Source organism: Streptomyces sp. NPDC028289, from assembly GCF_055565975.1.
Map to the genome: position 1 here is coordinate 676,446 of NZ_JBVHTI010000006.1, position 57,056 is coordinate 733,501.

At 71.8% G+C, this 57,056-nt stretch carries 45 protein-coding genes and 2 pseudogenes (1 of these 47 only partly in view); 25 read left to right on the forward strand and 22 right to left on the reverse strand.

What is annotated here, in order from left to right:
• Positions 1–850, reverse strand: the start of a protein-coding gene (locus ACZ4UV_RS32195; protein WP_467842608.1) for an SDR family NAD(P)-dependent oxidoreductase. It extends 6,122 nt beyond the left edge of the window; the window shows 850 of its 6,972 coding nt (coding positions 1–850); its start codon is at positions 848–850; its stop codon lies beyond the left edge, outside the window.
• Between the two features lie 316 nt (positions 851–1,166).
• On the opposite strand from ACZ4UV_RS32195, the gene ACZ4UV_RS32200 reads away from it, so the two are divergent.
• Complete coding sequence (locus tag ACZ4UV_RS32200; RefSeq protein ID WP_390035482.1) at positions 1,167–2,318, forward strand: glutathione-independent formaldehyde dehydrogenase; 1,152 nt, start codon at positions 1,167–1,169, stop codon at positions 2,316–2,318.
• 196 nt (positions 2,319–2,514) lie between these two features.
• Here ACZ4UV_RS32200 and ACZ4UV_RS32205 read toward each other — a convergent pair whose 3' ends face one another.
• Positions 2,515–2,871: an ANTAR domain-containing protein gene (locus ACZ4UV_RS32205; protein ID WP_390035481.1), complete on the reverse strand. Its 357-nt coding sequence runs from the start codon at positions 2,869–2,871 to the stop codon at positions 2,515–2,517.
• A 142-nt stretch (positions 2,872–3,013) separates the two neighbouring features.
• Complete coding sequence (locus ACZ4UV_RS32210; protein ID WP_451018552.1) at positions 3,014–5,191, reverse strand: MMPL family transporter; 2,178 nt, start codon at positions 5,189–5,191, stop codon at positions 3,014–3,016.
• 281 nt (positions 5,192–5,472) lie between these two features.
• Here ACZ4UV_RS32210 and hglS point away from each other — a divergent pair, with 281 nt between their 5' ends.
• Both hglS and amaB read left to right on the forward strand, forming a co-directional pair.
• Complete coding sequence (gene hglS / locus ACZ4UV_RS32215; RefSeq protein ID WP_451018553.1) at positions 5,473–6,876, forward strand: 2-oxoadipate dioxygenase/decarboxylase; 1,404 nt, start codon at positions 5,473–5,475, stop codon at positions 6,874–6,876.
• A gap of 25 nt (positions 6,877–6,901) precedes the next feature.
• Positions 6,902–8,431, forward strand: a complete 1,530-nt coding sequence (gene amaB, locus ACZ4UV_RS32220; protein ID WP_451018554.1) for an L-piperidine-6-carboxylate dehydrogenase — start codon at positions 6,902–6,904, stop codon at positions 8,429–8,431.
• Between the two features lie 34 nt (positions 8,432–8,465).
• On the opposite strand, the gene ACZ4UV_RS32225 is transcribed toward amaB, so the two are convergent.
• Positions 8,466–9,599 (reverse strand): PP2C family protein-serine/threonine phosphatase, encoded by a 1,134-nt coding sequence (locus tag ACZ4UV_RS32225; protein WP_451018557.1) that lies wholly within the window; start codon positions 9,597–9,599, stop codon positions 8,466–8,468.
• Between the two features lie 397 nt (positions 9,600–9,996).
• Between ACZ4UV_RS32225 and ACZ4UV_RS32230 the strand changes: the two genes are divergently transcribed.
• The 3 genes and pseudogenes from ACZ4UV_RS32230 (at position 9,997) to ACZ4UV_RS32240 (ending at position 13,121) form a co-directional block, all read left to right on the forward strand.
• Positions 9,997–10,665 (forward strand): glycoside hydrolase family 11 protein, encoded by a 669-nt coding sequence (locus ACZ4UV_RS32230; protein ID WP_467842614.1) that lies wholly within the window; start codon positions 9,997–9,999, stop codon positions 10,663–10,665.
• Positions 10,665–11,351, forward strand: a pseudogene (locus ACZ4UV_RS32235) (polysaccharide deacetylase family protein); the annotation flags it as partial. The gene ACZ4UV_RS32230 and the pseudogene ACZ4UV_RS32235, both read left to right, overlap by 1 nt.
• Positions 11,352–11,462: 111 nt before the next feature.
• Positions 11,463–13,121 carry a hypothetical protein gene (locus ACZ4UV_RS32240; protein WP_467842617.1) on the forward strand — a complete coding sequence of 553 codons (1,659 nt, stop codon included), beginning with the start codon at positions 11,463–11,465 and terminating at the stop codon, positions 13,119–13,121.
• Positions 13,122–13,247: 126 nt separating this feature from the next.
• Here ACZ4UV_RS32240 and ACZ4UV_RS32245 read toward each other — a convergent pair whose 3' ends face one another.
• Positions 13,248–15,332, reverse strand: coding sequence for a SpoIIE family protein phosphatase (locus ACZ4UV_RS32245; RefSeq protein WP_467842619.1), 2,085 nt, complete (start codon positions 15,330–15,332; stop codon positions 13,248–13,250).
• Between the two features lie 211 nt (positions 15,333–15,543).
• Here ACZ4UV_RS32245 and ACZ4UV_RS32250 point away from each other — a divergent pair, with 211 nt between their 5' ends.
• The 3 genes from ACZ4UV_RS32250 (at position 15,544) to ACZ4UV_RS32260 (ending at position 21,418) form a co-directional block, all read left to right on the forward strand.
• Entirely contained in the window at positions 15,544–18,012 is a 2,469-nt protein-coding gene (locus ACZ4UV_RS32250; protein ID WP_451022565.1) for a SpoIIE family protein phosphatase, read from the forward strand.
• A gap of 237 nt (positions 18,013–18,249) precedes the next feature.
• On the forward strand, positions 18,250–19,767 hold the full coding sequence (locus ACZ4UV_RS32255; RefSeq protein WP_451022564.1) for a hypothetical protein: 1,518 nt from the start codon (positions 18,250–18,252) through the stop codon (positions 19,765–19,767).
• A gap of 43 nt (positions 19,768–19,810) precedes the next feature.
• On the forward strand, positions 19,811–21,418 hold the full coding sequence (locus ACZ4UV_RS32260; RefSeq protein ID WP_467842621.1) for a serine/threonine-protein kinase: 1,608 nt from the start codon (positions 19,811–19,813) through the stop codon (positions 21,416–21,418).
• 42 nt (positions 21,419–21,460) lie between these two features.
• Here ACZ4UV_RS32260 and ACZ4UV_RS32265 read toward each other — a convergent pair whose 3' ends face one another.
• The 4 genes from ACZ4UV_RS32265 to ACZ4UV_RS32280 all read right to left on the reverse strand — a co-directional run bounded on the left by ACZ4UV_RS32265 (position 21,461) and on the right by ACZ4UV_RS32280 (position 24,183).
• A complete protein-coding gene (locus ACZ4UV_RS32265) occupies positions 21,461–22,405 on the reverse strand; it encodes a D-2-hydroxyacid dehydrogenase family protein (RefSeq protein WP_467842624.1) in 945 nt (314 codons plus the stop codon).
• 79 nt (positions 22,406–22,484) lie between these two features.
• On the reverse strand, positions 22,485–23,207 hold the full coding sequence (locus tag ACZ4UV_RS32270; RefSeq protein ID WP_467842626.1) for a hypothetical protein: 723 nt from the start codon (positions 23,205–23,207) through the stop codon (positions 22,485–22,487).
• Positions 23,204–23,410 (reverse strand): hypothetical protein, encoded by a 207-nt coding sequence (locus tag ACZ4UV_RS32275; RefSeq protein ID WP_467842629.1) that lies wholly within the window; start codon positions 23,408–23,410, stop codon positions 23,204–23,206. The genes ACZ4UV_RS32270 and ACZ4UV_RS32275 overlap by 4 nt, the downstream gene beginning before the upstream one ends.
• 176 nt (positions 23,411–23,586) lie before the next feature.
• Complete coding sequence (locus tag ACZ4UV_RS32280; RefSeq protein ID WP_451022954.1) at positions 23,587–24,183, reverse strand: antibiotic biosynthesis monooxygenase; 597 nt, start codon at positions 24,181–24,183, stop codon at positions 23,587–23,589.
• A gap of 185 nt (positions 24,184–24,368) precedes the next feature.
• Here ACZ4UV_RS32280 and ACZ4UV_RS32285 point away from each other — a divergent pair, with 185 nt between their 5' ends.
• Positions 24,369–25,613 carry a ThuA domain-containing protein gene (locus ACZ4UV_RS32285; RefSeq protein ID WP_451022953.1) on the forward strand — a complete coding sequence of 415 codons (1,245 nt, stop codon included), beginning with the start codon at positions 24,369–24,371 and terminating at the stop codon, positions 25,611–25,613.
• Between the two features lie 406 nt (positions 25,614–26,019).
• On the forward strand, positions 26,020–27,627 hold the full coding sequence (locus tag ACZ4UV_RS32290) for an MFS transporter (RefSeq protein WP_467842633.1): 1,608 nt from the start codon (positions 26,020–26,022) through the stop codon (positions 27,625–27,627).
• A gap of 61 nt (positions 27,628–27,688) precedes the next feature.
• Here ACZ4UV_RS32290 and gap read toward each other — a convergent pair whose 3' ends face one another.
• From gap to ACZ4UV_RS32305, 3 genes are all read right to left on the reverse strand, one after another.
• Positions 27,689–28,684 (reverse strand): type I glyceraldehyde-3-phosphate dehydrogenase, encoded by a 996-nt coding sequence (gene gap, locus ACZ4UV_RS32295; RefSeq protein ID WP_390035465.1) that lies wholly within the window; start codon positions 28,682–28,684, stop codon positions 27,689–27,691.
• 110 nt (positions 28,685–28,794) lie between these two features.
• A complete protein-coding gene (locus tag ACZ4UV_RS32300) occupies positions 28,795–29,751 on the reverse strand; it encodes a GlxA family transcriptional regulator (protein ID WP_451021423.1) in 957 nt (318 codons plus the stop codon).
• Positions 29,752–29,814: 63 nt separating this feature from the next.
• Positions 29,815–30,180, reverse strand: coding sequence for a low affinity iron permease family protein (locus tag ACZ4UV_RS32305; protein ID WP_467842637.1), 366 nt, complete (start codon positions 30,178–30,180; stop codon positions 29,815–29,817).
• 190 nt (positions 30,181–30,370) lie between these two features.
• Here ACZ4UV_RS32305 and ACZ4UV_RS32310 point away from each other — a divergent pair, with 190 nt between their 5' ends.
• A complete protein-coding gene (locus ACZ4UV_RS32310; RefSeq protein ID WP_467842640.1) occupies positions 30,371–31,960 on the forward strand; it encodes an FAD-dependent monooxygenase in 1,590 nt (529 codons plus the stop codon).
• On the opposite strand, the gene ACZ4UV_RS32315 is transcribed toward ACZ4UV_RS32310, so the two are convergent.
• Entirely contained in the window at positions 31,926–33,020 is a 1,095-nt protein-coding gene (locus tag ACZ4UV_RS32315; protein ID WP_451021426.1) for a LacI family DNA-binding transcriptional regulator, read from the reverse strand. The genes ACZ4UV_RS32310 and ACZ4UV_RS32315 overlap by 35 nt on opposite strands.
• 256 nt (positions 33,021–33,276) lie before the next feature.
• Between ACZ4UV_RS32315 and ACZ4UV_RS32320 the strand changes: the two genes are divergently transcribed.
• Positions 33,277–34,341, forward strand: coding sequence for a glycoside hydrolase family 5 protein (locus ACZ4UV_RS32320; protein ID WP_451021427.1), 1,065 nt, complete (start codon positions 33,277–33,279; stop codon positions 34,339–34,341).
• Positions 34,342–34,620: 279 nt separating this feature from the next.
• Here ACZ4UV_RS32320 and ACZ4UV_RS32325 read toward each other — a convergent pair whose 3' ends face one another.
• From ACZ4UV_RS32325 to paaI, 3 genes are read right to left on the reverse strand one after another with little or no spacing between them, the layout of a single operon-like run.
• A complete protein-coding gene (locus ACZ4UV_RS32325; RefSeq protein ID WP_467842644.1) occupies positions 34,621–35,142 on the reverse strand; it encodes a GNAT family N-acetyltransferase in 522 nt (173 codons plus the stop codon).
• A gap of 42 nt (positions 35,143–35,184) precedes the next feature.
• A complete protein-coding gene (paaK, locus tag ACZ4UV_RS32330) occupies positions 35,185–36,531 on the reverse strand; it encodes a phenylacetate--CoA ligase PaaK (protein ID WP_390035458.1) in 1,347 nt (448 codons plus the stop codon).
• Positions 36,528–36,959, reverse strand: a complete 432-nt coding sequence (paaI, locus tag ACZ4UV_RS32335) for a hydroxyphenylacetyl-CoA thioesterase PaaI (protein WP_451021430.1) — start codon at positions 36,957–36,959, stop codon at positions 36,528–36,530. The genes paaK and paaI overlap by 4 nt, the downstream gene beginning before the upstream one ends.
• A gap of 204 nt (positions 36,960–37,163) precedes the next feature.
• Here paaI and ACZ4UV_RS32340 point away from each other — a divergent pair, with 204 nt between their 5' ends.
• From ACZ4UV_RS32340 to paaE, 7 genes and pseudogenes are all read left to right on the forward strand, one after another.
• Positions 37,164–38,384: a thiolase family protein gene (locus tag ACZ4UV_RS32340; RefSeq protein WP_467842648.1), complete on the forward strand. Its 1,221-nt coding sequence runs from the start codon at positions 37,164–37,166 to the stop codon at positions 38,382–38,384.
• Positions 38,385–38,467: 83 nt separating this feature from the next.
• A pseudogene (locus ACZ4UV_RS32345) lies at positions 38,468–38,557 on the forward strand (3-hydroxybutyryl-CoA dehydrogenase); the annotation flags it as partial.
• Between the two features lie 139 nt (positions 38,558–38,696).
• Positions 38,697–39,668: a 1,2-phenylacetyl-CoA epoxidase subunit PaaA gene (gene paaA / locus ACZ4UV_RS32350; protein WP_451021432.1), complete on the forward strand. Its 972-nt coding sequence runs from the start codon at positions 38,697–38,699 to the stop codon at positions 39,666–39,668.
• Complete coding sequence (gene paaB / locus ACZ4UV_RS32355) at positions 39,665–39,955, forward strand: 1,2-phenylacetyl-CoA epoxidase subunit PaaB (protein ID WP_093507257.1); 291 nt, start codon at positions 39,665–39,667, stop codon at positions 39,953–39,955. Before paaA ends, paaB begins: the two co-directional genes overlap by 4 nt.
• Positions 39,956–39,964: 9 nt before the next feature.
• On the forward strand, positions 39,965–40,798 hold the full coding sequence (gene paaC / locus ACZ4UV_RS32360) for a 1,2-phenylacetyl-CoA epoxidase subunit PaaC (RefSeq protein WP_467842653.1): 834 nt from the start codon (positions 39,965–39,967) through the stop codon (positions 40,796–40,798).
• Entirely contained in the window at positions 40,792–41,307 is a 516-nt protein-coding gene (gene paaD, locus ACZ4UV_RS32365) for a 1,2-phenylacetyl-CoA epoxidase subunit PaaD (protein ID WP_388908615.1), read from the forward strand. Before paaC ends, paaD begins: the two co-directional genes overlap by 7 nt.
• Positions 41,307–42,419 carry a 1,2-phenylacetyl-CoA epoxidase subunit PaaE gene (gene paaE / locus ACZ4UV_RS32370; protein WP_451023189.1) on the forward strand — a complete coding sequence of 371 codons (1,113 nt, stop codon included), beginning with the start codon at positions 41,307–41,309 and terminating at the stop codon, positions 42,417–42,419. The genes paaD and paaE overlap by 1 nt, the downstream gene beginning before the upstream one ends.
• 185 nt (positions 42,420–42,604) lie before the next feature.
• Here paaE and ACZ4UV_RS32375 read toward each other — a convergent pair whose 3' ends face one another.
• Complete coding sequence (locus ACZ4UV_RS32375; RefSeq protein ID WP_467842657.1) at positions 42,605–43,429, reverse strand: DUF1684 domain-containing protein; 825 nt, start codon at positions 43,427–43,429, stop codon at positions 42,605–42,607.
• An 852-nt stretch (positions 43,430–44,281) separates the two neighbouring features.
• Between ACZ4UV_RS32375 and ACZ4UV_RS32380 the strand changes: the two genes are divergently transcribed.
• Positions 44,282–44,623 carry a hypothetical protein gene (locus tag ACZ4UV_RS32380; RefSeq protein ID WP_351501939.1) on the forward strand — a complete coding sequence of 114 codons (342 nt, stop codon included), beginning with the start codon at positions 44,282–44,284 and terminating at the stop codon, positions 44,621–44,623.
• A 3-nt stretch (positions 44,624–44,626) separates the two neighbouring features.
• On the opposite strand, the gene ACZ4UV_RS32385 is transcribed toward ACZ4UV_RS32380, so the two are convergent.
• Together ACZ4UV_RS32385 and ACZ4UV_RS32390 are read right to left on the reverse strand one after the other, a co-directional pair.
• Positions 44,627–45,373: an SDR family oxidoreductase gene (locus ACZ4UV_RS32385; RefSeq protein WP_390035451.1), complete on the reverse strand. Its 747-nt coding sequence runs from the start codon at positions 45,371–45,373 to the stop codon at positions 44,627–44,629.
• Positions 45,374–45,475: 102 nt separating this feature from the next.
• Positions 45,476–46,372, reverse strand: coding sequence for an RNA polymerase sigma-70 factor (locus tag ACZ4UV_RS32390; RefSeq protein WP_451017065.1), 897 nt, complete (start codon positions 46,370–46,372; stop codon positions 45,476–45,478).
• A gap of 299 nt (positions 46,373–46,671) precedes the next feature.
• Here ACZ4UV_RS32390 and ACZ4UV_RS32395 point away from each other — a divergent pair, with 299 nt between their 5' ends.
• Complete coding sequence (locus tag ACZ4UV_RS32395) at positions 46,672–48,285, forward strand: purple acid phosphatase family protein (RefSeq protein WP_451017064.1); 1,614 nt, start codon at positions 46,672–46,674, stop codon at positions 48,283–48,285.
• Between the two features lie 382 nt (positions 48,286–48,667).
• Positions 48,668–50,578: an FHA domain-containing protein gene (locus ACZ4UV_RS32400; RefSeq protein ID WP_390035448.1), complete on the forward strand. Its 1,911-nt coding sequence runs from the start codon at positions 48,668–48,670 to the stop codon at positions 50,576–50,578.
• Between the two features lie 62 nt (positions 50,579–50,640).
• Here ACZ4UV_RS32400 and ACZ4UV_RS32405 read toward each other — a convergent pair whose 3' ends face one another.
• Positions 50,641–52,068 (reverse strand): alkaline phosphatase family protein, encoded by a 1,428-nt coding sequence (locus ACZ4UV_RS32405; RefSeq protein ID WP_467842663.1) that lies wholly within the window; start codon positions 52,066–52,068, stop codon positions 50,641–50,643.
• Between the two features lie 544 nt (positions 52,069–52,612).
• Between ACZ4UV_RS32405 and ACZ4UV_RS32410 the strand changes: the two genes are divergently transcribed.
• Positions 52,613–53,554, forward strand: coding sequence for a L,D-transpeptidase (locus tag ACZ4UV_RS32410; protein WP_351491482.1), 942 nt, complete (start codon positions 52,613–52,615; stop codon positions 53,552–53,554).
• Here ACZ4UV_RS32410 and ACZ4UV_RS32415 read toward each other — a convergent pair.
• Positions 53,525–54,448 (reverse strand): EamA family transporter, encoded by a 924-nt coding sequence (locus ACZ4UV_RS32415; RefSeq protein WP_467842666.1) that lies wholly within the window; start codon positions 54,446–54,448, stop codon positions 53,525–53,527. The genes ACZ4UV_RS32410 and ACZ4UV_RS32415 overlap by 30 nt on opposite strands.
• Positions 54,449–54,487: 39 nt before the next feature.
• Between ACZ4UV_RS32415 and ACZ4UV_RS32420 the strand changes: the two genes are divergently transcribed.
• Entirely contained in the window at positions 54,488–55,012 is a 525-nt protein-coding gene (locus ACZ4UV_RS32420; protein ID WP_467842669.1) for a MarR family winged helix-turn-helix transcriptional regulator, read from the forward strand.
• A 540-nt stretch (positions 55,013–55,552) separates the two neighbouring features.
• Here the strand turns inward: ACZ4UV_RS32420 and ACZ4UV_RS32425 are convergent.
• Complete coding sequence (locus ACZ4UV_RS32425; protein WP_451017061.1) at positions 55,553–57,022, reverse strand: arabinofuranosidase catalytic domain-containing protein; 1,470 nt, start codon at positions 57,020–57,022, stop codon at positions 55,553–55,555.
• Between the last annotated feature and the right edge of the window lie 34 nt (positions 57,023–57,056).

Consider the following 57,056-nt stretch of genomic DNA (forward strand, 5'->3'; position numbering starts at 1 on the left):
GCAGCTCCGGGTCGCTGGGCGCGCCGGCCGTGACGCACAGCCGCAGCGAGGGCACGGCCCCCAGACCGGCGTCCAGCAACCGCCGGTAGGTGAGGGGGACCCCGGCCAGGACGGTCGGTGCGTACTCCTCGACCAGCCGGACCAGGGCGGCCGGTTCCGGGGTCGCGGTGATCCGGGCGCTCGCCCCGGCCATGGTGGTGCCGAGGACGCAGAGCGAGTGGGCGTAGGTGTGCGAGAGGGGCAGCGGCCACAGGACGCGGTCCGCCGCCGACAGCCCGAGCCGCGGCAGATAGCAGGCCGCCGAGGACCACAGTGCCGACCGCTGGCTGGAGACCGCGGCCCTGCCGGTACCGGAGGTCCCGGACGTGTAGAGCAGCCAGGCCGGCTCGTCCAGACCGAGGTCGTCGGCGGGAGCGGACGACGGCCGGGTGGCCAGCGCCTCCCATGCGGCCACCCCGTCGGGCACCGGTCCCTCGCCGGTGACCAGCAGCCGGACGGGCTGTCCGGCCGTCAGCCGCGTGATCCGTGGCAGATTGTGCCGGTCGGTGACCAGCACGGCCGGACCGCAGTCGGCCAGCAGTTCGGCGAGTTCGGCGTCGGTGGCACGGGAGCTCAGCGGCACCCCGACGGCACCGGCCCGCACCGTGGCGAGCAGCCCCTCGACCAGCTCCACGCCGTCGCCCAGGCAGAAGGCCACCCGGGCCGTGCGGCCCACCTCCAGCCCGGCCGCCAACCGACCGGTTCTGCGCTCCAGCTCGGCCCAGCCCACCGCTCGCCGGTCATCGGCGAAGGCGACCTTCCCGCCGTAGCGCACGGAGTTCTCGACGAGCAACTCCGCAACGGGCCGCACGGCAAACGCCCGCTCCACTCCCACCAGGCCCCCTCGGTGCAACAACCTTGCCCACCATCCCTGTTGGCGACCCTACGGACGGCCGCACCGCAGACGTACGCGGCTCGCTGGGCCGGGCACTTTCCCAGTAGGAGGGCGCTGCCGGGGCCGGGGTTGCAGCGCCCGCGCGACCGGCGTTTTCTGGAAGTACCCGATGGTGAAGCAAGAGCGCCCAGGGTTGTGGCACGGACCGGGGGCTCTGTCCCGGCTGTTTCCCATGGCCAGGCCTCGGTCCGTGGTCCGCCGTAGCCCGGTGTTCGACGCGGAGGTGAGCCTGGTGAAAGCAGTTGTCTACGAGAAGCCCTTCAGTGTCACGATCAGGGACGTCGACGATCCGCAGATACAGCACCCCAACGACGTGCTGGTACGGGTCACGTCGACGGCCATCTGCGGGTCGGACCTGCACATGTACGAGGGGCGTACGGCCGCCGAGGCGGGCATCGTCTTCGGCCACGAGAACCTCGGCATCGTCGAGGAGACCGGCCCCGGCGTGACCTCGTTGTCCGAGGGCGACCGTGTGGTCATGCCCTTCAACGTCGCCTGCGGTTTCTGCAAGAACTGCCTGGCCGGCAAGACCGGCTTCTGCCTCACGGTGAATCCGGGCTTCGCCGGCGGAGCCTACGGCTATGTGGCCATGGGCCCCTACAAGGGCGGCCAGGCGGAGCTGCTGCGGGTACCGTTCGCCGACTTCAACTGCCTGAAGCTGCCGCCGGGCAACGAGTTCGAGACCGACTTCGTGCTGCTCGCGGACATCTTCCCGACCGGCTATCACGGCTGTGAGCTGGCCCGGGTGTCCCCGGGTGAGAGCGTCGCCGTCTTCGGAGCCGGCCCGGTCGGGCTGATGGCCGCGTACTCCGCGCTGCTGCGGGGTGCGGCCAAGGTGTTCTCGGTCGACCGCGTGCCCGAGCGGCTCGCCAAGGCCGAGCAGATCGGAGCGATACCGATCGACTTCACCAAGGGCGACCCGGCGGAACAGATCAAGGAACAGACCCGGGGCGAGGGTACGGACAAGGGCGTCGACGCCGTCGGCTACCAGGCCCAGGCGCACGACGCGAGCCACGAGGAACCCGCCGTCGTCCTGAACTCCCTCGTCGAGACGGTACGGCCGACCGGCATGCTCGGCGTACCGGGCCTGTACGTCCCGTCCGACCCGGGCGGTCCCGACGAGCACGCGAAGCACGGCCAGCTCCTGGTGTCCATCGGCAGGATGTTCGAGAAGGGGCAGCAGATGGGCACCGGCCAGTGCAACGTCAAGCAGTACAACCGGCAGTTGCGTGACCTGATCATCGCGGGGCGGGCCAAGCCCAGCTTCGTGGTCTCCCACGAACTGCCGCTCGAGGACGCACCGGGCGCCTACGAGAAGTTCGACCAGCGGATCGAGGGCTACACCAAGGTCGTCCTGCACCCCGGGCACGCTCTCGCGGCGTAGCAGCGGCGACGGCACGCGCGGTGGCACAGCGCGGCGGCACAAGCGCGGCGGGCCGGTCACGGCAGGCGGGAGCCGTCCCCTCCTGCCCCGGCTCACCCCGGCCTGAGCCGGGGTGAGGGCGGTGATCCACTCGGCGGGCCGGGGAGCACTCTCCCGGTCCGCCCGAACAGTGACGCAAACCTCGCGTGCTGCCGAGTCAGGGGGCCCGCACGGCGTCCCCGCAGGCCAGGTAACGGTCGATCGATCGCCGCAGCTCGGCCGGGTCGAAGTCCGGGACGGGCTCGCCCTGCGCGTGCCTCAGGACGAGCCCGGCGAGGGTGCGCAGCTTGGTGTTGGTGCGCTGGGACATGTCCCGCAGGACCCTCCAGGCCTCCTCCGGAGGGATCCGGCCGTAGGCGACGACGGCACCGATGGCCTGGTCGATGACGGCATGGGAGGTGACGGCCTGCTGCAGCTGGGCGGTCTCGGCCGCGAGCCGTTCGTGCTCGGCGGCCAGCTCGGTGGCCGACAGCAGCCGCAGCGGCTCCGTGCGGGAGATCGCGAAGAACGCCATGAATCGCCTCGTCTGGGTGGGAACCGGGGTCAGCCCTACAGCTTCCCCCGGAGCCCACCCGTACGCGACCCGAATCGCGCCGCCAAGGCTCCGCGCCCCTGACGGGGCGCTGCCGAACCGGAGCGGACTTCGCCGGACCCGCTCAGCCGCGGCGCCCCGCCGGAGCGTTCCGGTCCTCGCCGGTCGCCGGCGTGGCATCGCCGTCTGCCTGGCCCGGGACCGCCGCCGGTTCCGCCCGGTCGGCGTGGCCCGGCCACCAGGCGGCGTGGCCGATCAGCGCCGTGAGGCTCGGGGTGAAGAACATCGCCATGACGAACGCGGCCACCGCGATGCCGAAGGAGACCGCGAAACCCATCTCCGTGAGCAGCGCGTTGCCCGCCAGCATCATCGTGGCGAAGGTCGCCGCCAGGATGAAGCCCGCCGCGGCCACCGTCGGCCCGGCGTGCCGCAGGGCCATGCCGGCCGCCTCGCGCGGCTCCCGGCCCTCGCGGGCCTCCTCACGGAGCCGGGCGATCATGAGGATGTTGTAGTCCGTGCCGATGGCGACCACGAAGAGATACATGATCACCGGGAGCATGAACATCAGACCCGGCTTGTTCTGCGCCTCCTGGAAGATCCAGACCGTGGCGCCGAGCGTCGCGCCGAAGCCGAGCCCGACCGAGGCGATCAGGTACCAGGGGGCGACCACACTGCGCAGCAGCAGCCCCAGGATCACCATGATCAGCAGAGCGGCGACGGGGAACACCGTCCGGTAGTCGTGGTTGACCGCGGAGTCGATGTCCTTGTAGATCGAGGACATGCCTCCGACGAGCGCCTCGGTCCCCTCGGGAGCACCGGCGTGCGCGACGTCCCGCACCCGGCCCACGGCCTCTATGGCCTTGTCCGTGGACGCCTCGTACTTGAGGGTGACGGTGAAGTCCGCTGTGGTACCGGCCTTGTTCACCTGGGCCATCCGGGCGCTCGCGACACCGTCCACGGCCCCCAGCTTCCGCGCGTACGCGTCGAAGGAGGACGCGTCCAGCGGCTTGCCGTCGGAGCTGGAGAGGTAGACGTCGGTGGGCGCGGCGGCACCGGCCGAGTACGCCTTCTGCATCTGGTCCTGGACGACCATGGACTCCTTGGTCTTGGGCATCGAGCCCGACGCCAGGTCGAACGTGGCGTGGTAGCCCAGCGTGCCCAGCGACAGCACGACCAGGACCAGGCCGGAGACCACCGCGGTCAGCCCCGGACGGCGCTGAACACCACGGCCCAGGGCCGCGAAACGGGCGTTCGCCGGCTCCTGCTGCCAGGACTTGGACGGCCAGAACACCTTCGGGCCGATGAGCGAGACCACGGCCGGGATCAGCGTCAACCCCGCGATCAGGGTGACGGAGACCGCGATGGCCAGCGCCGGACCCATCTGCTTCAGGAAGCCCAGCGTGGAGAGCACCAGTGCGAGGAAGGCGATGATGACCGCGCCGGCCGCGGAGGCGATCGCCTCACCGACCCGGCCGACCGCGTTGATCATGGCCTCCTTGGGTTCGTCGCCCGCGCGCAGGCGTTCGCGGTACCGGAACATCAGGAACAGGAAGTAGTCCGTGCCCACGCCGAACAGCACGACGATCAGGATCGACGACACGGAACTGTTGGCCTGCAGGTCGAACAGCTTGGTGGCGTACGCGATCAGCCCGTTGGCGATGGCGGACACCACGCCGATCACCACCAGGGGCAGGAACGCCAGGATCGGCGCCCGGAAGATGATCAGCAGGGTCACCAGGATGATCACGAAGGTGCCGATGCCGATCAGCGCCTGACCGCGCTTGGACGAGTCCTGCTGGTCGAGGGCCTGCGCGGCCGAACCGCCCAGCTTGACCTCCAGGTGCGTACCCTTGGCCAGTTGCTTGACGTCGTCGCGCAACACCTTGGCCGCGTCCGCCTGTACGGGCTGGCCGGCCTTCTTGCTGTCCATCTGCACCAGGATCAGGTCGTACCTGCCGTCCTTCGACGGCTGGCCGGGGACGACCTTCTGGACCTGGTCGATGTGCTTGCCGCCCAGCTCGGTGGCGAACCGGGCGACGTCCTTCTTGTCGTCGGCGGTGAGCTTGCCGCCGTCGGTGCGCTGGTACAGCGCGATCGCGGAGGGGGTGAAGGCGCTGGGGAACGCCTTCGCCTGGAGATCGGCCGCTTTGATGGACTCGTAACTCTTGGGCAGGAAGCTGCTCTCGTCGCTGTTCGAGGGCAGGCTCGGGGCGGTGGCGACGATCGCAACCGCCGCGATCAGCCATGCCACGATCGTCCAGACTGGATGTCGGACGACGGCACTGCCAATTCGTCGGAACATGCGGAAGGTCCTCCTGGGTAGGAAGATCACCGCAGCCCGGGGAGCGGACCCTGGCATCGGCGACCCCGACCGGCCCGCATGCGACGAGCCGGTCGCTTGGTTGTCTTGACGCCATATGTTAGGGACCGGCTGTGAAGATCGGTCCAATGGGTTTTCCGCTCCGCGTGTATCTGCGCTTTTCCCCGCGCCCGCGGGCGGCCCCGTCATCTGTACGGCGGCGGTCCGGTCGGCGACGATCGAAGACGTGATCGCCGCCCCGTCGCCGACCGAAGGGCCCCACCATGCCGACGACCGGTCAATGGCAGCTGCGGGCCGCGTTCGCGGCGCGGCTGTCGGAGATGTACGGGCGGGAGGTCCCCGCCTACACCACGCTGGTGGACGTCTCCCGCGAGGTCAACGAGGACGTGCTGCGCACCCGGGGCGCCGACGCCGAACGCCTCGGCTCCATCGGCAGGGTCACCGCCGAACGGCACGGCGCCATCCGCGTCGGCACCCCGCGCGAACTGCACCAGGTCGCCCGCGTCTTCGGCGCCCTCGGCATGCACCCGGTCGGCTTCTACGACCTGCGGGACGCCGCGGCCGGCGCCGTCCCCGTCCCCGTCGTCTCCACCGCCTTCCGGCCGGTCGACGGCGAGGAGCTCGCCCGCAACCCCTTCCGGGTGTTCACCTCCCTGCTCACCCCCGCCGACCCCCGCTTCTTCGACGCGGACCTGCGCGCCCGACTGGAGGCCTTCCTCGCCGCCCGCGAACTCTTCCCGCCGGAGCTGCTCACGCTGGCCGACCGTGCCGCGGCCGACCGCGGACTGCCTGCGGACGACGCCGAACGCTTCCTCGGACTGGCCGTGCGCGCCTTCGAGTTGTCGGCCGAACCGGTGGACCGCGCCTGGTACCGCACCCTGGAGCGGGTCTCCGCCGTCGCCGCCGACATCGGCGGCGTCCGCAGCACCCACATCAACCACCTCACCCCCCGCGTCCTGGACATCGACGACCTGTACCGCCGGATGACCGACCGCGGAATCGAGATGATCGACACCATCCAGGGCCCGCCGGCCTGGAAGGGCCCCGACGTCCTGCTGCGCCAGACCTCCTTCCGCGCCCTGGCCGAACCGCGCGCGATGCGCACCGAGGACGGCAGCGTCGTCAGCGGCGCCCTGCGGGTGCGCTTCGGCGAGGTCGAGGCCCGCGGCATCGCCCTCACCCGGGCGGGGCGCGCCCTGTACGACGAACTCCTCGACCGTGTCGACGAACAGACGGCCCGTCACCCCACGTCGGCGCGCGCCGACATCGCGCGCGCCGTCTGGGAGCGGCACCTGCCCGGCAGCGAGGCGGAGCTGGCGGCCCAGGGGCTGGCGTACTTCACCTACCGGGTCGCCGACGACCGGCCGCACGACGGCCGCACACCGCCCACCGGCATCGCCGAACTCCTGCGGCAGGGCTGGGTGCACGCCGAACCCGTCGTCTACGAGGACTTCCTGCCCCGCTCCGCCGCCGGCATCTTCCAGTCCAACCTCAGCGGCGAGGGCACCCGCGACGACGACCGGCAGGGCATCGCCTACGACGCCGACCGGCTCTCCGGCGCCATCGGCCGCGAGGTCCTCGACCCCTTCGCCCTCTACGAGCAGCAGCAGAACCGCTCCCTCGCCCGGGCCGCCCGGACCCTCGGCCTCGCCGACCCCGTCCGCTGACCCCTCACACCCCCGGAGGACCAGGATGAAAAGCACCACGCTGCCCACCACGGACGAGCTGCGCGCCCGCGCCCGGGCCTGCCTGCGGAACGTCGGTGCACAGGCCGCCGAGGGAGACGACCTCGCGGCCCGCACCCCCGTCACCGGCGAACACCTCTTCGGACTGCGGGCAGCCACCGCCCTCGACGTCGAAGAGGCCCTGTCGGCCGCCCGTGCCGCCTTCCTGACCTGGCGCACCACCCCCGCCCCGCGCCGCGGTGACCTGGTCCGCCGCCTCGGCGAGCTGCTGCGCGAGCACAAGAGCGACCTGGCCGACCTGGTCACCGTCGAGGCGGGCAAGATCCGCTCCGAGGCGCTCGGCGAGGTCCAGGAGATGATCGACATCTGCGACTTCGCGGTCGGCCTGTCCCGCCAGCTGTACGGCCGTACCATCGCCTCCGAACGCCCCGGCCACCGTCTCGCCGAGACCTGGCATCCGCTCGGCGTGGTCGGCGTCATCTCCGCCTTCAACTTCCCCGTCGCCGTCTGGTCCTGGAACACCGCCGTCGCCCTGGTCTGCGGCGACACCGTGGTCTGGAAGCCGTCGGAACTCACCCCGCTCACCGCTCTGGCCTGTCACCACCTGCTGGCCCGGGCTGCCGACGAGACCGGCGCCCCGCGCGACGTCCACCGCCTGCTGCTCGGCGACCGCACGGTCGCCGAGCAGCTCGTCGACGATCCCCGGGTGGCCCTCGTCAGCGCCACGGGCTCCACCCGCATGGGCCGCGCGGTCGGCCCGCGCGTCGCCGCCCGCTTCGGCCGCAGCCTGCTGGAGCTCGGCGGGAACAACGCCGCGATCGTCGCCCCCTCCGCCGACCTCGACCTCGCCGTCCAGAGCATCGTCTTCGCCGCGGCCGGCACGGCGGGGCAGCGCTGCACCACACTGCGCCGGCTCATCGTCCACCGCGACATCGCCGACACCCTCGCCGAGCGCCTGACCGCCGTCTACGGCAGGCTAACCGTCGGCAACCCGTTCGACGCCGCGACCCTGGTCGGCCCGCTCATCACCACCGGCGCCCTCGACCGCATGCAGCACGCCCTCGCCCGCGTCCAGGCCGAGGGCGGCAAGCTCCTGGCCGGCGGCAACCGACGCCTGGCCGAGGCGGCACCCACGGCGGCCTACACCGAGCCGGTCCTGGTCCGCGTCGACGAACAGACCGACGTCGTACGGGAGGAGACCTTCGCGCCGATCCTGTACGTCCTCGCCTACGACACCCTCGACGAGGCGATCGCGCTCCACAACGACGTCCCGCAGGGCCTGTCCTCCAGCATCTTCACCCGCGACCAGCGGGAGGCCGAGCTCTTCCTGTCCGCGGCCGGCTCCGACTGCGGCATCGCCAACGTCAACATCGGGACCTCCGGGGCCGAGATCGGCGGCGCCTTCGGCGGCGAGAAGGACACCGGCGGGGGCCGGGAGTCCGGCTCCGACGCCTGGAAGGCGTACATGCGCTCCGCCACCAACACGGTCAACTACTCCGGCGAACTCACCCTGGCCCAGGGCGTCAGCTTCCTCTGACCACGGGCCGCCCGCCCGGAGCTCCCGCCCCGCGTCACGGCAGCGGCTCGCCGAACTCCCCGGTGACCGTGTCGTCCCGGCCGCCGGCTGCCTCGGCCGCCCCCTCGGGCAGCAGGAAGGCGGTGAGCGCGGCCGTGTCGTCCTGCAACTGGTCGTGGCTGTAGTGCAGCAGGTCCTGGTGGAGCCGCTCCAGCAGCTCCGGGGGTGGCATGGGGCCCCATGAACGGAGCCGCTGGAGCAGCGGGTAGAAGGTGCCGGACGGATCCCGGGTCTCCGTGACCCCGTCCGTGTACAGGAGCAGTTGGTCGCCCGGGCCGAAGGAGTAGGTCTCGACGCGGTAGGGATCCCCGACGAGCATGCCGAGGTTCAGCGGCGGACCCGGCCGCCCCCGGTCCAGTTCGGTCACCTCGCCGGGCCGGATGAGCAGCGGCGGCGGATGGCCGCAGTTGAGGATGCGTACGATCCTCTCGTCCCCGGGGATCTCGGCGAAGACGGCGGTGACGAACCGCTCGCCGAGTTCGGTCCCGCCCAGCCGGTCGGCCCGGCGGGTCATGCTGGTGTCCACCCGCTCCACCAGGGTGCGCAGGTCGGGCTCGTCGTGCGCGGCCTCGCGGAAGGCGCCCAGCATCGCCGCCGCGGTCTCCACCGCGAGCAGCCCCTTGCCGCGCACATCCCCGATGAGCAGCCGCACCCCGTACGCGGTGGGGACCGCCTCGAAGAGGTCGCCGCCGATGCGCGCCTCCGCGGCGGCGGACAGGTAGAAGCTCTCCAGCAGCAGGTTCCCGATCCGGTGCGGGACCGGTCTGAGCAGGACGCGCTGTGCGATCTCGGCCACGAACCGGACGTCGGCCAGGGTGCGTTCCCGGCGGATCCGGTGGGCCGCCAGGATCGCGCCCAGGGCGCCCACCAGGGCCGTGCACGCGTAGGCGGCCACGTAGTGCCGCTCCCAGAGGTAGCCGACGGTGCGCCCGGCACAGCAGGCGGTTCCGGCCAGTAAAAGTTCGAGGCCGATGCCGAAGGCGGTGGCGACGGCGACGACGGCGGGCGGGTGCGCGAAGGCGGTCACCAGGGGCAGGGCGATCAGTACGAAACTCACCGGCCACTCCACCGGGGTGACCGGTTCGATCAGCAGTACGACGGCGACGTACAGGACCGGTAGCCAGCGCATCCACGCGGGGGGCGCGGGCAGTGGTGGGTTGGGACCGTCGTGCCTCACCCGGGACTCCTGGCATACGAATCTAGACAAGACACCCAGCCTCCCGGCCCGCCGCCCGGCACGCCGGTGATTGCTCCACCCAGCGGCATGTTCCGGTGCCCGCGACAGCAGCATTCGAGCCAAGTGTCGAAACATTCGGGAATGGTGGACGCGGCGTATGGATCTTATCTCCGCCTCTCCTCGGTCATTTCGATCTTCAGTTCGCTCGTCATGTGCACGAGCTGGGAAAACAGGCGGCCAGTCGGACCGAAGGTTTCGAAATAAGTACCGAAACTGTTGACAGGTGACATGACCAGACCAAAACTCCCCACCAGGCCACACCCGCACAGGCCACACGAGGAGGCATCCCATGAACCCGCTCGACCACGCCTTGAGCCGCAGGAGCGCCGGTGCCCTGCTGCTGGGCGCCGCCGCCGGACTGGCCCTGCCCGGCACCGCCCATGCCGCCACCGTCGTCACCACGAACCAGACCGGCACCAACAACGGCTACTACTACTCGTTCTGGACCGACGCGCAGGGCACGGTCTCCATGACCCTCGGCTCCGGCGGCAACTACAGCACCAGCTGGCGCAACACCGGCAACTTCGTCTGCGGCAAGGGCTGGAGCACCGGTGCCCGCCGCAACGTGACCTACTCCGGCAGCTTCAGCCCCTCCGGCAACGGCTACCTGTCCCTCTACGGCTGGACCTCGAACCCGCTCGTCGAGTACTACATCGTCGACAACTGGGGCACCTACCGGCCCACCGGAACGTACAAGGGCAGCGTCACCAGCGACGGCGGCACCTACGACATCTACCTGACGACGCGGTACAACGCCCCGTCCGTCGAGGGCACCAAGACCTTCAACCAGTACTGGAGCGTCCGTCAGTCCAAGCGGACCGGCGGCACCATCACCACCGGCAACCACTTCGAAGCCTGGGCCAGGGCCGGCATGCCCCTCGGCAGCTTCAGCTACTACCAGATCCTCGCGACCGAGGGCTACCAGAGCAGCGGCAGCTCGAACATCACGGTGGCGTGATGAGCACCGTTGCCGAACGCTCCTTACGACCCCTGGTCGCGACCGCCGCCGCCGTCGCGCTGGCCGCCGCGGGCACCCTCGCCGTCGGTGCGACCCCGGCCCACTCCGCCACCTGCGCGGGCTACGTCGGCCTCACCTTCGACGACGGACCGTCCACCGCCCACACCCCGGGCCTGCTCAGCGCCCTGAAGGCGAACGGGCTGCGGGCCACCATGTTCAACGAGGGCCAGTACGCGGCCGCCTACCCGGCCCAGGTCAAGGCCGAGGTCAGCGCGGGCATGTGGGTCGGCAACCACAGCTACACCCACCCGCACCTGACCCAGCAGACCCAGGCGCAGATCGACTCGGAGATCTCCCGCACCCAGTCGGCCGTCGCGGCTGCCGGCGGCGGGACACCGGTCCTGTTCCGGCCGCCGTACGGCGAGACCAACGCCACCGTGCGGGCGGTCGAGGCCAAGTACGGGCTCACCGAGATCATCTGGGACGTCGACTCGCAGGACTGGAACGGCGCGAGCACCGACGCGATCGTGCAGGCCGTCTCCCGGCTCGCCGGCGGTCAGATCATCCTCATGCACGAGTGGCCGGCCAACACCCTGGCCGCGATCCCGCGCATCGCACAGACCCTCGCGGCCAAGGGGCTGTGCCCGGGGCGGATCTCCCCGCAGACCGGCCGCGCGGTCGCGCCCTGAGAGAGCGTTGGCACCAGTGGCGCGGCGGCCCGTCAACCGTCGCGCCACCCTCATGACTTCGGATGAACGGGGATCGCCCGCCCGCCTCGCGTCGATAGGTTCGCCACCGTGGACTACTACGACCTGGGCGGTCACGGCCGACGCGTGACGACGTCGTCCGCCGCAGCGCAGACCTGGTTCGACCGGGGGCTGATTTGGACCTACGCCTTCAACCACGATGAGGCCGTCCGCTGTTTCGAGGCGGCCGGCGCGGCGGATCCGGACTGCGCCATGGCCGACTGGGGCGTCGCCTACGCCCTCGGCCCCAACTACAACAAACCCTGGGAGTTCTTCGACCCGGACGACCTGGCGCACACGGTGCAGCGGACGCACGCCGCCGTGGAACGCGCCCACGCCAAGGCCGCGCACGCGACCCCCGTCGAACGCGCCCTGATCGAGGCGCTGCGCGCCCGCTACCCGCAGGCCGCTGCCCCGGACGCCGCCGCCTGCTCGGTGTGGAACACCGCCTACGCCGACAGCTTGCGCACCGCCTACGAACTGGCGCCCGACGACCTCGACGTCGCGACCCTCTACGCCGACGCCCTCATGAACCTCACCCCCTGGCAGCTCTGGGACATCCGCAGCGGCCGGCCGGCCGACGGGGCCCGCACGGAGGAGGCGAAGGCCGTGCTGGAGCGGGCCCTCGGGACCGAGACCGGCGCCGGCCACCCCGGACTGCTGCACCTCTACATCCACCTCATGGAGATGTCGCCCACGCCCGAGACCGCCCTGCCGGTCGCCGACCGGCTGCGCGACCTCGTGCCCGACGCCGGGCACCTCCAGCACATGCCCTCGCACCTGGAAGTCCTCTGCGGCGACTATCGGCGCGTCGTCTCCGACAACGCCGCGGCCGTCGCCGCCGACGAGAAGTACCACGCCCGCGCCGGCGCGATGAACTTCTACACCCTCTACCGCTGCCACAACCTGCACTTCGGGATCTACGGCGCGATGTTCCTGGGCCGCCTCCAGGACGCCCTCGCCACGGCGGAACGGCTCGAAGCCGCCGTACCGGAGGAGCTGCTGCGGGTGCAGAGCCCGCCGATGGCGGACTGGCTGGAGGGTTTCCTGGCGATGCGGGTGCACGTCCTGGTCCGCTTCGGCCGCTGGGACGACATCCTGCGCCTGCCGCTGCCCGCCGACCCCGGGCTGTACTGCGTGACCACCGCGATGCTGCACTACGCCCGCGGTGTCGCACACGCGGCCACCGGCCGGATCGCCGAGGCCGAGACCGACCGGACCCGCTTCCGGGACGCGGTCGCCGCCGTCCCGGAGACCCGCATGCTGTTCAACAACACCTGCGTCGACATCCTGGCGATCGCCTCCGCCATGCTCGACGGCGAACTCGCCTACCGCAAGGGCGACTTCGACACGGCCTTCACCGAGCTGCGGCGCTCGGTCGAGCTGGACGACAACCTCCCCTACGACGAACCGTGGGGCTGGATGCAGCCCACCCGGCACGCCTACGGTGCCCTGCTGCTCGAACGCGGTCGCATCGCCGAGGCCGAGGCGGTCTACCGTGCCGACCTCGGCCTCGACGGCACCCTGCCCCGGCCGTTGCAGCACCCGGGCAACGTCTGGGCGCTGCACGGCTTCCACGAGTGCCTCCGGCGGCTCGGCCGGGAGGGTGAGGCGCGGATCGTGGGCCAGCAGCTGCGGCTGGCGGCGGCTGTGGCGGACGTGCCGATCACGGCGTCGTGCTTCTGTCGGACGGAGTGCTGCGGGGCGTAGCAGGCGGCGCGATGGGCCGGTGGGTGGCCGCGGCGCCGTCGTGGCTGGTCGCGCAGTTCCTCCCCCAGCCTTCGGCCGGGGGACCCCCAGCGCCCCTTTGGGGGCGCGCTGTACTTCGGGGCGTTGTCAGAGGGCTCGGGCCACCAGCAGTGCCACGTCGTCGTGGTCGTCGGGGTGGCGCAGGCCGTGCAGGAGGAGGTCGCAGGTTTCTTCCAGGGGGCGGTGGGGCTCGTCGAGGAAGCCGAGGAGGACGTCGAGGCGGTCGTCGATGGGGTGGCGGCGGGTCTCGACCAGGCCGTCGGTGTACAGCACCAGCAGGTCACCCGGGTCGAAGCTGACGGTCGTCGTCTCGAAGGGGATGCCGCCGACCCCGAGCGGGGCGGCCGCCGGCAGTTCCAGGAGGGCCGGCGGCCGGTCGGAGTGCACCAGCGCGGGCGGCATGTGGCCCGCGTTGGCGATCTCGCAGCTCCTGGTGTGCGGGTCGTACACCGCGTACAGGCAGGTGACGATGTAGTGCTCCAGATCGCAGGTGATCCGGTCGAGGTGCCGGAGCACCGCGTCCGGGGGCAGCTCCAGGTCCGCGTAGGCGCAGGTGGCGGTGCGCAGCCGGCCCATGGTGGCGGCCGCGTCGATGCCGTTGCCCATCACGTCGCCGACGACCAGGGCGGTCCTGTTCTGCGACAGCGGGATCACGTCGTACCAGTCGCCGCCCACCTCGCTCGTCGCCTGCGCCGGTTCGTAGCGGGAGGCCAGTTCCAGGCCGGTGTGCTCGGGCGGGTGGTCCGGCAGGAGGCTGCGCTGGAGGGTGAGGGCGGTGTTGCGGACGCTCTGGAACCAGCGGGCGTTGTCGATGGCCACGGCGGCCCGCCCGGCCAGTTCGGTGGCGAGGACGACGTCGTCCTCGTCGAAGGGGAGCGGATTGCGGGTCCGCTTGAGGTCCAGGGCGCCGAGCACCTCGCCGTGCGCGATCAGCGGCACCGCCAGATACGAGTGCACGCCCGCCTCCTCCAGCAGGACCCCGGCCTCCGGGCTGCGGGCGATACGCGGCAGGTCCTGCGTGCCGACCCGCGGGACCAGCACCGGACGGGCGGTGTGCACGCACAGCGTGACCAGCCGGTCGCCGTCGTAGGAGGCGAGGTCACCGGGCGTGTCGGCGGCCTGCAGGGCGACCGTGGGATGGGCGGCTTCGAGGGCGAGGGCCCGGAACAGCTCCGGGCCGTTGTCGGGGCGGCGCGAGCGGCGCAGGGCCAGCGCCGCGTCCAGCACGTCCACCGCGACCACGTCCGCGAGCACCGGGGTGGCGATCTCGGCCAGCTCGTGCGCCGTGCGCTCCACCTCCAGCGAGGTGCCCACCCGGACCGAGGCGTCGGCGATCAGGGCGAGGCGGCGCCGGGCCCGGTCGGCCTCGGCGGCCGCACGGTGCCGTTCGGTCACGTCGACCACCGAGATCGCGGCACCCAGGACCCGGCCACCGTGGTCCTCGAGCCGGTAGAACGACAGCGACCAGGCGTGCTCGTGCTGGGGATCCGCCGGCGGACGGCCCACGTGGTACTGGTCGAGCAGCGGCGTGCCCGTCGTGAGGACCTGGCGCAGCGCCGACTCCACGGTGTCGATGTCGGGCAGCGGCAGCGTCTCCCGCAGATGCCGGCCGATGTGCTCCTCGGCGGGGACGCCGTCGATCCGCTCCAGCGCCGGGTTCACCAGGAGATAGCGCAGATCGGGGTCGAGCAGGGCCAGCCCGATCGGGGACTGGCTGATCAGCCGCTCGCACAGCGCCAGGTCGGTCTCCAGCCGCTGGAGCAGGATGTGGTCGGCGACGATGCCCAGGGCGTAGACGTCGCCGAGGTCGTCCAGGAGCCGCATGGTGCGGAACTCCATCAGGCGGCTGCTGCCGTCCTTGTGCCGGACCGGGAAGGCACCGGCCCAGCTGTGCCCGGTCTCCAGCACGTCCGTGAAGACCTTCACCGCGGCCTTCAGATGCTCCGGCTGCATGAGCAGCCGCGCCGCGTTCTTGCAGAGGGCCTCCTCGGAGGTGTAGCCGAAGAGTTCCTCGGCCTGCGGGGTCCAGAACACGATCCGGCCCTGCGAGTCCAGCGCCACCGCGGCCACGCTGAGCACGTCCAGCAGACCGGTCGGACGCGGACCGCCGGAGCCGTACTCCTCACCGCCGGAGCCGTCGGCGTCACCGGACCGCAGTGAACCCACAGCCATCCCTCAACCACCTCCACCGGCCGCCGGGCCGATGCCGCTGCTACGGCCCTTCCATGCTGCCCCCGGCTCGCGGCCCGCCCCAACTCCAGGCCGGGTACCCGGCCGCACCCGGTCTCACGCACCGTGTCCAGCCGCCCGTACGGCGGCCGTCAAGGGCCGCGCGCAACGGGTGAACAAGCAGGAACATTGGGGTACGTACAGGATGTAGCCAATGGATTCTCCGCGAGAAGACTTCGACGTGCCGACCACCGCGGGGCCGCACGACCTCCTGGACGCCTCCAGCGACGCTGCGGCGGTGCTGTCGGCAGAGGGCGACGTGATCGGCTGGACCCGTGGCGCCGAGGCCCTGCTCGGCCGTCCGGCCGACGCGGTGCTGGGCAGCCCCGCCGCGCGGCTGCTCGCCGTGCGCGTCGACCCGGCCCGTGCCGCCGGCGTCGCCGAGCGCTGCCGCTCGGGCATGGGCTGGAGCGGCCTCGTCGCGGTACGGCACCTCGACGGCCGCAGCGTCGTCGTCGACCTGCGGGTCTCCGCGTCCTTCCGGATCGACGGCGCCGAGTGCTTCCTGGTCTCGGCGCGGGAGCAGCGCCCGCAGTGGACGGTGGGCCAGTCCGTCCTCGACGGGTTCCTCACCCGGTCGCCGATCGGCATGGCCGTGATGGACCTGGAGCTGCGGTACGTCTGGCTGAACGACACCCTGGAGCAGTTCGGCGGGGTCCCCCGCGAGCAGCGTCTGGGCCGCCGGCTGAGCGAACTGCTGCCCGGTCTGCAGGGGACCACCATCGAGGGCCTGATGCGCAAGGTGCTGGCGACCCGGGAGCCGGTCACCGACTATGAGTACCTCGGCTGGAGCTGGTCGGATCCGCACCGGCAGCGCGCCTACTCGACGTCGTTCTTCCCCCTCGTCGCCCCCGACGACTCGGTGACCGGCGTCTGCTACATGGTCTCCGACGTCACCGAACGCTGGAACGCCCGGCAGCTGCTGTCGATGGTCAACGAGGCCGGCACCCGCATCGGCACCACCCTCGACGTGCTGCGCACCGCCCAGGAACTCGCCGACTTCGCCGTCCCGCGCTTCGCCGACTTCGTCATCGTCGATCTCCTGGAGACCGTCCTCAGCACCGAGGGACACGGCACCTGGCTGCCCGACGCGGGCCCGGCGCCCGCCCGGGCGGTGATGCGGCGCGCCGCGCTGAGGACGGTCCGCGAGGGCAGCCCCGAGGCCGTGGCGCGGATCGGCGACCAGGTTGACTTCCTGCCGCCGCCGCACGGCTTCGACCTGCTCGTCAACGGCGAGCCGGTCCTCATCCCCGAACTCGAACCGGACGACCACCTGTGGATCACCGAACAGCCCGCGCGGGCCGCCCGCATCCGGGAGTTCGGACTGCACACCCTGATCTCGGTCCCGATGCGGGCACGCAACACCGTCCTGGGCCTCACCACCTTCGCCCGCTCGCTCAACCCGCTCTCCTTCGAACCCGACGACGTCCTGCTCGCCCAGGAACTGGTCGCGCGCGCCGCCGTCTGCGTCGACAACGCCCGCCGCTACACCAGGGAGCACACGGCGGCCGTCACCCTCCAGCGCAGCCTGCTGCCCCAGGCCCTGACCGGCGGCACGGCCCTGGACGTGGCCTCCGCCTACCTGCCGGCCGACGCGACGGACGGCGTCGGCGGCGACTGGTTCGACGTGATCCCGCTCTCCGGTGCCCGGGTCGGGCTGGTCGTCGGCGACGTGGTCGGGCACGGCCTCACGGCGGCGGCGAGCATGGGCAGGCTGCGTACCGCCGTGCAGACCCTCGCCGACATGGACATGCCCCCGGACGAACTCCTCGCCCACCTCGACGACCTCGTGCTGCGGCTGGGGGAGGAGGAGAACGCGGGAGCGGTGCTGGAGGGCAGCGCGGACACGTTCGTCGGGGCGACCTGCCTGTACGCCGTCTACGACCCGGTGACCCGGCGGTGCGCGATGGCCCGCGCCGGACACCCGCCGCCGGTCGTCGTCTCACCCGACGGGCACGTCCACTTCCCCGAGATCCCCGCCGGACCGCCGCTCGGGCTCGGCGGCATGGCCTTCGAGGCCACCGAGATCGAACTCGCCGAGGGCAGCCTGTTCGGCCTCTACACCGACGGCCTCATCGAAGGCGCCGACCAGGACGTCGAACTGGGCATGGCCCGCCTCCGCGGTGCCCTGGCCGGTCCCGGCGCCGATCTCGCCACGCTGTGCACGTCGGCCGTGCAGCAACTCGTCCCCGTTCCCCAGCCCGACGACATCGCCCTGCTGCTGGCGCGCACCCACGCCCTGGGCCCCGGCCACGTCGTCTCCTGGGACGTGCCCGACGACCCGGCCGCCGTCGCCGACGTCCGCTTGGAGGCGGTCCGCCAGGTGCTCGCATGGGGCTACGGCGAACTGGCGACGACCACCGAACTCATCGTCAGCGAACTGGTCACCAACGCCATCCGCTACGCCGAACCGCCCATCCGGCTACGGCTGTTGCGCGACGCCCGGCTGATCTGCGAGGTCGCCGACGCCAGCAGTACCGCCCCCCGGCTGCGGCACGCCCGCAGCACCGACGAGGGCGGCCGCGGCCTCTTCCTGGTGGCCCAGCTCGCCCACCGCTGGGGCGCCCGCTACACCGGAGAGGGAAAGATCATCTGGGCCGAGCAGGAGATCCCGGAGGCGTGACCGGGAGGCATCCGGACCGTCCCCGTGCTCTGTCGAATTCGCACGTATGGCCGTACGCTGTCAATTCATAGGGATTCGGCAGCAATTGGGGGAGCCGCCATGTCCGGGGACACGTACGGTCCGTACCAGGAACCACCGAACCAGGAACCGCCGAACCACGGCATCCCGAATGACGGTCGCCCGAACCAAGGCTTTCCGGGTCCCGGTCTGCCGAATCCGGGCCCCTTCGTGCCGCCCATGCCGTCGGCTCCGCCGCCCGCCCCGCCGGACGCCCTGCGCGCCACCGCCGTCGCCCTGCTCAACCTGAGCGGCCTCGGCCTCGGCTACCTGCTCCTGCGAAGATGGATCCCGATGGCCGCGTGTCTGGCGGCCACCGTCGTCCTGCTGCTCGTGGCCCTGCCCGCGGACGCCGACGGCGTGCCCGCAACCGCGCTCGTCCTGTACGCCGTTCTCCTCCTGGCGGCCGCCGTCCACGGCTGGTTCGCCGGCCTGCGCAGCCGCCTGGTGTGGCCGGGACGTCGTCCCGTCGCGCTCGTGCTGGGCGTCGTCCTGCTCGCCGTCCCGGTGGGCGGCGCGCTCTGGTACGACAGCGCGCACAAGGAAGCCGTCGAACGCGCCCTCCTCGACCGTCTCGACCGCGCCGACCGGCAGGTCAGCGCGGCCTCCGGACAGGATTTCGGCACCGCCAGGACGGGTTACCGGGATGCCCTGGCCGTCTACCGCGACCTCGCCGTCCACCACTCCGGCTCGCGGGCCGCCGCCCAGGTCCCCGATCGCCTGAAGACCTACTACACGACGGTCGCGGCGGCCTACAGCCACCGCGACTACTGCTCGGCCGTCGAACCGCTCGAATACCTGCGGACGGTGCCCGACTCCATGCCGAAGGACCAGCTCGGCACCCTCGCCCACTGGCCCGACGACCGGCTGGCGACCTCGCTGTACGAGTGCGGGGCGAAGGGCCTCGCCGACGGCGGGACCGACTGGGTCACCCGGTTCGGCTCCCTGCTGAGCACCTTCCCCGACTCCGGCCAGGCCGCCAAGGTCGTCCCCGCCGTGGACGCCGCCGAGAAGAAGGCGGCGAAGGCGGTCTCCGAAAAGGACCCCTGCGGCGCCGTCAAGCAGTTGGACACGCTGAACACGCAGATCGTCCAGCTGTCGAACGGGTCGGGCGCCGAGGCCGACGGCCTGGTCAAGGTCGCCGGCCGGGCCGACCGCAGCGGGAAGGCGGGGGAGTACCAGTGCGGCGTCAAGCAGTACCAGGACGGTGACTACGAGCAGGCGCAGCAGACCATGCAGCAGTTCGTCACCGACAGCCCGCACGACGGCAACCGCGCCCGTGCCCGCAAGATCGCCATCGGCGCCGAGGTCGCCCAGACCCTCCCGGCCGCCGGGAAGAAGCTGCCCACCACGGCCTCCGGCGGCGGCATCTCCGTGACCGTCAAGAACGACAGCCCCGACGACATCACCGTCCTGTACACGGGCCCGGTCACCGGCAGCTTTACCCTGAAGGCGTGCGGCAGTTGCAAGGCGTACTCGTTCGCCAGCCCGCTCATCAGCGGCTGGGAGCCGTGCAGCGACAGCGGCAAGAACTACCCGCAGCGCACGATCAGCCTCCCGCCCGGCACCACGTACTTCGTGCACAAGCCGAAGAACGACAGCACCGCCACCCCCGGCTCCGACACCGCCAAGCTGCGCTACGGCTACGTCTACACGGAGTGCGCGTACACGACGCAGACGCTGGGGTCCACCTACTGAGCGGGGCGAGAGGCTGTCACACCGGCCAACTAAGCTCCCGCGCATGAACGACGAGGGCAGGGACGACCCCGCGAGACGGGTCGTCGACGGGCGGTTCGAGCTGGTGGCACGGCTCGGTGGCGGCGGCATGGGCACGGTGTGGCGGGCCACCGACCTGGTGCTGCGGCGCAGCGTGGCCGTGAAGGAGGTGCGGCCGGCCGACCCCGGGCTCGCCGAGTGGGACCCGGAGGCCGCGCGGCTGCTGCGGGAACGGGTACTGCGGGAGGCCCGTGCGCTGGCCCGGGTCGACCACCCGAACGTGGTGACGATCCATCACATCGTCGACGGCGGCCCGGGGACCTACCCGTGGATCGTCATGGAACTCGTGACCGGCGGCTCGCTGGCCGACCGCCTCGCCGCGGGCCCGATGAACCCGGTCGAGGCCGCCCGCATCGGCCGCGAGGTGCTGGCCGCGCTCCGCGCCGCCCACGAGGCGGGCATCGAACACCGCGACGTGAAACCGGCCAACGTCCTGCTGCGCCCCGACGGGCGGCCCGTGCTCACCGACTTCGGCATCGCCGCCGTCCGCGAGTCGACCGCTCTCACCGCCACCGGGTCGGTCATCGGCACCCCCGACTACATGGCACCGGAACGCGTCTCCGGCAAGGACGGCGGGCCGGCCGCGGACCTGTGGTCGCTCGCGATGATGCTGTACGTCGCCGTCGAGGGCCACCATCCGCTGCGCCGCGGCACGACCCTCGCCACGCTCGCCGCGGTCCTCGCCGAGGACGTCCCGCCGCCGGTCCAGGCCGGGCCCCTCACCGACGTCCTCACCCGCGTCCTCGTCCGCGACCCGGCCGCCCGCCCCGACGCCGCCGCACTGGAGCGGATGCTGGCCCGCGCCGCCCGGCAGACCGAGTCCCCCACGTCCTTCCCGCTGCAACCGCCGGCCGCGCCACCGCGGGAACCCGAGCCGCAGGACGCGCGGCCGCGGACCACGGCGCCCATGTCTCCCGGGCCCGCCCCGCGGCGCCGCCGGACACTGCTCCTGCTGCCCGTGGCCGCGGTGGCCGTGGCCGGCACGCTCACGTGGACGCTGCTGCCGGACTCGGGCAACCAGGCCTCCGGGGCCACGGACTCCGGCACCGCGCACGCCACGACCTCGTCCTCGGCCGGGAGTACCGCCTCGCCCACGGCCGCGCGGCAGACCGCCGGCACCGACCTGCTGACCCCGCAGGGCATCCGCACCGCCGTCGCGGCCTTCGAGAAGCAGACCGGCCGGGACCGCTTCGGCAAGCTCACGGTGTACCCCGAGTACGTCATCGCCTACATGATGGTGAAGGGCAGCGACGCCGCATACGACTCGTACACCTACCGCCCGGGCCAGGGCGTGCAGAAGGACATCATCTCGGGCACCCTGAGCGGCGACGACAGGCCCGTCCGCCTCGACGACTTCGCCTGGGACAAGGTCCCCTCGCTGCTGACCCAGGCCCGCAGACAGCTCAAGGTGCCCGATCCGACCACCCGCTACCTGGTCGTCGTCCTGCCGGGCAATGCCTTCGGCGACCCCGCCGGGATGTCCGTCTACCTCAGCAACAAGTACAGCCAGACCGGATACTTCCAGACGGACAGCCAGGGCAAGGTCGTCAAGGTGATGCCGTACGACGGCTGAGAGGTTCGCGGCCGGCGACCGTGAGGAAAGAGACGGGACGGCTCACCCCGTGAGGGTCCTGACCGGCGTTCCGGCCTGCCATGCCGCGATGTCCTCGACCGCGTCCCGGTAGAACACCTCGTACAGGTCCCGGCTGACGTAGCCGATGTGGGGCGTCACCACGGCGTTCGGCAGGGAACGCAGCGGGTGGTCCGGCGGCAGCGGCTCGCGGTCGAAGACGTCCAGCGCCGCGGAGGCGATACGGCCCGCGGTCAGCGCCCCGATCAGCGCCGCCTCGTCCACCACGGGCCCGCGTGAGGTGTTCACCAGGATCGCCGTCGGCTTCATGAGGCCGAGTTCGCGCGCCCCGACCAGACCCCGGGTGCGCTTGCTGAGCACGACGTGGACGCTCAGCACGTCGGAGCGCTCGAACAGCTCGTCCCGGGCCACGTAGGTCACCCCTTTCGCCTGCGCGTCCGCCGGCGTCAGATGCTGGCTCCAGGCGATGCACCGCATGCCGAAAGCGCGCCCCACCTCCGTCACCGCAGTCCCCAGCCGGCCGAGACCCAGTACCCCCAGCGTGGCGCCCCGAAGACTCGTCCCCAGGCCCTCCTGCCAACCGCCCCGCCGCACCGAGTCCACCTGCTGCGGGATCAGCCGCGCCGCGGACAGGATGAGCCCCCAGGTGAGTTCGGCCGTCGGGTACGAGAAGTACCCCGTCCCGCAGACCGTGATCCCCAGCCTGCGTGCGGCGTCCACGTCGATCGCCGCGTTGACCGGCCCGGTGGTGACCAGCAGCTGCAGACGCGGCAGCCTGCCCAGGACCGACGACGGGAAAGGAGTCCGCTCGCGCATGGCCACGACCACCTCGAAGCCGGCGAGCGCCGCCACGGACTCGTCCTCGCCGCCGAAGGCGTCGGAGAAGACGTGCACGTCGGCACCGAGCGATTCCCAGTCCGCCAGCCCCAGCGCCACGCCCTGATAGTCGTCCAGGATCGCGATCCGCATCCGCATTCCTCTCGCTCTCGGCCCCAGCCGCGCCGGAGGCGCCGTCTTCGGCACGCTGCCCATCCTCCGTCTCCGTCGTTCAGACGTAACGGAGGTCGCTCAGGTCGATGGCGACCATGACGTGGTCGTGGTCGGGCCGTCCGTCCGGCCGGCGCCGATACGCGCGGCGCCTGGTGGGGAACTTGATCCCGTCCGCCTCGCGGATGTCGTGGACGTACTGCGCGGCCGCGAAGCCCCCGGCGATGTCGACGTGGTAGTCGTGGCGCCTGAGCAGGCGGTCGTCCCCGAAGTAGAAGTGCTGGACCGTGCTGTGGCTGGCGATGTCCTCGGGAAAGGTGACCCGCAGACAGCGCCACCGCTCGGTCGGCGACTCGTCCCAGGGCTCGGCCTCCGCCACCCGCATGCCGCGCATCACGGTGAAGAACGGCGTGGTCAGATACGTCCACAGGGCGTATCCGTTGAAGTAGGCGCGGTCCAGCGGATCCCAGGGAGTCTCCAGCGTGTGTCCGGCGAACGCCTTGCGGGGGTCGAGGCGTTCGGCCACGAGCGTGCCGTCCGCGCGTTCGATCGCGATGCGGCCGGGGGTGAAGTCCGAACGCCGGCCGGGAGCCCCGAAGGGACACACCGAAGCGTGTTCGTCGTGCAGGCTGACGGTCATCCGCCGCGGCTGGAGGTCCTGGGGCAGGCCCTTGGCCGCGAAGAGCTCCCCGTCACTGACGATCGTGGCGGTCACGGTCGTCAGCCGCGCCCACCGCTCGGTGCCGCCGTGGGCCTCCAGAACCTCTGAGAGCAGGTCGGTCATGTCTCCTCCACCTGAGCCACCTCGTCCGCGTGGGTGAGCGCGATGGCGTGCCTGCCGTGGGCGATCGCGTGCTCGGCGTCGGCGGCGGCGAACCGGCCCGGCAGCCGCTTCCGGCCCGGTTCGACGGCCGGGGCGGTGCGCGGGCGTTGGTCGGGCGGTGGGCGGGCGCACCGGCCACGAGAACGCCGGGGGGGCGCCGTCATGACCATGGTCCTGCACCCGGTGACCCGCGGCATCCCGTGCGGTTCGCGGTCCGCGGCCGGTGACCGTGAGCCCCGCCGGGCGTTCACATAGGCATACTGCGGCCAGCCGCTCGAACCCACCGCACACTGTGCCGGCTGAGGGGAGCCACCTGGGAGTCCCGGCGCGGCCGATGGACTCAGTCCGCGGACGCGGAGTCGTACGGCGGTGCCGTTCCCCTGGTCCGTGCCGGGTGTGCTCCCCGCAGCAGCCAGGGGCGTGCCCGGCGGTTGACCCGCGGCTGGATCACCCAGGTGAGCAGGGCGGTCAGGACGAACGAGTTGACGGCCAGGGCCGCGGACTGCGGCAGACCGGGAAAGAGCAGCTTCAGCAGCGTGGCGATGGTCAGCAGGCAGGGATAGGCGGCCGCCCACGTGGTCATGAAGCGCTTCCACCTGGGCGGGACGTCCCGCCGTTGGAGGGTGAACCAGGGCGCCAGGTCGGCGCTGCGGCTGCTTCGCGGATCCGAGATCCGGTTGCCGCGCCGGAGCAGCTCGTTGCGCGTGTCCGACCGCTCCCAGGCGTCGAGGTGCTCGGCGGAGTCGAAGCGGTAGACGAGGTGGTGCAGCCCCTGGCCGTCACGGAGCCGCACGGCGCCGAGGTGACCGGCGAAACCGGCGGCGGCCCGGTCGACGTCGTCGGCCCACTGTGCGAACTCCTCCTCCTTGCCCGCGGCGACCACCCGGGTCACCACGACGGTCACCGCCCGGTCGGTGCCTGTCGGGCCGGGGCGCATGGCGGCCTCCTTCCACCGTCGAGACTGTGACGCCGTCCGGCCGAGTACCCCGGGGCCCGGCCCGGACACGGCGGCCACCCGCTGCCCGCACTTGGTCTGCACCATTGACATGTACGCGCGCCGGGGCCTTCAATGCGGCTCACCCGCATATGTATCCGACGGTCACGTATGAGGAAGGCCCCCGCATGGTCACCCCCCACCCGCACCTCGTCCGGCCCCGCACCCTGTTGAGACTGCTCGCCCTGGTCGCCGTCGTGCTCGGCATCCAGGCCGGCCCCGCCCACCACGCCCACGCCGCCACCACCGTCAACGTGATCGCCTTCTACGACGGCACGTACGACGCGGCACACATCAGCTTCGACCACGAGGCCAACAGCTGGTTCCCGCAGGCCGGCGCGGAGAACGGCTTCACCTACACCGCGACCACGGACTGGAGCCGGCTCAACGCCTCCACCCTGGCCGGCTACCAGGTCGTCATGTTCCTCGACGACTATCCCCACACCGCGTCCCAGCAGGCCGCCTTCCAGACCTACATGGCGAACGGCGGCGGGTTCATCGGCTTCCACGTCTCGGCGTACAACGACGACACCGGCGACTGGCCGTGGTACCACAACACCTTCCTCGGCACCGGCACCTTCAGGAGCAACTCCTGGGGACCGACCCAGGAGACCCTGCAGATCGACGACCCCTCGCACCCGGCGACGGCGAACCTCCCGTCCACCATCACGTCCTCGGTGAGCGAGTGGTACAGCTGGCAGAACGACCTGCGGCAGAACCCGGCCATCGACATCCTCGCCTCGATGGCCCCCTCCACGTTCCCGGTCGGCACCGACCCCGACCAGACCTGGTACAGCGGCTACTACCCGATCGTCTGGTCCAACCGCAACTACAAGATGGTCTACAACAACTTCGGCCACAACGCGATGGACTACTCGACCAACACCACCCTGTCGTCGACGTTCGCGAGCGACCGGCAGAACCAGCTCCTGCTCCAGGAGATCAAGTGGGCGGCAGGCCAGTCCGGTCCGGTCACCCCGCCGACGAGCACCACCGGCCCGATCCACGGGTACGGCGGCAAGTGCGTGGACGTCGCGGGCGCGGCCACCGCCAACGGCACCGCCGTACAGCTCTACGACTGCAACGGCACCACCGCCCAGAACTGGACGGTCGGCAGCGCCGGTACCCTCGGCGCCCTCGGCAAGTGCATGGACGTGACCGGTGCCGGTACCGCCGACGGCACCAAGGTGCAGCTTTACGACTGCAACGGCACGGGCTCGCAGGTCTGGCGGGCGGGTTCCAACGGCTCCCTGGTCAACCCGCAGTCGGGCAAGTGCCTCGACGCCACCGGCCCGAGCTCGGCCAACGGCACCCGGCTCCAGATCTGGTCCTGCTCGGGAGCCGCCAACCAGAACTGGACGCTTCCGTCCTGACCCACCCGTCACCCCGATGAGACGCGGGCATGCCGGCACCCGGCGTGCCCGCGTCCCACGTGTTCCTCGGGAACGGCACTCCGTGGCAGCCGGAGGGCGGGGCCGGGGGCAGGCGTCAGCGCCGTTCACCTTAGGTTGCAGGTCCAAGGGCATCTCCGCAGGCGGCACGTCGGTATACCGTCCGAAGCGCTTGCCCCGACAGAAGTGGCTCACGTCAACGGAGATTCCGGCCGAACCCGCCGCGCAGGCGCCGCGCGGACGGCAGCCGGGACCGACCTGACGCGGCTCCCGCTGTCGGCCCGGCGGCAGAGCCGCGGTGCACCCGTCGATCGGGAGTCGACAGGTCACCCAGCGCCGCCCCCGTACGTCGCCCTGTCACTCCACTGCTCCGAGGTGCCCCGTGGCCATGCCTTCTCCTGCCTCGTCCCCGTCGTCCGCGCCGCCCGACACCGGCACCCGGCACATCACGGCCACCATCGTGCTGGCCTGCCTCGGGGTGTTCGTCTCCTACCTGCCCGTCGTCGGTGTCTCCGTCGCCCTCCCGGTCATGCAACAGGCCCTCGACGCCTCCACCGAGGGCCTGCAGTGGATCACCGACGCCTTCATTCTGCCGACCGCGGCGCTCCTGCTGACCTGCGGCATGGTGGGTGACCTGTACGGCCGTAAGAAGACCTACCTCGCCGGGCTGGCGCTGTTCTGCCTCGGCTGCCTGGTCTGCCTGACCGCCGGCAGCGTCGTACAGGTCTGCGTGGGCCAGGCCCTCACCGGCGTCGGCACCGCCGCTCTGCTGCCGTCCACGCTCGCCCTGATCGGCCACGTCATCCCGGACCCCCGCAAACGCGCTCGCGCGATAGCCCTGTGGACGGCCGCCCTCGGCCTCGGACTGACCCTCGGCCCGGTGGTCAACGGCGTCATCGTGGCGCACACGAGCTGGCGGTGGATCTTCCTGCCCTCGCTCGTCCTCGCCGTGGTCACGGCCGTGATCGGCGCCGTCGTCCTCACCGACTCCCGCGCCGAGCGCGAGCGCCACCTGGACCTCCCGGGCCAGCTGCTGGCCGTCGTCGCCGTCACCGGCCTCGTCTACGGCGTCATCGAGGGCGGCAGCGCCGGCTGGTCCTCGGCCCAGGTCGTGATCGCGTTCGTGGCCGCGGCCCTCGGCGCGGCCGGCTTCGTCCTCGTGGAACTCCGCTCGTCGTGCCCGATGCTCGACATGCGCCTGTTCACGTCGGCGGCGTTCTCCGGAGCCGCACTCGTCATGGCCGTCACCCTGTTCGCCCAGGTCGGCCTGGTCTTCGCGCTGAGCGAGTACTTCGGACTCGTCCACCACGCCTCGACGCTGGACATCGGCATCCGCCTCATCGCCATCAACGGCTTCACGGTGGTGCTCGGCCCGCTGGTCGGGCGGCTGATGAACCGGGCCACGCCCGGCCTGCTCCTGGTCACCGGCCTGGTCATCGGCGGAATCGGCGCGCTGCTCATGAACGCCTTCCAGGCCGACACCGGCACCGGCGAGGCCGCCCTGATCATCGGAGTCCTCGGCATCGGCATCGCGCTCGCCATGGCGCCGATCACCACCATCGCCATGGACGCCCTGCCGCACCGGCTCGGGGGCACCGCCGCCGCGGCCAACAGCGCGCTCCGCCAGATCGGCAGCGCCCTCGGCCCTGCCGTCTTCGGTGTCATCCTCACCCACCGCACCCTGGCCACCCTGCCCGGACACCTCGCCTCGTCCGGGCTGAGCCCCGCCGACCAGGGCCAGGTGAGCGGCCTGGTGTCCAACGTCGGCATCCAGGCGGGCGCCTTCCTGCACCTGAAGACCCCGGCGAGCACCGGACAGGCGCAGGCCGCCTACGGTGCGAGCTTCACCGACGCCCTGCACACCTGCGCCCTCGTCGGCGGCATCGGGATGCTGGTGGCCGCGGTGATCGCCGTGGCACTCATCGGGATCCGCCCGGCGCGCGCCCCGCAGGCGGCGCCGGAGGCGGCGGTGCACCCGGCCGGCGCCGCCGGCTGAGACACAGCGCGAAGTGGTCGGCCACCGCACGGTGGCCGACCATTCCGTCCGTCGGCAGGCGTCAGCGCGCGAGCAGTTCGAGCGTGTCGATCACACGGTTCGAGAAGCCCCACTCGTTGTCGTACCAGGCGACCACCTTGACGTGGCGGCCGTCGACGCGGGTCAGGGCCGAGTCGAAGATCGACGAGGCGGGGTTGCCCGTGATGTCCGACGACACCAGCGCGTCCTCCGAGTACTCGAGGACGCCCGCGAGCGGCCCTTCGGCCGCCGCGCGGTACGCGGCCAGCACCTCGTCGCGTGTCACGTCACGCGACACGGTCGTGTTGAGCTCGACGATCGAGCCCACCGGCACCGGCACCCGGATCGAGTCGCCCGACAGCTTTCCGTCGAGGTTCGGCAGCACCAGACCGATCGCCTTGGCGGCGCCCGTCGTGGTCGGCACGATGTTGACACCGGCGGCACGGGCGCGCCGGGGATCGCGGTGCGGGCCGTCCTGCAGGTTCTGCTCCTGCGTGTAGGCGTGCACCGTGGTCATGAACCCGTGCTCGATACCGGCGAGTTCGTCGAGGACGGCGGCCAGTGGAGCGAGCGCGTTGGTCGTGCACGAGGCGTTGGAGACGATCGTGTGCAGCTCCGCGTCGTACGCGTCGGTGTTCACGCCGTACGCCAGCGTGACGTCGGCACCGTCCGACGGCGCGCTGACCAGCACCTTGCGGGCGCCCGCGTCGAGGTGGGCGCGGGCCGCCTTCGCCGAGGTGAAGCGGCCGGTCGACTCCAGCACGATGTCCACGCCGAGGTCGGCCCACGGCAGCTGCGCCGGCTCGCGCTCCGCGAGGACCTTGATGCGCCGTCCGTCGACGACGAGGACGTCTCCGTCGACGCTCACCGGGCGCCCGAGCCGGCCGGCCGTGGAGTCGAAGGCGAGCAGCCGCGCGAGGGCGGTCGGCTCCGTGAGGTCGTTGACGGCGACGACTTCCAGGCTGCTGTCCCGCTCCAGCAGGGCGCGCAGCACATTGCGTCCGATGCGGCCGAATCCGTTGACGGCGATACGAGTCATAAGTGGTGTCCCTTCGCTACGCCACCAGGTTCGCGGGCCGCCCGCAGCCCAAACAGCGGCGAGAACGCCACGGTTCGAAAGGATCCCGCCAGGGTCTCACCCGGGCAGCCCTACTCGCCCTTCGTGAAGGTGCGCCGGTAGTCGCTCGGCGTCGTGCCGAGGATCCGCTGGAAGTGCAGCCGCAGGTTCGCCCCGGTGCCCAGGCCGACGTCGGCCGCGATCTGCTCGACGCTCCGCTCGGACCGTTCGAGGAGTTCACGGGCCAGGTCGATCCGGGCGCGCATCACCCACTGCATCGGCGTGTACCCGGTGTCCTCCGCGAACCGCCGCGAGAACGTCCGCGCCGACACCCCCGCGTGCCGGGCCAGCACGTCGAGGTTGAGCGGTTCGCCGAGCCGGTGCAGCGCCCACTCGCGGGTCGCGGCGAACCGCTCACCGAGCGGCTCGGGCACGCTGCGCGGCACGTACTGCGCCTGGCCGCCGCTGCGGTAGGGGGCCGCCACCAGCCGCCGGGCCGCGTGGTTGGAAGCGGCCACGCCGAGGTCGCCGCGGAGGATGTGCAGGCACAGGTCGATCCCGGAGGCCGCGCCGGCCGACGTCAGCACGCTGCCCTCGTCGACGAACAGCACGTTCTCGTCCACCTTGACCAGCGGGTGCTTCTCGGCGAGGGCGCGCGTGTAGTGCCAGTGCGTGGTGGCGCGCCTGCCGTCGAGCAGCCCGGTCGCGGCGAGCGCGAAGGCCCCCGTCGAGATGGCGGCCAGCCGCGTGCCCCGCCGGTGCGCGCCGAGCAGCGCGTCGACGACGGCCTGCGGAGGGTCCTCCCGGTCCGGGAACCGGTACCCGGGCACGAACACGATCTCCGCCCACTCGAGCGCGTCGAGACCGTCGGCGACGTGGTACGACAGCCCGTCGCCGCCGGTGACCAGACCGGGCGCCGCGCCGCACACCCGTACCTCGTACGGCATGCTCGCCCGGGTCGTGAACACCTGCGCCGGGATACCGACGTCGAGGGGTTTCGCCCCCTCCAGCACAAGGACGGCGACGCGATGCAGAGGGACGGGATCCACATCGAACAGGGTACGAGGCCCCGGCCCGCCCCCGATGCCGCCCGCCCACCGGCCGCGGGCGGGTCAGAGCTCCTCCTCCATCCGGATCGTCTTGCGCAGCTCCTCGGCCGCCTCCTCCGGGTGGTCGCCCTCCCGCTGGTCGAGCAGCGCGGCGGCGATGCTGTCGAGCTTGCGCTGGATGGCGTGTTCCGCGCGGCGCTCGGAGTTCTTCAGCAGGGCGAGCAGCAGCAGGTTCACGGAGGTCATGACGTCCCCGACGAGCAGCTGCCAGCTGATCGCGAGACCCGAGAGGTGCACGGCGACGAAGGCGGCGACCAGGAGCAGGCAGAAGCACATGAACGCCAGGGAGCTGGTCAGGTTCGAGGCGGCCTCGGCCAGCCGCTCGAACCAGCCCCGTCCGTTCCGGGAGCGCTCGGCAGGATGCGTCATGGACACAGGAGGACTCCCACCACGCCCGCGCGGTGCCCTTCACCACGGTCCCGGCCCGGGTACCCGCCACCGCCCCCTTCATCCGCAGCCGTGCCGCCGAGGCCCCACCCCCTGCGCGGGCGGGAACCCGTTCGGGTGCATGCCCGCGGTCGGTGACGGCGGGCGGCCGCCGGCGCCCGATGATGGAGCCATGCCTGGAGCGGACGCAGAGGTGCCGGTGCTGATCGTCGGCGGAGGGCCGGTCGGGCTCACCGCACGGGCGCTGCTGGACCGCTGGGGTGTGCCGTCCCTGCTGGTCGACAAGCACCGCGAGCTGTCACCGTTCCCCCGGTCCCGCCTGGTCAACGTGCGGTCCATGGAGATCTTCCGGCGGCTCGGGGTCGCCGACAGGATCACGGCGGACGCGTTCGCACCCACGTACGGGCGGGTGCGCTTCCGGGACACCCTGTGCGACCCCGACTTCGCCAGTGCCGCGATGGTCGGGGTGCGCGCCGCGGTCCCCGAGAGCCCGGTCGTCGGCGTGGTCACCTCGCAGGACCGGCTGGAGCCCGTCCTGCTCGCCGCCGCCGGGGGAGAGGTGAGGTTCGGCACCGAGCTGGTCGACCTGGAGGAGGACACGGAGGGTGTCGTCGCCGTGCTCCTCGACGGCGAGCGCGGTGCGGAGACCCGCGTCCGGCCCCGGTACCTGGTAGCCGCCGACGGCGCGAACTCCACCGTCCGCGAGCGCCTGGGCATCGCCACCACCGGTCCCGGAGCGCTCGGCGACTACGCCACCGTCGTCTTCGACGCCGACCTGGCCCGCTGGTGCGCAGACCAGCCCGCCGGGGTCTACTTCACCGCGTTCGGCACCTTCACCCCGCTCTACCCGGACGGCGGCTGGGCCTGGTTCGGTGCCACCCCCGACGGCACCGGGTCGGCCGACTGGTCCGCCCGCGTCTCGCACGCGCTCGGTCCCGCCGCTGGTGTACGGGCCGACGTGGTGCGGGTCCAGCACTGGTCGATGAGCGCGTACGTCGCCGAGGGCTTCCGGCGCGGCCGGGTCCTGCTGGCCGGCGACGCCGCGCACGCGGTCCCGCCGGTCGGCGGCCTCGGCATGAACGCCGGCGTCGCGGACGCGCACAACCTGTCCTGGAAACTGGCCGGCGTGCTGCAAGGCTGGGCCGAACCCGCCCTGCTGGACACGTACGAGGCCGAGCGCCGGCCGGTGGCCCGCGAGACCCTCCGCCAGGCGGTCGCCAACACCCACCTCCTGCTCCAGGTGCAGGACCTGCGCAAGGAGCAGTTGCGCAGCGGCTCCTCGGCGCCGGTCGAACTTCCCTGGTCGGAACGGTACTTCGCACAGCTCGGCCTGGTGCTCGGCACCGCGTACGACTCCGCGGCCGTCCTCGGCGACGGCGACGGCGGTGGCCGTCGCGACGGTCGGTCGGAGGCTCCCGGCACCGAGTACGTGCCCACCGCACAGCCGGGCCACCGCATGCCCCACCACTGGCTCACCCCGGACCGCTCCACGCTCGACGCGCTGGGCGAGTGGTTCACGGTGCTCACCCCAAACCCCGGCCGCTGGCGGCGGCACGGCACCGCCCGCCGGCCGTTGCGCGTCGAGCCGCTGTCCGGCGATCACGCCGACCGGTACGGCCTGAGCCCGCACGGCGGTGCGCTGCTCATCCGCCCCGACGGCCACATCGCCGCCCGCTGGGACGAACCCCCGCCGGCAGGCTCGGCCTTGCGCGACGCCCTGACCGCCGTCACGACGTGCGCGGCGGGGCGGTGCTCTCCCTGACCACCAGGCGGGCCGGGACGAGATCGGTGCCGGGGCGGGAGTCGTCGCCGGTGCGGAGCCGGCGCAGCACGCCCTCCACACAGCGGCGGCCGACCTCGGCGAAGTCCTGGTGGACGGTGGTGAGGGGCGGGATGAAGAAGGCCGCGTCCGGGGTGTCGTCGAATCCGACCACACTGATCTCCGCGGGCACGGACCGGCCCCGTTCGTGGAAGGCGCGCAGCAGGCCCAGGGCCATCTGGTCGTTGGCCGCGAACACGGCGGTGCAGTCCGGCTCCTCGGCGAGCGCGAGCCCCGCCGCGTAACCGGACTCGGCCGACCAGTCGCCGCGCAGGGGCGCCGGAACCGGGCACCCCGCCTCCGCCAGCACCGCCCGCCAGGCCTGGGCACGGCGCTCGGCCGCGTACGAGGACTCGGGACCCGCCACGTGCCACACCGTCCGGTGGCCCAGGCCCAGCAGGTGCCGTACGGCCCCCCGCGCGCCGTCGGCCTGGTCCGTGTCGACCACGCTGTAGCGGTCCCCGGCGTCCGAGTCCACGACCACCACATGGACCCCGGGCGGCAGTTGCACGGTGGCGGTGTCCAGCAGATGGATCTCCATGATGACGATGACGGCGTCCACCGCCAGCTCGCCCATCCGCGTGAAGGCGCCCAGCACGTTGTCCTGCGTGGCCACGTCGATGGGGATGAGGGTGATCGCGTAGCCCTCGGCCGCGGCATGCGTGGCGATCGCCTCGACGGTACGGCTGCTGCCCGTGGAGGAGAGGCTGAACAGGATCACGCCGATGGTGTTGAACCGGCCGTAACGCAGGGCACGGGCGGCGCTGTTGGGTCGGTAGCCGAGCTCCCGCATCGCGGCCAGCACCTGCTCGCGGGTGGAACTGACCACCCCGGCGTGTCCGTTGGAGACCCGTGAGACCGTCTGCGAGGAGACACCGGCGAGTTCGGCGACGTCCGCCATGGAGACACGCTGCTTGCGGCGCCCGCCGGGCACCCCGGAACCGCCCCGCCGCGCCCCGCCCGCGGCCGGCGCGACCGGCTGCTCCGGCTCGTTCAGGACCATCGCCCCACCCCTCAAATCTCCTTCATGCGCGGGAAGTCGGGACCGGGAATCTTGACGGCCCGAGGAGCGGGTGCCACGATTCCGACGCTTTCGAGTTTACGTAAACATCGCCCCGTGACCAGCCCCGGCGGAGATCCCGCGGGCACGGCCGCGGAGGAGATGTTCACGTGAACATGCCGCGTCGATGTTTACGTAAACACGCGGTCGGGCCCGCGGGCCCCTGCGTCGAGCCGCCGTCTTCCGAAAGGGCACGTTGATGCGCAAGACCCCCGCCAGAACCCGGATCGCCCCCCGCACCCGCGCCGCCCTCGCGGCGGTCGCGATCGCCGCGGTCGGCGCCACGACCCTCACCGGCAGCCCCGCCGCCGCCTCCGCCGCCGCACCGGGCCACGGCACCAGCCAGTTCAAGGGCGTCAACTGGGCCGACCCGCGCGACAACTACGCCGACGACCCCGTGGTCCTCTCCGGCCTGTCGCTCTCCGACAGCTACGCCCAGACCTATGCCAAGGCCACCAGGGTCATCGCGGCCTTCCGCGCCAACCTCGGCGCCAACACCGTACGGCTGCCCATCAACCCGTACACGGTCAACGGCTCGTACTGGAAGTCGTACCGAGGGGTCATCGACGCGGCCTCGGCGCAGGGCTTCAAGGTGATCGTCTCCTACTGGGAGGGCACCGGCGCCAACAAGGACGGCTTCATCGACGACGAGGCCACCTACTGGCCCATGTGGAACACCGTCGTGAAGGCCTACCGGCACGACCCGCACGTCTACTTCGAGCCGATGAACGAGCCGCACGGCTACACCGACGCCGAATGGGCCGACATCGCGGCGAAGTGGCTGGCGACCTACCCGTCGGTCCCGCACGACCGCGTCTTCGTCAGCGGCGCCGGCTACAACGACCACGTCACCACCGTCTGCGCCGACCCGCGCCTGAAGGGCACCTACCTCTCCCTCCACCACTACGGCTTCTGGAAGAGCTACGCCACCTACGACCAGTGGGTGGCCGACCTGAAGGAGCGGCTCGGCGACTGCGCCGACCGCACGGTCGCCGACGAGTTCGGCGCCCCGATGACGACGGGCCTCGACTACGACAAGCCCGCTCCCGACGACAACTCCGTCAACTTCATCCAGGCCGACACGGACACCTTCCGCAAGCTCGGCATGGGCTCGGTGTACTGGCCCGGTCTGCGCACCGACGACACGTACTCGATCCAGAAGCTGATCGGCGACGCGTCCCGCCCCTGGCTGGCCACCACCAACCAGTCCGGCGCCGACCGCCTCGCCTGGGCCTGGGGCCGCGGCAGGCCCGTCGCCGGCTGACCCACCGGACGACGGCCGCGGCACCCACGGGCACCGCGGCCGCCGTCCGGCGGCGGGTCGGGGTTCCCTGCCTGCCGACCGCTTCGAGTTGCTGCGGTAGGCAGGTCGGGGTCTGCCGAAGCGAGGGGAGCAAGGTCGTGATCGAGTTCCAGGACCGGGGCGAGGACGGCGAACTGCGCATGGGCCATTGCGAGGTTCAGACCGTCGACGGCGAATGCCAGGCCTGGAGCGACCCGTTGCCCGGGTAGGGGTCCCGGTGGCGGGAGGGAGCCGTCCGGCTCACGACGACGGCGGTGCGCCTGCGGGTCGGTCGGTGGTGGCGTCGAGGGTGCGCAGGTAGGTCAGGGCGGGGCGGCCGGAGAGCACGCTCTCGCCGGTGACGGTGAATCCGGTCCTGGCCAGCACGGCCCGGGACGCCGTGTTGCGCACGGCGGCGGCGGCCCGCAGGGTGGTCAGCCCGTAGGTGCCGGCGGCGCGTCGGCACACCTCCCGTACGCCCCAGGTGGCGAGTCCCCGCCCGGTGACCCGCTCGGCGATCCGGTACCCCAGGTCGGCGCCGCCGTCCGCGACGTCCACCAGATTGACCCGCCCCAGCACCTCGCCCGCCGCGTCGACCAGCACATGGAAGTAGCAGGTCCCGGCCTCCTGCTCGGCCAGCAGCGCCTGGTGCCGCTCGCCGAACCGGGCGAAGTACTCGTCGCCGCGGTCGGGGATGGACGCCGCGAAATAGGCGCGGTTCTCCAGTTCGAAGGCGAGCAGTGCCGGGGCGTGGTCCGCGCGGAGCGACTGGAGTTCGGGCATGGGGAGGACGGTAGGCACTCCGGCCGTTCGCCCGCCAGCGCATTATTCCTTGCGCAGGTCCTTCACCCGGCGGAGTTTGCCGAGCGAGCGCTCCAGCGTCTCCGGTTCGACGACCGCGACCTCCACGGTGACCCCGACACCGTCCTTGACGCCCTGGGCGATGATCCGCGCCGCGGCCTCGCGGTCGGCGGGGCCGGCGTCGGGCCGTGCCTCCACCCGGACCGTCATGTGGTCCATGCGTCCGCGCCGGCTGATCTGGATCTGGAAGTGCGGGGCCACCCCCGGCGTCCGCAGCACGATCTCCTCCACCTGGCTGGGGAAGACGTTGACCCCCCGAAGGATGATCATGTCGTCGGACCGGCCGGTGATCTTCTCGATCCGGCGGAACCCGGGACGCGCCGTGCCGGGCAGCAGCCGGGTCAGGTCCCGGGTGCGGTAACGGATGATGGGCAGCGCCTCCTTCGTGAGCGAGGTGAAGACCAGTTCGCCGCTCTCGCCCTCCGCCAGCACTTCGTCGGTCAGCGGATCCACGACCTCCGGGTAGAAGTGGTCCTCCCAGACGTGCAGCCCGTCCTTGGTCTCCACGCACTCCTGCGCGACCCCGGGGCCGATGACCTCGGACAGCCCGTAGATGTCGACCGCGTGGATGTCCATGCGCTCCTCGATCTCGCGGCGCATCTCCTCCGTCCACGGCTCCGCGCCGAAGATGCCGATCTCCAGCGAGGTGGAGCGCGGGTCGACGCCCTGGCGCTCGAACTCGTCGAGCAGGGTCAGCATGTAGGACGGCGTGACCATGATGATCTCGGGCCGGAAGTCCTGGATGATCTGCACCTGGCGCGCGGTCATGCCGCCGGAGGCCGGGATCACCGTGCAGCCGGCGCGTTCGGCGCCGTAGTGGGCGCCCAGGCCGCCGGTGAACAGGCCGTAGCCGTAGGAGACATGGACCTTGTGCCCCGGACGCCCACCGGCGGCCCGGATGGAACGGGCGACGACGTCCGCCCACATGGACAGGTCGTTGTCGGTGTAGCCGACCACGGTGGGACGGCCGGTGGTGCCGCTGGAGGCGTGCACGCGGCGCACCTCGGACATCGGCACGGCGAACATGCCGAAGGGGTAGGTGTCCCGCAGGTCCGCCTTGGTCGTGAAGGGGAAGCGGGCGAGGTCCGCGAGGGTGTGGCAGTCGTCCGGACGCACGCCGGCCGCGTCGAACTTCTTGCGGTACAGCTCCACGTTGTCGTACGCGTGCCGCAGTGTCGTGCGCAGCCTGGTGATCTGGAGGGCCTCGACCTCCTCGCGGGACATCCGCTCGGCCTCGTCCAGCAGGGCCTCGGGGAGCGGCTCTCCCCGGCGGGTGCCCCCGGGCCCGGGCGCGATCACTTCGCTGCTCATTGCGGCTCCTCGTCCTGTGTGCGGAGGGTGCGACTGCGGCCGCGGAACTCCGCGATCACCTCGTCGCCGCGCACGACACTCACGTCGTAGACACCGCTGCGGCCGAACCGGACCCGCTCCCGCGCGGTGGCGACGAGCACATCGCCCTCGTAGGCGGGCGCGACGAAGTCGATGTCGGCGCCGGCGGCGACCGTCACCGGCCCGTGGCTGTTGCAGGCACAGGCGAACGCCGTGTCCGCGAGCAGGAACACATGCCCGCCGTGGGCGATCCGGTGCCCGTTGACCTGCGAGGCGGTGACGGTCATCCGCAGCACGGCCGTCCCTTCGCCGTGCTCCAGCAACTCGATCCCCAGCCGCCGGGACGCCTCGTCCGCGGCGAACATCGTCTCGACGGGGCCAGGCGTCGTGCCGGGTACCTGGGTCGTCATTTCCACCACCTTGTGAACCGACCGAACATTCGGTTAGCGTGCGGCGTGGTCAAGTAATCCAGCAACACACCTGCATGTCAAGAGAGGGACCGCGGGCCACACACGTGCCCGCGCCACCCCGTCCGTCGCCCTCTTCGTCACCGGCCGCCGCGCCGTCCCGCGGCCGCGGCGCCCCGTGCACCCCGAAGCCGAGGAGACCGCCCGATGCCCGACGTCTACCTGATCGACGGGGCCCGCACCCCGCAGGGCCGCTACGGCGGCGCCCTGGCCTCCGTTCGCCCCGACGACCTCGCCGCCCTCGTCGTCGGCGAGGCCGTCCGTCGCTCCGGCGCCCCCGGCGAGGCGGTGGACGAGGTCGTCCTGGGAGCCGCCAACCAGGCGGGCGAGGACAACCGGGACGTGGCCCGGATGGCGGTGCTGCTCGCCGGGCTGCCGCACACCGTGCCCGGCTACACCGTCAACCGCCTCTGTGCCTCGGGCCTCACGGCAGTGGCCTCGGCCGCCCAGACGATCCGCGCCGGCGAGGCGGACCTCGTGGTCGCCGGGGGAGTGGAGTCCATGACCCGGGCGCCCTGGGTGACGGAGAAGCCGGGCACCCCGTGGGCCAAGCCGGGGCAGGTGCACGACACCGCCCTGGGCTGGCGGTTCACCAACCCGCGCTTCACCGCCGCCGACCGGGAAGTGCCCGCGGACGCCGGACCCGAGGCGGTCAGGGTCACGCTGTCCATGGGCGAGACCGCGGAGGAGGTCGCCGCGCTCGACGGCATCACCCGCGCCGACTCCGACGCCTTCGCGCTGCGCAGCCACCAGCGGGCGGTGGCTGCCCAGGAGGCGGGCCGCTTCGACCGCGAGATCGTGCCGGTACCGGTGCGCGACGGCGAGGTCACCCGGGACGAGGGCCCCCGCCCCTCGACCACCCTGGAGAAGCTGGGCTCCCTGCGCACCGTCTTCCGCGCGGACGGCATCGTCACGGCGGGCTCCTCCTCGCCGCTGTCCGACGGCGCGGCCGCCCTGGTGGTCGCCGGCGCCGAGGCGGTCGAGCGGTACGGCCTCACCCCGCGGGCCCGGATCGTCGCCTCGGCCTCCGCCGGTGTGCAGCCCAACCTCATGGGCCTCGGCCCGGTCCCCGCCACCGAGAAGGCCCTGGCCCGGGCCGGCTGGCAGACCGGCGACCTGGACGCCGTGGAACTCAACGAGGCGTTCGCCGCCCAGGCACTGGCGGTGATCCGCCGCCTCAAGCTCGACGGGGGCAAGGTCAACGCCGACGGCGGCGCCATCGCCCTCGGCCATCCGCTCGGCTGCTCCGGCGCCCGCATCCTGCTCACCCTGCTCGGTCGCCTCGAGCGCGAGAACGGCCGCCGCGGCCTGGCCACGCTCTGCGTAGGAGTTGGCCAGGGCGTCGCACTCCTTGTGGAGCGGGTGTGATCACTGCACCGCCTTCACTGTCGAAGGCCGAACGAACCGGGCGAGTAGCCGGCGGCCCGTGCTGCCGGGCTTGACCCCAACTTCTCGACGTGCGGCTCGCCGTCGCCGAGTACCTGCACGCGACCCTCGGCGAACTCGGACACAGGACGGGGCGGGGCTTCTGTACGCGGTGATCGCGGCGGGCCGCGGTGCCTGTCCGCGGCACCCGGCCCCCGCGCTGCTGACTGCGCTGATCGGCCCAGACCCTTGCCAGACCGGGTAGGGCGCACCTTATGATGAACCGAACGAATGGTCGGTTGGGAGTTGGTGGAGATGACTGAAGCGGCCGGAAGGGACGCCGAGCACGATCTGGAGTCCCATTTCGAGACGACGATCTCGCGGGACCAGCGGATCGAGCCGCGCGACTGGATGCCGGAGGGCTACCGCAGGACGTTGATCCGGCAGATCGCCCAGCACGCGCACTCGGAGATCATCGGGATGCAGCCGGAAGGCGAGTGGATCACCAGGGCGCCCTCGCTGCGCCGCAAGGCGATCCTGTTCGCCAAGGTCCAGGACGAGGCCGGCCACGGCCTGTACCTGTACTCGGCCGCCGAGACCCTGGGCATCGACCGTGCGGAGCTCACCGAGCGTCTCCTCGAAGGCCGCCAGAAGTACTCTTCGATCTTCAACTACCCGACGCTCAGCTACGCGGACGTCGGCGTCATCGGCTGGTTCGTGGACGGCGCGGCCATCTGCAACCAGGTGCCGCTGTGCCGCAGCTCCTACGGCCCCTACGCGCGCGCGATGGTGCGGATCTGCAAGGAGGAGTCCTTCCACCAGCGGCAGGGCTACGAACTGCTGATGACCATGATGCGCGGCACCGACGCCCAGCGGGAGATGGTGCAGGACGCCGTGGACCGCTGGTGGTGGCCGTCCCTGATGATGTTCGGCCCGCCCGACGACGACTCGCCCAACTCCGCCCGGTCGATGGCCTGGAAGATCAAGCGGCACAGCAACGACGAACTGCGGCGCCGCTTCGTCGACATGACCGTGCCGCAGGCGGCCAGGCTCGGCGTGACCCTGCCCGACCCCGAGCTGCGCTGGAACGAGGAGCGCGGCCACCACGACTTCGGCACCCCCGACTTCTCCGAGCTGAAGGAAGTCATCAGCGGCAACGGCCCGTGCAACGCGCAGCGCATGGAGCGCCGGCGGACCGCCCACGAGGAAGGTGCCTGGGTGCGTGCGGCCGCCAGTGCCCACGCCGCCAAGCAGGCCGCCCGAGCCCGCGAGGAGACAGTGGCATGAGCGACACCGGGAACTGGCCCCTGTACGAGATCTTCATCCGGGGCAAGCGCGGCCTCAACCACGTCCACGTCGGCTCGCTGCACGCCGCAGACGACCAGATGGCCCTCACCCACGCCCGCGACCTGTACACCCGCCGCAACGAGGGCGTCAGCATCTGGGCCGTGCGCTCCGAGCACATCGCCGCCTCCACCCGGGACGAGAAGGACCCCTTCTTCGACCCGAGCGCCGACAAGGTCTACCGCCACCCGACCTTCTACGACATCCCCGACGATGTCCCGCACATCTAGGAGCCGGTGATGAGCGACGACGACCACGTCTACCTGAGCCTGGCCGAGGGCCACGACGACAGTGACGCCCGCTGGGCCTTCGGCACCGGCTTCGAGGACCCGCTGTACGGCGTCGACACCGCCGTACCCGAGGGCGTCGACGCGGCCGCACTGGCCGACCTGTGCCTGGCGCTCGGCGACGACGCGCTGGTCCTGGCCCAGCGGCTCGCCGAATGGGTCACCCGCGCTCCCGAGCTGGAGGAGGAGGTGGCACTGGCCAACATCGGGCTCGACCTGCTGGGCCAGGCCCGCCTGCTCTACTCCCGCACCGGCCAGACCGACGGCACCGGCCGCGCGGAGGACGCCTACGCGTACTTCCGCGACGCCGCCGACTTCCGCAACGTGACCCTCACCGAACTCCCCAACGGCGACTTCGCCTTCTCCGTCCTGCGGCTCCTGGTGTTCGCCAGCTGGCGGCTCGCCCACTTCACCGAACTGGCCTCCGCGCCCGACCCGGTGCTCGCGGCGATCGCGGCCAAGGGCGTGAAGGAGCTCACCTACCACCGCCAGTACGCCGCCGAGTGGGTCGTACGCCTGGGCGACGGCACCGAGGAGTCGCATGCGCGGATGCTGACGGCCCTGGAGGCGCAGGCCCCGTACTGGGAGGAGGTGTTCGCCGCCCACGACGTGCGTGACGCGGTGCTGGCCGACCTCCGCCAGGTCCTCGACGCGGCCGGACTCCCCATGCCGAGCGTCCCGCCACTGTCCGGCCGGGGCCGCGAAGGCGAGCACACCGGTCATCTCGTCCCGCTCCTAGCCGAGTTGCAGAGCGTGGCCCGCGCCCACCCGGAGGCGACATGGTGACCGTTCTGACCGACGCCCGGCTGGCCCGGCACATCGCCGAACAGGTACCGGACCCGGAACTCCCCATGCTCACCCTCGCCGACCTCGGCGTGCTGCGGGACGTCACCGTCGAGCCGGACGGCACGGTGGTCGCCGACCTCACCCCGACCTACTCGGGCTGCCCCGCCATGGCCGAGATGCGGGCCGGGGTCGCCGCCCGGCTGCGGGACGCCGGTTTCGGCCGCGTGGAGATCCGCACGGTCCTCGACCCGCCCTGGACCAGTGACTGGATCACCCCCGAAGGGCGCCGCAAACTGGCCGAACACGGCATCGCACCGCCCAACGCCGCGCCCCGGCGCCCCGCCGGTCCCGTCCCGCTGGACCTGTCGCCGACCCGGCGCACGGTTCCGTGTCCCCGCTGCGGATCGGCCGCCACCGAGGAGACCTCCCGGTTCGCGGCCACCTCCTGCAAGGCGCTGTGGCGCTGCCTCAGCTGCCGGGAGCCGTTCGAGTACGTCAAGGAGATCTGATGGCAGAGCTGACGGCACCGACCGCCGGTGCCCCCGCGACGACAGCACGCCGGCGCCGCCCTGCCTTCCACCCCCTGCGCGTCGCCGCGGTCCAGCCCCTGTGCGAGGACGCCGTCGCGGTCACCTTCGACATCCCCGCGGACCTCACCGAGGAGTTCGCCTTCGGCCCCGGCCAGTCGCTCACCCTCCGCCGCGAGGTCGCCGGGCGCGACGAGCGGCGCTCCTACTCGATCTGCTCGCCGGCCGGCACCGCGCCCCGCATCGGCGTCCGCGAGGTGCCCGGCGGACTCTTCTCCTCCTGGCTGGTCCACGAGGTGCGTCCGGGCGACACCGTCGAGGTGATGGCCCCCACCGGAGCCTTCACCCCCGACCTCACGGTCCCCGGCCACCACGTGCTCGTCGCGGCCGGCTCGGGCATCACTCCCATGATGTCCATCGCCGAGTCGGTCCTCGCCGCCGACGGCCTCTCCACGGTGACGCTGTTCTACGGCAACCGCCGCACCGACACCGTGATGTTCGCCGACGAACTCGCCGACCTGAAGGACGAGTACCGCACCCGCTTCCACCTCGCCCACGTCCTCTCCCGCGAACCCCGCGAAGCCGAACTCCTCTCCGGCCGCCTCGACGGCGACCGCCTCGGCGCGCTCGTCGCGGGCCTGGTCGACATCGAGGGCGCCGACCACTGGTGGCTGTGCGGCCCGCACGGCCTGGTCCTCGACGCGCAGAAGGTCCTCGCCGGACTGGGCGTCCCGGCCGACCGGATCCACCAGGAGCTCTTCTTCGCCGACGAGCCGATCGAGCCCGTCCGCCACGAGGACGCGGTGGCGACCGGCCCGGCCAGCGAGGTCACCGTCACCCTGGACGGCCGCTCCACCACCGCCCGCCTCCCGCGCGAGCGCACCATCCTCGACTCCGCCGCCCGCATCCGCCCGGACCTCCCCTTCGCCTGCAAGGGAGGCGTCTGCGGGACCTGCCGCGCCCGCATCACGGACGGCGAGGCCGACATGCGCCGCAACTACGCCCTGGAACCCGCCGAGGTGGCCGCCGGCTACGTCCTGACCTGCCAGTCCTACCCGGTCTCCGAGTCGTTGACGGTCGACTACGACAGCTGACGGCCCCGGGCCTCCTCCCTCGCGACCTGCGGCAGGTCCGCCGGCAGGAGCCGTTCCCGGTTGCGCGCGACGTGGCGCCGCGGAGGGCCCGGCGCTCGCCGTCCGTCGACGTGCTCCCGGGGAACGCGCGGCCATGCCTACACGGTCGTCCCGTGGGTCATGCGCGCATGACCCTGCCGCCCGGGTCAGGAACCACCGCGCTCGCGCGGGATCTTCTGCCCGGCCTCGACCGCCACCGGCAGCCGGTTCTCGGCCGGCGGCAGCGGGCAGGTGGCCAGGTCCGTGTAGGCGCACGGCAGGTTCGCGGCACGGTTGAAGTCCAGGACCACCGTGCCGTCGGCGGCGGGCGGGCCGACGGCCAGGGACCGGTTGGCGGCGTAGGTGGTGACCCCGGAGGTCGCGTCGGTGAACAGCACCATCAGCCCGCCCGGACCGTGCCCGGGGAACGCGGTCAGGGACAGGTGCCGCCCCGCCAGCTCGAACTCGATCCGGCCCGGGGCGTCGTAGACGTGCTCGAGGCCCTCCACCGCGGCGCCCACCGTGGTCGGCCGCGGCTCGTCGAAGGGGACGTACCGGCCTGCCACGGCCCAGCGCGGGTCGGGGGCGTAGGCGGGGGTTCCGGTGAAGGCGGTGCGCAGCGGCGCGTCCGGGTGCCGGGGACGCACGATGTCGTTCCCGCCGCGCTTGGCGACCTCGATGACCGCGTCACCCCAGACCGCTTCGACACCGCTGCGCTCGGCAAGCACGCCGAAGCGGTGCTCGCCCCGCACCGGCGTCCCGTCGACGACCAGCTCCTCGCCGTCGTCCAGGGCGACGACGACCCCGTCCGGGCCGGTGCGCCAGGCACCCGGGGCGTCGGGGAAGCGCTGCGGTCGGTCGTCGAGCCAGTGCAGACCGGTGATGGCCAGGAACCCGTGCGGGGCGGAGATCCGGGCCTCCTGCGCGCGGTGCCAGTCCTGCCAGCTCTCGATGAAGACCTGGAGATCCGTCGTGGTGGCCTCAGTCGTCATGCGTCCTCTTTCGTCGGGCGAGGCTCTGCAACAGCCGTACCAGTCAGAACGGGGGCGAACGAACTCGCATTCCGGTCCATGTGTGACAGCTTCTTGTCAGTCATGTGTCACGGTCGCCCATGACGCCGGCCCCCAGGAGCTGCCGCCGGGGTGCGTGCCGCGAAAGGTCAACGGCAGGTTGACGGACGATCCTCGTGAGGCTGCCGCACCCGGTGCTCTCCTCAGTGGCCTCCGCCCATAGGCCCACCGGGGTCCCCCCACTTCGAGAGCAAGTACCGGATCGGGCAGGCCCTGCAGCGGGAGAGCGACGGCCGGACGATCGTCGCCCGACATGCCTCTACGCCAACATGCTCGGGGATGCCGAGAATCTGCGGGCCGATCGAATGGTCCCGCCGTATGCCGTCGACCGCCCGCTGCGGCAGGTGGCCCGCCAGGGCCTCGCGGCCGTGGTCGCCACAGCAGTCGATGACCGAGCCGGGCACCCGAAGTGGCGAGTCGATGGAAGCCGACCTGCGGCGGCAGGCGGGCGGCACCGGAGCGCCGGTCGGTGGGTCGGCGACGAGCGAGCTCGCCGAGGCCTTCGGGATTCCGTCAGCTGACGTAGTGCGCAGAACACGCCGTATCCCCACGGTGCCGACACCCTTGCGACCGCGAGCGGAAGTTGTCACGCTGGACGTTCGCACCGCTTGCTCCTGCTCTCACCACGGCGTTCGCGAGACCGCCGGCCCCGACCAGTCCCGGCTCGATACGTTCGTGCGCGCAGCTCTCCCTCCCGGCGCTGATGCGCGTACACCGCGCCCGAGCACCACAGCGACCGGCCGGTCAGCCGCCGCCTCACCTGTGGAGCACACCATGGACACGAGCGAGGAGGCCGCCCGCGGCCTGACCGACATCCAGGACTTCCTGTACCAGCAGGCCCATCTACGAGCGGCGCGCCGACGCGTCTCGGCCTTCGTCGCACGGGAGCCGGGGCTGACCCAGGAGCAGAAGTCGGACATCGAGCGCTGGTATCTCCAGGAACAGGCCTACGTGGCCCACATGGTGACGGAGCACATCGCCGCCAGCGTCAGCGCGGTGGAACAGCGGCACCACGCCCGCTTCGGACGGTGGCTGCGCGGCACACTGACCGCGATGCTCCTGGTCACCGCGGCGATGGCTCTGTGCGTCACCGTGGTGCTGGTCGGCGCGTCGTAGGCGCTACTTCTGTCCGGCGAGCCAGTCGGCGAACCTGACCTCGCCGAGGTCCGCGTCCGGGCCCGGCAGGAGCGTGTCCTGCTGGAGCTCGGCGCCCCAGTACGTCGCCCGCGGGTCCGTGACGATCTTGCGGGGGTCGTCCTGGGCGGCGAGACCCATCCGGATGAACTCCTCCAGTTCGAAGCTCTCCGGGCCGCCGGTCTCCAGCACGCCGTTCACCGGGGCGCCCACCGCGGCGCGGCCCACGGCCGCTGCCACGTCGTCGGAGACCATCGGCTGGATCCGGCCCGCGGGCAGGCGCACGGTGTCACCCTCGGTGACCCCGTCGGCGAGCCCCTTCGCGAACTCGAAGAACTGGGTCGCGTGGACGATGGAGTAGGGGATGCCGGACGTCTTGATCAGTTCCTCCTGGGCCTGCTTGGCCCGGAAGTACCCGCTGCCCTGGAGCCGGTCGGTGCCCACCACGGACAGCGCCACATGGTGCCGCACGCCGGCCTCGGCCTCCGCCCTCAGGAGGTTGGCGGTGGAGGCGCGGAAGAAGTCCATGACGGCCTGGTCCTCGAACGAAGGGGAGTTGGACACGTCGACCACGACCGACGCGCCCTCCAAGGCCTCGGCCAGGCCCTCGCCGGTAAGGGTGTCGACGCCGGTGCTCGGCGCGGCGGCGACCGCCTCGTGGCCCTGCTCGCCGAGCCCGCGGACCAGCTTCGAGCCGATGAGTCCGGTGCCACCGATCACTACGACCTTCATGACGGAATTCCTCTCGGGATCTCTCCGGTGCTTCCGTCAGAAGAGACCGGACAGCCCTCTCACGTGTGACACGCGGTCCGGGAAACCGGGGGAACGGGTGCCTCACCCGTCCAGCGACGCCACGTAGGGAGCCAGCTTGGCGGGGTTCATCACCCACAGGAGCCGTTCGATGCCGCGCTCGGACACGTCGGCGGTCAGCAGGGCCACCGCGGTCCCCGAGGCGGAGACCAGGACGGCCGGCCTGCCGTTGGCCTCGACCCAGCGCACCTGGGCCTGCGGCCAGAAGCGCGGGGCGAAGGCGACGAGGTACCGGGAGACGTGCGGCAGCCCGGACACCGGGATCCGCGACGCCCCGCGCACGCCGCCCCCGTCGGCGTAGCTGACCACGTCCTCGGTGAGGATCTCCTCCAGCACCGACAGATCACCGTTCTGCGCGGCGGCGAGGAACACCTCGAGGAAGCGCCGGTGCTCGGCGGAGCCGACCGGCTCCCTGCGCTCCGCCGCCATCCGCTTGCGGGCCCGGCTCACCAGCTGCCGGGCATTGGCCTCGCTGGTCTCCACGATGTCCGCGATCCGCCGGTACGTGTAGTCGAACGCCTCCCGCAGCACGTACGCGGCCCGCTCCACCGGATTCAGCTTCTCCAGCAGGAAGAGCACCGCCATCTCCAGCGCCTCCGCGCGCTCGGCGCCCAGCTGCGGATCGAGGCTCGTGTTCACGGGCTCGGGCAGCCAGGGCCCGACGTACGACTCCCGGCGCACCCGGGCCGACTGGGTGAAGTTGATCGCCAGCCGGGTGGTCACCGTGGCCAGGAAGGCGGTCGGCTCGTGGACACCGGCACGGTCGGTGCTCTGCCACCGCAGCCACGCCTCCTGGAGGATGTCCTCGGCCTCCACGGCGCTGCCGGTCACGCGGTAGGCGATACCGAAGAGCTGCGGACGCGCCGCGACGAAATCCTTCGTCGCCCGGTCGAGGGAGTCGGCGTGGTCACCGGCGCGCATCCATGTCCTCCAGGGTCGGACCAGCATGCTACAAGCCGGTCCGGCTTCGGCCGGTGCAGGGCCGGCCGGGTGTCGCCGGCCCTGGAAGGCTCCGGAAGGCCCTGGCCTTCACAGGGCCTCGGAGGCCCTCGAAGGTCAAGGACAGGGCGGCAGCCGGTAAAGGCGCGGGCAGGTACCGGTGATGTCGGACTGATGCCTGACATGTGATGGCCAGGTGGTCATGTGGTGTTCATGTGGCAGCAGTTGGGCTGGGCAAGGGTGCGGTCGTTGTCTGCTCAGCTGCTCGTCGGGAGGGCGTCATGACCACACACACAGAGTCGACAGAGGACAGATCGGCGGAGGGCCAGGAAGGGCTCAGCCGTCGTCACGCGCTGGGCCTGCTGGGGACCGCCGGGGCGGGCGCGGCCGCCACCGGTCTGCTGGGAGCGGGTACGGCTCAGGCCGCCCCGCTCGCCGCCCCGGCCTTCCACCTCACCGCGGACTCCTCCGGCGCGCCCCCCGTCCAGGGCCTGCACCTGACCTTCGGGGCGGACCCGCGCACCCAGATGACGGTGTCGTGGATCACAGACCGTCCGGTGACCAAGCCCGTCGTGCGCTACGGCACCCTGGAGCACGGCTTCGGCTCCAGCAAGAAGGCCCAGACCGTCACCTACGTCGACGGCACCTCGAACCGCACCGTCTACGTCCACCACGCCCTGCTGAAGGGGCTCACCCCGGACACGGACTACCTCTACCTCGCCACGCACGAGGGGGCGACCCCCGACAGCGGCACGTTCCGCACGGCCCCCCAGGGACGCCGGCCGGTCACCTTCACCAGCTTCGGCGACCAGTCCGCCCCGCAGGTCACCTGGGCGGCCGACGGATCCGTCGGCCTGGACGCCAACTCCACGCCCGCGACGAAGGACATCGTCACCGGCATCGAGCAGGTCGCCCCGCTGTTCCACCTCCTCAACGGCGACCTCTGCTACGCCAACCTGGACGTCGACCGGGTGCGCACCTGGAACAACTTCTTCACCAACAACACCCGTTCGGCGCGCTTCCGGCCCTGGATGCCGGCGGCCGGCAACCACGAGATCGAGAAGGCCAACGGCCCGCTCGGCCTCGGCGCCTACCAGGCGTACTTCTCGCTGCCCTCCACCGAGACCGACGCCGAACTCGCCGGCCTGTGGTACGCGTTCACGGCCGGTTCGGTGCGGGTCATCGTGCTGCAGAACGACGACAACTGCCTGCAGGACGGCGGCGACATCTACATCAGCGGCTACTCCGGCGGCCGCCAGCTCGCCTTCCTGGAGAAGGAACTGAAGGCGGCGCGTTCTTCGAAGGACGTCGACTGGGTGGTCGTGGCCATGCACCAGGTCATGGTCAGCTCCTCGGACGCCAACGGCGCCGACCTCGGCCTGCGCGAGAAGTACGGCCCGCTGTTCGACCGGTACGGCGTCGACCTGGTGCTCTGCGGTCACGAGCACAACTACGAGCGCTCGCTGGCCGTGCGCGGCGTGGTCAACGGGAGTGAGACGCTGACGCCCAACCCGGTCTCCCAGGCCACCGACGACATCGACGCCGACCTGGGCACCGTGCACATGATCCTCGGCGGCGGCGGTGTCTCGGGCACCACGAACCAGAAGTTCTTCAACGACGGCACCGGCAAGGTGATCACCGCCGTGTCGTCGACCGCCGGGTCCAACGGCAAGCGCACCTCCACCTACGTGAAGGAGCAGGCGGTCTGGGTGGGCGTCCGGGACGTCGAACACCCCTACGGCTTCGCCTCCTTCACCGTCGACCCCGGCCGGCACCCCGGTGACACCACCCGGATGCACGTCACGTACTACAACGTGAACAAGCCGAACGGCGAGCTGTCGGTCTTCGAGACCTTCAGCCTGCACCGCAAGCGCTCGGACGGCCACGCCGGCTGATCGGCGACCAGCGGAAACGCGGGCCGGGCGGCAACCGCCCGGCCCGCGCCGCGTTCCGGTTCGGTCGGGACGGAGGATTCCGCCGCCGGCGTGGCCGAAAACCCCGAACTCCCGTCGCCGCGACACGAGATCGCGGCGCGGCGCCCACTGGAAATACTTGGCTGAGCACAGATAAGCTCCCGGAAGGGGGCGAATGGGTGAAGAAGGCCGGACGCCGCCGCCGGAACCGTGGCGCCGTCACATCCGATCGATCCCACGGTCCGGCAACATGTCAAGCGTGTCGCTGTTCCGCCGGTTGACTGCCGCCCGGCGTGGACGTGCGTGGCAGTGTCCGGTGGTGCCGCAGTGATGTCGAGGTCAATCACTCCTGGAAGGAAGTGCCGTGGCACCGGTGCTGGTCGGACTCGAAGGTCTGCTGGCGGGGGAGCGCATCCCGGTCCTGGACACCCGCGTCACCTTTGGGCGCAACTCGGAGAACACCGTCGTCATCTCCAGCCTCAGCGTCTCCCGCTTCCACGCGGAGATCGTCTTCGACGAGGACAAGGGTTACGTACTGCGCGACCTGGAGAGCAGCAACGGCACGCTGGTCAACGGGGAGGAGGTGGAGTCGCGGCTGCTGCAGCCCGGTGACGAGATCACCCTGGGCGACCAGGAGTTCCGCTTCGAGGTGGCGGACGCCATGGAGACGCTGATGGCGCTCTCCCTGCCCCGCTCCGTCACGCACGCCGGGCAGCAGAGCGAACAGGGTCCCGTACTCAAGGTCACCGTCGCCGGCGGCGGCCCTGTCGGGCTGTCCCTGGCCCTGCTCCTCGAGCATTTCCTCGGACCCCAGGTGAAGATCACCGTCTACGAGGGCAGGTGGCGCAAGCAGGGCCGTACCGTCGTCTGGAAGGGACAGGACGAGGGCAACGTACGGCGCCAGCAGGTGGTCACCGTGCAGAGCCGCCAGTACCTCGCCTGGCCCGAGGAGGTACAGGCGCGCCTCTTCGACCCGGAGCACTACACGGAGATGTGGCCCTCCGGCCCGGACTCGGTCGGCGACCACAGCCCGCGCAACATGCGCATCGCCTACATCGAGGACCGGCTGCTGGAGCTGGCCAACGAGAAGCGGGACCGGATACGCCTCATACCCGCCCGGTTCGACGCGGCGCAGGAGCAGGAGGCGCTCGCCTCCCAGCACGTGCTCGCGATCTGCGACGGCGGCCGGTCGCGCACCCGGGACCACTTCGCCGCCCGGTTCGGCAAGGCCGACGAGTCGATCTACTCCCTCGACGGCCGCCACCTCCAGGACGTCGTCCTCGGCCTGCGCGTGAAGTCCGGCCTGACCGACCCCATGGCGGTCCTGCTGACGGTCGCCCAGAACCGCTTCCTGCTCAACTCGCTGCGCGGCGAGGGCTTCCTCAACATGCGGCTGACCGACGCCGAGGCGGCCGAGGTGATCGGCCTGGACCCGGTCCGGCGCGTCTTCGAGGAGTGCATCGCCTCCCGGCCGTGCCTGATGGACCGCGACCAGTACGGCGACTTCCAGTGCTCGACCCACGGCACGCTGTTCCTGCCCGCCCTGGTCAAGGGCTCGGCCCTGTGGCGGCGGGTGCAGGAGGGGCTGCTGCTGTACGGCGTCGAGGCCGACGACCTGTCGGCGGTCACCAGCTTCCGCCTGGACATGGTGCAACGCCCTCGTTTCTCGGCCGAGTTGCTGCCCCCCACCACCACCTCGCCGGGTACGTACGGCTTCCTCCTGGGCGATGCCGCCAACGCGATCCACTTCTGGCCGGGCCGCGGCCTCAACAGCGGCCTCGCCTCGGCCATCTCACTGGCTCGTTCCCTCAACGGGGCGTGGAACGGCAGGTCGTTCCGGGACGCGGACTTCCTCCGCCACGAGGCGGCGATGTCGATGCTGCAGTACCGGCACAAGAGCCGGGCCTGGAAGGCGATGGTCACCACCGACGACCGGGGCGTCACCTGGGCGATCAAGGACATCATCGGTCACGGCATCGACGGGATCCCCGAGGAGCCCGACCGCGAGGCCGACACCAAGACGCTGCTGGAGCGCATGCAGGCCATCCGCGACCGGCTGGCGCCCCGCCTGCCCGGAATGCCGGACGACGAGGCGATCCTGGAACGCCTGCGCACCCTGCAGCCCGCCACCCTGCGGATGCTCGTCCTCAGCGGTGCCTGGGACACGCTGACGATGGGCGGCGAGGAGGTCGACATCGACATCTTCTACGGCCAGGACTCGTCCGCGGCCGCCGCGGCCGTGGAGGCACTGGAACCGGCCGCCCAGGCCCAGTAGGCACCTCAGGCATCCCGCCCGCCGGACTGCCCGCCGGCGGGCGGTGCCTGCCTCCGCCCTTGTCAGGTGTGCGGGCGGTGGCCCTTCTCCTGACGGGGGTAGGTCTGGTCGTTCTGCGGGAGCGTCGGCCTGGGGAGGGTGGCGACCTCCTCCTGCGCCTTCGCCAGCTGCTCGGCGGTGTTGTGGGGGAGCCGCGGCGGGCGCGGGCGGGCGTCGCGGAAGCGGAAGGCCGTGGTGAGGTCGCCGAAGGTCCGCCGGCGCCAGTCGCTGACGTTGGGTTCCTCGACGCCGGTGAAGCGTTCGAGGAACTGGAGGGCGGAGGTGTGGTCGAAGGCCTCGGAGGCGACCCAGCCGCCGACGGTCCACGGGGAGACGATGATCGCGGGGACGCGGAAGCCACCGCCGATCGGCAGGCCCCCGACGAACTCGTGCCGCGTGCCGGCCGGCGGGGTCGGCGGCGCCACGTGGTCGAACAGGCCGTCGTTCTCGTCGTAGTTGAGGATGAAGGCGGTCTTCCGCCACACCTTCGGGTTCGACGCGATGGCCTCGATCTTCGACGCCACGTAGTCGGCACCCGCGGCCGGCAGGTGGTCCGGGTGCTCCGACTGGTAGCTGGTCGGGCAGATCCACGACACGGTCGGGAGCCGGTCGCCCCGTGCGTCGTCCTCGAACGTGCCGTGCGCCTGCGGCCGTACCCCCCGCTCGTACAGGTCGGAGCCGGGCCGCGCGTTCCTGAACGACGCGAACTGCTCCAGCAGGTTCGTGCCGTAGTCGTCCTCCTCCTGGTACACCTTCCAGCTGATCCCGGCGGCCTGGAGGCGCTCGGCGTACGTCGTCCAGCGGTACGGCGTGGGCGCCGTGTTGCTGATGACCGGGCCGCCCATCGCGCCGCCCGGGTCGATCGAGCCGGTCATCCACATCAGCCGGTTGGGCCAGGTCGGGCCGAACACCGAGCAGAAGTAGTTGTCGCAGATGGTGAAGGTCTCCGCGAGGGCGAACTGGAAGGGGATGTCCTCGCGGGTGTAGTAGCCCATCACGTAGGGGCCGTTGACGCCGTCGGCCTTGCGGTGGGCGGGCAGCCACTGGTCCATCTTGCCGTTGTTCCAGGCCTGGTGCTGCACGGACCAGGCGTGGCTGGTGGAGGGGATGGCCTGGGCGCTCGACCTGTGCGTGTCGAGGTGGAAGGGCAGCAGGTAGCCCTTGGGGTTGACGGCGTCGGGCTGGTAGAAGACGGACCGCCCGTCGGCCAGCTTCAGCGCGTGCGGGTCGGCGAAGCCGCGGACGCCGGAGAGAGTGCCGAAGTAGTGGTCGAAGGACCGGTTCTCCTGCATCAGCATGACGACATGCTCGATGTCGTGCAGGGAGCCGGTCCTCGGCGGCCCGGCGGCGACGGCCTTCTGGACGCTGGGCGGCAGGAGGGAGAGGGCCGCGGCGCCGCCGATCGCGCCGGCGGCGGAGCCCAGGAGTCTGCGACGGGTCAGTTCGGCCATGGCTGCTCCTTTCGCGGGCCCTCCGGCAGGAAGGCCTTTGCGGGAGTGACGGCAGACCCGGCCACGAGGACGGGCCGTCGTTCACTGTGGGCCCCGGGCGGTGCGGTGCGTCAGGTGCGGCTGGTGAACTCCGGGCCAACGCACGGAAGGAATTTACCGAGTCGTGACGTCCAAAATCCGCTGGACGCACGGGTGTTGCCGAACGTTGAAGAACGATGGCTGCTACAGGGACCAACGGCCTCCGGACGGCGCGCAGCGCAGTGTGGATACGGCCGGTGACGGCGGACCCCATGACGGGCGCTCAGTACTCCTTGTTCGCTGCCGCGCATCTCCCCGCAGGTCCGGCGCGGCGTCGGCCGCCCCGCGCAGGTCGTCGGCCACCGATTCTTGATCCATGTTTTACGTGCCCCGGGGAACTGGAACCCGTGCTGGAGGAGTCTGACGGACAGTGGGGCCTGTCGAGGCCGCGGAGCGAGACGAGTGAGTGGGGCAGGGCGTGGGACGGCGCAAGGGCGGCATAGGTATCGCAGTCGGTACGGTCGCAATGCTGGTGGGTGTGACCGCCTGTGGCGGCGGGGGCGGCAGCGACAAGGCGAGCGGGGACGACGCGAAGGCGTCCGGGAAGCCGAGCGCGAGCGCCTCGCCCAGTCCCACGAAGCCCGCGGGCCCGCCGATGCTGCTGGACACGATCACCCCGCAGACGGGCACCACGGTCGGTGTGGCCATGCCGATCTCGGTGATCTTCACGAACCCGGTGGCGGCGAAGGCCCGGGCCGACGTCGAGAAGCACATGAAGGTCAGCACCTCGCAGCCGGTGGTCGGCGCCTGGCACTGGATGGGCGACCGGCGCGCAGACTGGCGGCCGAAGACGTACTGGCCCTCCGGCACGAAGGTGAAGATCGACGCCGACATGACGGGCGTCAGCAACGGCAACGGACGCTACGGCGTGCACGGCTACACGCACACCTTCACGATCGGCGACGACGTGCGGGCGGACGTCTCGGTGACCGGCCACACCATGAAGGTGACCCGCAACGGCCAGACGGTACGCACCCTGTCGATCAACGCGGGCAGTGCGCAGTATCCGACGTGGGACGGCACGATGGCCGTCATCGACAAGCAGGAGAAGGTCCACATGACCTCCTGCAGCGTCGGCATCAGCTGCGACAAGGGCAGCCCCAACTTCTACGACCTGACGCTGCCGTGGGACGTCCACCTCACCCAGTCGGGAACCTACGTGCACTACTCGACCGGCGACCCCAACCCGGGCAGCGGCAGTGCCCGCGGTTCGCACGGCTGCGTCCACCTGTCCCTGTCGGACGCCAAGTGGTTCTACGGCCAGGTCAAGCAGGGCGACCCCGTCACCATCACCGGCTCGCCCCGGGGCAAGGCCCCGGCCGACAACGGCTACGCCGACTTCAACCTGGGCTGGGACCAGTGGCTCACGGGCAGCGCGTCAGGAGAGCAGACGTCCACGGCGCTCTGACCCGCGGGGGGAGGGCAGCCGGTTCTCCTGCGGGAGGGGCGGCGGGCCCTCCCGCCGGGGCCGGCCGAGGACGACCCCGGCCAGGACCAGGACGAGTCCGCACAGTTGCTGAACGGTCAGCACCTCTCCCGCGACCGCCGTGCCGAGCAGGACGCCCGTGACGGGGTTGAGCAGTCCTATCAGCCCGACCGTTCCGGCGGGCAGGTGCCGCAGCCCGGTGAACCAGGCGACGAACGCCAGCGCGGTGGCGATCAGCGAGACGTAGCCGAACGCGAGAAGCGCCGGTGCGGACAGCGCGGGCGGCGGGCCCTCGACCACCGCGGCGACCGGGAGCAGGAAGAGGCCTCCCGCCGTGAGCTGCCAGGCGGTCGAGGCCAGCACGTCGGTTCCGGCGCTCCACCGCTTGGTCAGGACGTGCCCGAAGGCCGACACCAGCATGGCGGCGGCGGAGGCCAGGACTCCCGGGAGGCTCGTGCCCTCCACTCCGGTGAGCAGCATGAGGCAGACCCCGCCGAGTCCGAGCACGGCACAGGCCAGTTGGGCGGCCCGGGGCCGCTCGGACACCAGGGGCCAGGCCATGAGCATCATCGTCAGCGGGGACACGGCCATGACGGTCGAGGCGACGCTCGTCGGAAGCAGCTGGGAAGCCGCGTAGACGAGGACGAAGAACACGCTCATGTTGAGCAGCCCGAGCACCGCGGACCGCCACCACCACGCGCCGCGCGGCCGCTGCCTGCGCAGGGCCAGCAGGACGAGCCCCGCGGGCAGCGCCCGCAGGGCGGCCCCGTAGAGGGGGAGGTCGGCCGGCAGGAACTCGTGTGTCACGTAGTAGTTGGCACCCCAGGCCACCGGCGCGACCGCGGTGACCGCCACCCAACGCGAATTAGCTTCCATGGAAGCCAATATAACTTCCCGGGAAGGTATTGTGGATACATGAAGCACGGTGAACCCATCGACCGCGTGGCCCGCATCCAGGCCGACTGGCGCCGCGAGCGGCCCGACGTCGACATCGGCCCGCAAGGGGTGATCGGCCGGCTGCACCGTCTGGCCGGCCGGCTCACCGAGGAGCTCTGTCTCGTCTACGGCCGCTACGGCCTCGGCGAGGGGGAGTTCGACGTCCTGTGCGCCCTGCGCCGTGCGGGGGAGCCCTACGAGCGGGCACCGGGCGAGCTTGCCGCGCACACCATGGTCACCACCGGCGCGATGACGAAGAGGATCGACCGCCTCGAACGGGCCGGACTGGTCACCCGCCGCCGCTCCGACGACGACCAGCGCGGCCGCATCGTCACCCTCACCGCACCGGGGCGCGAACTCGTCGACCGGGCCTTCACCGACCACATGCGCAACGAACGCCGGCTGGTGGACCTGCTGACCCCCGCCGAGGCCGAATCGCTCGAAACGCTGCTCACCACCTGGCTGGCCCGCCTGGAGGATCCGCACACGCCCGGCGGCGAGTGACCGGCCCCGGACATGCGGTCACGGTCACCGGTTCACTCGGAGGGGTGAACCTCCCGCGCGCACGGCAGGGCTCGTTCCACAGTAGAGGCCGGGGAGCGGGGGACGCGGCAAAGCCGTGATCGGCTCGTCGTCCCCCAGCGCGCCAGGCACTCCGACATCCGGCTGGCGGCCGATCACCTCCTGGCGACCGACCCGGCCGCGGCCCTGGAGCTGATCGGCAATGTCACCTTCTTCTGGGTCTGCTCCGGCTACCTGTACGAGGCCCGCCGGTACCTGCAGACGGCGACCGTACCGGCCGCCCGGGACCAGGACGAGACGTGGGTGCAGGGACTGTGGAGCCTCGGGCTGACCCTCACCCTCCAGGGCGAGCAGGCCGCGGCGCACGAGACGGCCGCCGCGTGCCGGCGCGCCGCCGAGGCGGGCCTCGACGCCGAAGGGCTCGGGCGGGCCGCCTACCTGGACGGCCTGCTGCACCTGCCGCCGACGAAGTCGCCCGCCCCGACGCGCCCCGCCGTCGGCAGGGCGCGCCGGGGCCGGTGCTCAGCTCAGGGCGAAGGCCTGTGCACCGGAACCGTTGCAGTCCCAGATCTGCAGGCGGGTGCCGTTGGCGGTGGCGCCGCTGGGGGAGTCGAGGCAGCGTCCGGACTGGGGGTTGAGGAGGGAGCCGTCGGCCTGCTGGACCCATTTCTGGCCGCCGACCCCGGTGCAGTCCCACAGCTCCAGCTTCGCCCCGCCGGCCGTGCCGTTGCCCTCGATGTCGAGGCACCGCCCGAGGGTGGACAGCGAACCGTCGGGGTTGTGCGTCCAGTGCTGGTCCTCGGCGTAGGTCTGGCAGTCCCACAGCTGTACGGCGGCCCCGTTCGTGCCGGTGTCGTCGGCGGCGACGTCCACGCACTTGCCGCCCGGACCCGTGATCGTCCCCTGCGGGCCGTTCGGCACGTCCGTCTCGCCGCTGTAGCCGACGGAGACGATGTTCGCCTGCACGGCGTTCTCGGCGGCGTCGGTGGGATAGCCGGAGACCATCACGCCCTCGAAGAAGGTCCCCCGGTTCCAGTTGCTGTTGTCGCCCCCGATGCCCAGGATGATGCCGCCCTCCTGCTGCATCGGCTGGTACCCGCCCCGGGTCGGCAACGCCCCGTCCCACCAGGTGGACAGCGCGCCGGACCGGGAGTCACCGCCCTTGAGGGCGTACCGGGTCTGCCCGTTGTTCTTCAGGGCGGCGGTGACGAAGGTGGAGCTGTTGCCCCGGTTCGCGGTGTTGGAGCCGTTGTCGCCCTGGAACATGCCGTTCTCCAGGTCGGCCTCCACCCACGGGCCGTTCCCGGTGCACGGCGCGAAGTAGCAGGTGGTGGCGATGGACACGGCGTCCATGTGCCCGTTGCCGGTGTCGGCAGGGGTGCGCTCGGCGTTGCCGTAGTCGAAGCAGCAGGCGGATCCGACATGCGTGCCGCTGGCCACCATGTAGGCGCCCTCGGGCCGGCCGCCGACGGCGACACCCGAGGCGACACCGGTGTAGCGGTAGCCCACTCCGGGCGAGATCCAGAGTCCGTACACCTTGTGGCCGCCCGCGGTGACGGCGATCTCGGACGCGTCGGCACCCCGGTCGGCACCCATGCCGGAGGTGCCGGCGGGCCCGGGCGTGAGGTCGTTGTGCCGGCCGCTCTGGTCGTAGATCTTCGTGACCCGGCAGCCGCCGTCGGCAGCGCAGAAGGTGTCCTGGGCCGCCGCGTCGGCGTACCCGCCCTGCGTCAGCGGCCCGATGTCGGCGGTGGCCCCGTCCGAGACGCGGGTCACCTGGTACAGCGGACCGTCGTAGGAGGAGAGCAGCGCGCGGGTGACGCTGTGCGCGGCCACGCACGGGGTACCCGCCGCGGCGTAGATGTCGCACGGCAGCGAGCCGGCGGCCTGTGAGGCGGCCGGGAACCCGAGCAGCAGCCCGAGAGCGAGTCCGAGGGAGGCCAGGACGGCCACCACCCGCGGCCTCCGCGTCCAGATACTTGGCGAGTTCATGACATTTCGGGACAGGGATCCGGGCATGCACGTC

Coding starts and splice junctions, on each gene's coding strand:
- ACZ4UV_RS32325 (WP_467842644.1), bottom strand. CDS start 35,142: ATGCCCGAACTCCAGTCGCTCCGCGCGGACCACGCCCCGGCACTGCTC.
- paaA (WP_451021432.1), top strand. CDS start 38,697: ATGACTGAAGCGGCCGGAAGGGACGCCGAGCACGATCTGGAGTCCCAT.
- paaB (WP_093507257.1), top strand. CDS start 39,665: ATGAGCGACACCGGGAACTGGCCCCTGTACGAGATCTTCATCCGGGGC.
- ACZ4UV_RS32390 (WP_451017065.1), bottom strand. CDS start 46,372: ATGCGCGCCGGTGACCACGCCGACTCCCTCGACCGGGCGACGAAGGAT.
- ACZ4UV_RS32210 (WP_451018552.1), bottom strand. CDS start 5,191: ATGTTCCGACGAATTGGCAGTGCCGTCGTCCGACATCCAGTCTGGACG.
- ACZ4UV_RS32225 (WP_451018557.1), bottom strand. CDS start 9,599: ATGCGCTGGCTACCGGTCCTGTACGTCGCCGTCGTACTGCTGATCGAA.
- ACZ4UV_RS32405 (WP_467842663.1), bottom strand. CDS start 52,068: ATGGCCGAACTGACCCGTCGCAGACTCCTGGGCTCCGCCGCCGGCGCG.
- ACZ4UV_RS32315 (WP_451021426.1), bottom strand. CDS start 33,020: ATGGTCCTGAACGAGCCGGAGCAGCCGGTCGCGCCGGCCGCGGGCGGG.
- ACZ4UV_RS32260 (WP_467842621.1), top strand. CDS start 19,811: ATGAACGACGAGGGCAGGGACGACCCCGCGAGACGGGTCGTCGACGGG.
- ACZ4UV_RS32265 (WP_467842624.1), bottom strand. CDS start 22,405: ATGCGGATCGCGATCCTGGACGACTATCAGGGCGTGGCGCTGGGGCTG.
- gap (WP_390035465.1), bottom strand. CDS start 28,684: ATGACTCGTATCGCCGTCAACGGATTCGGCCGCATCGGACGCAATGTG.
- paaI (WP_451021430.1), bottom strand. CDS start 36,959: ATGACGACCCAGGTACCCGGCACGACGCCTGGCCCCGTCGAGACGATG.
- ACZ4UV_RS32305 (WP_467842637.1), bottom strand. CDS start 30,180: ATGACGCATCCTGCCGAGCGCTCCCGGAACGGACGGGGCTGGTTCGAG.
- paaK (WP_390035458.1), bottom strand. CDS start 36,531: ATGAGCAGCGAAGTGATCGCGCCCGGGCCCGGGGGCACCCGCCGGGGA.
- ACZ4UV_RS32230 (WP_467842614.1), top strand. CDS start 9,997: ATGAACCCGCTCGACCACGCCTTGAGCCGCAGGAGCGCCGGTGCCCTG.
- ACZ4UV_RS32385 (WP_390035451.1), bottom strand. CDS start 45,373: ATGAAGGTCGTAGTGATCGGTGGCACCGGACTCATCGGCTCGAAGCTG.
- ACZ4UV_RS32255 (WP_451022564.1), top strand. CDS start 18,250: ATGCCGTCGGCTCCGCCGCCCGCCCCGCCGGACGCCCTGCGCGCCACC.
- ACZ4UV_RS32320 (WP_451021427.1), top strand. CDS start 33,277: ATGCGCAAGACCCCCGCCAGAACCCGGATCGCCCCCCGCACCCGCGCC.
- ACZ4UV_RS32270 (WP_467842626.1), bottom strand. CDS start 23,207: ATGACCGACCTGCTCTCAGAGGTTCTGGAGGCCCACGGCGGCACCGAG.
- ACZ4UV_RS32280 (WP_451022954.1), bottom strand. CDS start 24,183: ATGCGCCCCGGCCCGACAGGCACCGACCGGGCGGTGACCGTCGTGGTG.
- ACZ4UV_RS32415 (WP_467842666.1), bottom strand. CDS start 54,448: ATGGAAGCTAATTCGCGTTGGGTGGCGGTCACCGCGGTCGCGCCGGTG.
- ACZ4UV_RS32205 (WP_390035481.1), bottom strand. CDS start 2,871: ATGGCGTTCTTCGCGATCTCCCGCACGGAGCCGCTGCGGCTGCTGTCG.
- ACZ4UV_RS32420 (WP_467842669.1), top strand. CDS start 54,488: ATGAAGCACGGTGAACCCATCGACCGCGTGGCCCGCATCCAGGCCGAC.
- ACZ4UV_RS32310 (WP_467842640.1), top strand. CDS start 30,371: ATGCCTGGAGCGGACGCAGAGGTGCCGGTGCTGATCGTCGGCGGAGGG.
- ACZ4UV_RS32380 (WP_351501939.1), top strand. CDS start 44,282: ATGGACACGAGCGAGGAGGCCGCCCGCGGCCTGACCGACATCCAGGAC.
- ACZ4UV_RS32285 (WP_451022953.1), top strand. CDS start 24,369: ATGGTCACCCCCCACCCGCACCTCGTCCGGCCCCGCACCCTGTTGAGA.
- amaB (WP_451018554.1), top strand. CDS start 6,902: ATGAAAAGCACCACGCTGCCCACCACGGACGAGCTGCGCGCCCGCGCC.
- ACZ4UV_RS32375 (WP_467842657.1), bottom strand. CDS start 43,429: ATGACGACTGAGGCCACCACGACGGATCTCCAGGTCTTCATCGAGAGC.
- ACZ4UV_RS32340 (WP_467842648.1), top strand. CDS start 37,164: ATGCCCGACGTCTACCTGATCGACGGGGCCCGCACCCCGCAGGGCCGC.
- paaD (WP_388908615.1), top strand. CDS start 40,792: ATGGTGACCGTTCTGACCGACGCCCGGCTGGCCCGGCACATCGCCGAA.
- ACZ4UV_RS32425 (WP_451017061.1), bottom strand. CDS start 57,022: ATGAACTCGCCAAGTATCTGGACGCGGAGGCCGCGGGTGGTGGCCGTC.
- ACZ4UV_RS32410 (WP_351491482.1), top strand. CDS start 52,613: ATGCTGGTGGGTGTGACCGCCTGTGGCGGCGGGGGCGGCAGCGACAAG.
- paaE (WP_451023189.1), top strand. CDS start 41,307: ATGGCAGAGCTGACGGCACCGACCGCCGGTGCCCCCGCGACGACAGCA.
- ACZ4UV_RS32245 (WP_467842619.1), bottom strand. CDS start 15,332: ATGGCTGTGGGTTCACTGCGGTCCGGTGACGCCGACGGCTCCGGCGGT.
- hglS (WP_451018553.1), top strand. CDS start 5,473: ATGCCGACGACCGGTCAATGGCAGCTGCGGGCCGCGTTCGCGGCGCGG.
- ACZ4UV_RS32250 (WP_451022565.1), top strand. CDS start 15,544: ATGGATTCTCCGCGAGAAGACTTCGACGTGCCGACCACCGCGGGGCCG.
- ACZ4UV_RS32290 (WP_467842633.1), top strand. CDS start 26,020: ATGCCTTCTCCTGCCTCGTCCCCGTCGTCCGCGCCGCCCGACACCGGC.
- ACZ4UV_RS32275 (WP_467842629.1), bottom strand. CDS start 23,410: ATGACGGCGCCCCCCCGGCGTTCTCGTGGCCGGTGCGCCCGCCCACCG.
- paaC (WP_467842653.1), top strand. CDS start 39,965: ATGAGCGACGACGACCACGTCTACCTGAGCCTGGCCGAGGGCCACGAC.
- ACZ4UV_RS32395 (WP_451017064.1), top strand. CDS start 46,672: ATGACCACACACACAGAGTCGACAGAGGACAGATCGGCGGAGGGCCAG.